This window comes from Enterovirga sp. CN4-39 (genome assembly GCF_049446235.1).
Taxonomy (GTDB): domain Bacteria; phylum Pseudomonadota; class Alphaproteobacteria; order Rhizobiales; family Beijerinckiaceae; genus Enterovirga.
In genome coordinates this window covers 164,576-213,438 of record NZ_JBMSEF010000010.1, presented here as the reverse complement: position 1 = coordinate 213,438, position 48,863 = coordinate 164,576, and the positions used below count along the sequence as shown (strand labels likewise).

Below are 48,863 nucleotides of genomic sequence, written 5' to 3'. Positions count from 1 at the left end.
CGCCACGGGCGCCGGGTTCTGCGCGGGAGCCGGGGACGGCGCCGTCGCCGGTGCGGCGGAGGAGGGAGCGGGAGCCGCGGAGGGCGCCGGCGCGGTCGCGCCGTTTGCGCCCGGTTGAGCCCCGTTCGGAGCCTGGGCGGAGGCGGCCGCCGCTCCCAGGGCCAGGATCGTGCAGGCCGCGAGCACGCGGAAGGGTCGGACGAGGTTCATCGGGCCAGCTCGGAAAATCTGTTACTCTGTAACATGTGAGAGGATGCCAGGCTGCGGCGACGATGCCGGGCTGCGATGCGCGTCACGCAGGTTTTCGGCCGCGCGGGCCGATGAGCCTGCGCAGGAGGCCGGGCGTGTTCGAGGGAGGAGCCTCGTCCTGCTGCGGGATCCCGGCTGCCGACGCCCTATCGAGCGCGATGCGGCCGATCTCGGCGAGCGCCCGGTCATCCTGCCGGACGAGTTCGCGCCCGGCTTCCGCCAGGTAGTTCGGGGTCCCGGTCTCGAGGGAGCGCCTCAACCATCCGACCGCGCCGTCGAGGGTGCCCGCCTCGAGGAGGTGCATGGCGAGGTTGAATTGCGCCCAGCAATCGCCGGCCTCTGCGGCCCGCCCGTACCAGGACAGGGCCGCGGCCTGGTCCGGTCGCGTACCCCACCCTTCCTCGTGGCAACGGCCCACGAAGCCCATCGCCTTCGCGTTGCCGCGTCCGGCGCTGGCCAGGAACCAGCGCAGCGCCTCGGCCAGGTCGTGCTCGATCCCTTCGCCGTAGAGGAGCATGCAGCCGAGATTGTAGGCGCCCCAATCGGAGCCCTTTTCCGCCGCCTGCCGGAACCAGCGCGCGGCTACCCGATGATCGACCGGCACGCCCCAGCCGAGCTCGTGGCATCGGCCGACCATGTTGATGCCGTCGAGGCTGCCCAGCGAAGCCGCGCGGCTGAACCAGCGGAAGGCCGCAGCCGGATCGCGCGGCACGAGCTTTCCGTCGAGCAGGATCTGAGCCCAGGTCACCTGCGCGGCCCTGAAACCGTGCTCGGCGGCCGACCGCACGTAGCGCACGACGACGCGCGGCTCGGACCGGAGCACCTGCGCCCAGTCCGTGTCGCTCATCCGGCGCAGCGTTATGGCCGAAATCGTCTCCTCCGAGGTCAGACTCGCTACCGACATCTCTGATGGTGCATCCGTGCCGTGCCCTTTGGCCGGGCCTTGCCCGCCCAGTCCTGGCGCGAAGGTCGTGGTCTGCCCGGGACCATTAGAGCATGTCGGCAGGAGGTCAAGATCAACGCCCCTGAATAGCTAGCTTAGAAAGACTTCAAACTGCATCTAAGCTGTCAATCTTCTTTCTTTATAACAGGTCTAAACGACGCGGATTCCCAGTTTAGCTTGGTTCTAGAATATAATCCTTGCCTGCAAGCTTCGTTTGCTCATACAACGCGACAAGAGTTGGGGCAGAGCTGATGAACGAGTCGTTTTCGTTGCGGGATCATGGCGGGCATGCGGCGCTGGGCGCGAGCCTTGCGGCCGGCCTCGGGGCGTTTCTTCCGGCGGATGCCTGGGCCCAGGAGGCCCCGGCCACCGACCTGCCCCAGATCAGCGTGGAGGCAGCCGGCGGCTCGCCGGCGAACACGAACCTGACGCCGATCGGAACCTCGCGCTTGACCGGCAACGTCCAGGACACGCCGCAGACCATCAATGTCGTTCCGCAGCAGATCCTGGAGCAGCAGAACGTCACCACGCTGGAGCAGGCTCTGCGCAACGTGCCAGGCGTCACCGTCTCGGCCGGCGAGGGCAATGGCGGCCTGAACGGCGACCAGTTCCGGATCCGCGGCTTCCAGGCGAAGAACGACCTCTTCGTCGACGGGCTGCGCGATTTCGGCGTCTACCAGCGCGACAGCTTCAACACCGAGAGCGTCGTGGTCATCAAGGGGCCCTCCTCGGAGACCTTCGGCGTCGGCACGGTCGGCGGCGCCATCAACCAGGTCTCCAAGCGCTCCTTCCTGGGCAGCCAGATCAATGTCGACGGTTCCTTCGGGTCCGGCTTCCTCGGCCGGGGCACCTTCGACGTGAACCAGCAGATCGACGCCACCACGGCCATCCGCATCAACGGCATGGTCAACCAGCAGGACATCACCGACCGGGACAACGTGAAGTCGGACCGCTGGGGCATCGCGGCCTCGCTCGGCCTCGGGCTCGGCACCGACAAGCAGTGGCACATCAACTACTTCCACCAGTACACGGACCGCACGCCGGACATGGGCGTGCCGACGATCCTGGCGCCGGGCGCGCGCTATGCACTTCCGGCGACCGAGTTCGGCCTGCCCCGGCAGACGTCCTTCGTCCGCTCCACCGATCGGGACAAGGCCGACACGGACCTCCTGACCTCGCTCATGAAGTGGCAGGTCAATGACTGGTTCACGGTCACGAGCGACACGCGGCTCGCGTTCTATTCGCGCGATTTCTCGCAGACCAACCCGGCCGGCTGCACGCTCGCCTGCGCGACGAGCTTCCTGGCCGGTGGCAATCCGCTGGTCACCTATGGCGCCGGCGGCGGGATGAGCTTCAAGCAGACCGACTGGGGCGTCGAGAACGTCACGGCCGGTACGGCCAAGTTCACGACCGGTCCCTTCCGCCACGAGGCGGTGTTCGGGGTCAACTACTTCTACCAGGACAGCGAGCGCCAATCGCTGACGGCCGTGGGCGGGCGCCTGCCGCAGAATATCCGCACCCCGGTCTTCGCGAATGCGAGCACCTTCGTGCCGAACCTCGCCGGGCGCCGTCTGTCCGACAACGAGGATATCGGCCTCTTCGCGCAGAACCGCGTCTGGCTCATCGACCAGCTCTCGATCCTCGGCGGCATCCGCTGGGACAACTTCTCGAGCACGCTGCGCACGAGCAATGCGGCCGGGCTGCTCGGGGCGACCACCAGCAACAACAACGATTTCGTCAGTCCCAAGGTCAGCCTGATCCTCGAGCCCACGAAGGACCAGACCTTCTACATGACCTACGCGCAGTCGACCTCGCCGACGGGGCAATATGCTGCGAGCGCGACCGGCATCGAGGTTCCCTCGACCTTCCTGCCGCCGGAGCGCAGCGAGCTCTACGAGGTCGGCGCCAAGATCAACGTCTTCGACGGCAAGCTCGGCCTCACGGGTTCGATCTTCCGGGTCAACAAGGAAGGCTCGTTCGACGTCGATCCGGTCACGGGGATCGCGGTGGCGGGGCCGCTCGACGCGGGCGAGAGCCGGCGCGTCAACGGCTTCGAGATCGGCGCATCGGGCAACATCACCGAGCAGTGGAACCTGCAGCTCGCCTATGCCTATCTCGACGGCAAGGTGACGCGCACGAATACGGGGGCGAATGTCGGCAACGTCGCGCCTTACGTGCCGGAGAACAACTTCTCCGTCTTCACGACCTACAACATCGCCCCGCATCTCTCGGTCCCGGGCAAGCTTCTGGTCGGGGGCGGCGTCTTCTATTCGTCCGACTACTTCGTGGCGAGCGACAACCTCGTCCGGATCCCGGCGACGCTCTCCGTCGACAGCCTGATCTCCTACGAGATCGACAACATCCGCATCGCCCTGAACGGCTACAACCTGACGGACGAGCTGAACTACAGCGCGGCCTTCAACGGGCGCGCGACCCCGACCTCCGGCCGCACCTTCGTGGGCAGCCTGGGCGTCCGCTTCTGACCAATCAGGCAGTCCGCCCACCCGGGCGGACTGCCGCATTTCTGGATCAAGTCTCTTGCTCGTACATGTTCGTGGCGTACTGACAGCCGAGGAGGTCGCGCATTGCCGCGCGATCCTCGAGAGCTCGTCCTGGATCGACGGAAAGGCGACCGCCGGCGAGGTCGCGGCCAGGGCCAAGCGCAACCTCCAGGTGCCGGAGAACTCGCCCGAGGCGCGTGAGCTCGGCGACATCATCCTGAAGGCGCTCGGCCGCAACCCGATCTTCAACTCGGCCGCGCTGCCGCTCCGCGTGCTGCCGCCGATGTTCAACCGCTACGACGAGGGAATGTCCTTCGGGGCGCATGTCGACGGCGCCATCCGGGCGGTCCCGGGCGCGGGGATGCGCATGCGGGCCGACGTCTCCACGACGCTCTTCCTGACCGACCCGGCCGATTACGACGGCGGCGAGCTGATCGTCGAGGATTCCTACGGCAGCCATTCCGTGAAGCTGCCGGCAGGCGACATGGTCGTTTATCCCACGACCTCGCTGCACCGCGTGGAGCCGATCACGCGGGGCTCGCGCTGGTCGTCCTTCTTCTGGACGCAGTCGATGGTGAAGGATGACGGCAAGCGCACCCTCCTCTACGACCTCGACCTCGCCATCATCGAGACGCGCAAGAGCCTGCCGGATGACAGCCGTGCCGTCGTGGCGCTCACCAATTCCTACCACAACCTGCTGCGCCGCTGGGCCGAGCTGTGAGCCGGCGTGACGACCGCAAGCAAGAAGAAGCGCCGGTCGTACTGGCTGAAGCAGCTCCACCTCTGGCACTGGGTCTCGTCGGCGATCTGCCTCGTCGGGCTCCTGCTCTTCACGGTGACGGGCATCACGCTGAACCACGCCGCGGAGATCGAGGGGAAGCCGAAGGTCTTCACGCGCGAGGCGCAGCTGGCTCCGGCGCTGGCGGGCGCGCTCGCGCCTGCGCCGCAGAAGGGCAGGGCGCCGCTCCCGGCCGAGGTCGCGGCCTGGCTCGGAGCCGAGCTCGGGCTCGACCTCCGGAGCCGCGAGGCGGAATGGTCGGCGGGCGAGGCCTATGTGTCGCTGCCCCGGGCGGGCGGGGATGCCTGGCTGACGGTGGCGCGCGACACGGGCGAGGTCGTCTACGAGCGGACGGACCGCGGCTGGATCTCCTACCTGAACGACCTGCACAAGGGCCGGAATACCGGCACCGTCTGGAAGTGGTTCATCGATTTCTTCGCGGTGGCCTGCCTCGTCTTCACGCTCACCGGGCTCGTCCTGCTGCAGCTCCATTCGCACAACCGGCCGAGCACCTGGCCCCTCGTGGGCTTCGGGCTGCTGGGGCCGGTCCTGCTTCTGCTCTTCTTCATTCACTGAGACGCTGACCGATGCGCCTTCTCGTCTATGCCGCCGCGGGCGGCCTTGCCGCCACGCCGCTCGCCGCGGCGGAGCTCCTGGTCTCGGTCGAGATCCCGCGCCTGAACGTATCCGAGTACCACCGGCCCTATGTGGCCGTCTGGCTCGAGGGCGCGGGCCAGAAGGTGACCAATCTCGCCGTCTGGTACGACGTCGACATGAAGAACGGCGAGGGCACGAAGTGGCTCAAGGACATGCGCACCTGGTGGCGCAAGTCCGGCCGCGAGCTCGAGATGCCGGTCGACGGCCTGAGCGGCGCGACGCGCCCGCCGGGCAAGCACCAGCTCGCCTTTGCGGGCGACAAGGCCCCGCTCGCCGGCCTGCAGGCTGGCGAATACACGCTCGTGATCGAGGCTGCCCGCGAGGTCGGCGGGCGCGAGATCCTGCGTGTCCCCTTCCAGTGGCCGCCCTCCGGCCCGGCCAAGGCCGACGGCAAGGGCGAGACCGAACTCGCGGCCGTCGCGGTCGAACTGAAGCCCTGATCGAGGAGATCCCCATGCGCAACCGCATCAAGCTCGCCATCCTGGGCCTCGCGGCCGCGACCGCCCTCGCCACGCCGGCGCTCGCCCATCGGCAATGGCTGCTTCCCTCGGCGACGATCCTGTCCGGCGACGACCAGTGGGTCACGGTCGACGCGGCGGTCTCCAACGACCTCTTCTATTTCGAGCACGTGCCCCTGCGGCTCGACAACCTGGCGGTCTTCGCCCCTGACGGCTCCCCCGCCAAGGCCGAGAACCAGTCGACGGGCAAGTACCGCTCGACCTTCGACGTCCAGCTCTCGAAGCCCGGCACGTACAAGATGGCCGTCACCAACGAGGGCGTCTTCGGCAGCTACAAGCTGAACGGCGAGCAGAAGCGCTTCCGCGCCATGGGCGGCAAGGTGCCGGAGATCCCGGAGGGGGCGACGGATGTCCGCCTGTCCCAGAACATGGGGCGGCTCGAGATCTTCGTGACCGCCGGCAAGCCGACCGAGACCGTGCTGAAGACGACCGGCAAGGGGCTCGAACTCGTCGCCGAGACGCATCCCAACAACCTCGCGGCCGGCGAGGAGGCGAAGTTCGCCCTCGTGCTGGACGGGCAGCCGGCCGCGGATGTGGAGATCGAGGTGGTGCCGGGCGGCAACCGCTACCGCTCCAAGCTCGGCGACTTCAAGGTAAAAACCGACAAGGACGGCAAGTTCACGGTCAAGTGGCCGGACGCCGGCATGTACTGGATCTCGGCCTCCGTCCAGGACGACAAGGCGACCATCAAGAACGCCCGCCGGCGCGCCAGCTACACGGCCACGCTGGAAGTCATGCCGCAATAATGGCCACGGAACCGGCGCGCCGTCCTTCGCGGCGCGTCCTCGTTCCCGCCGTCTCCGGTCCCTTCCTGCGCCCGGCCGGTCCCGTCCGGACCTTCGCGGGCGACACGATGGGGACCGGCTGGTCGGTGAAGCTCGCCGGCCGCCCCGACGTGACCGACGCGGCCATCGAGGCGGCGATCCGGCAGGCGCTGGACGGGGTCATCGCGGAGATGAGCGGCTGGAACCCGGCCTCCGACCTCGTCCGCTACAACCGAGCTCCTCCCGGGACCTGGCACGCGCTGCCGGACGGGTTCCTGGCGGTCCTCCGGTGCGCCCTCCGCATCGCCGAGCTGAGCGAGGGCGCCTTCGACCCGACGCTCGGCGCCCTGGTCGAGAGCTGGGGTTTCGGACCGTCAGGGCCGATCGCCGGATTTCCCGAGCCGGCCGCCCTCGACGGTCATCGCCGCGCCTGCTTCTGGCGCGGGCTGCGCCTCGAGAGCCGGAGCCTTTTCCAGCCGGGCGGGCTGAGCCTCGACCTCTCGGGAATCGCGAAAGGCTTTGCCGTGGACCAGGTCGCGGCCGCGCTCCGCGGCCTCGGTCTCTCGAGCGTCCTGGTCGAGATCGGCGGGGAGCTGCGCGGGGAGGGCGTGAAGCCCGACCTGTCCCCCTGGTGGGTCGCCCTGGAGCAGCCGCCCGGGACCGTCGGGCTGCCGGAAACGCTCGTCGCCCTCCACGGTCTCTCCGTCGCCACCTCGGGCGATTACCGCCGCGTCCGGGAGGTCGGCGGCAGGCTCATGTCCCACACGATCGACCCTGCGACCGGTGCGCCGACGAACTCGGCCCTCGCGTCGGTGAGCGTGCTCCACGAAAGCTGCATGGAGGCGGATGCCTGGGCGACCGCCCTGACGGTCCTCGGGCCGGACAAAGCCATGCAAGTCGCCGCGAGACACGGCATCGCGGCTCACTTCCTTCTCCGTGAAGGCGGTGGTTTTCGCGAGATGTGCAGCCCCGCGCTGGAAGCCCTTTCCTAGCGAAAACGCGGCTCTGATTGACGCACGCCCGTCGCCCCGGTCTAATCCTTGCAATGCGGATGTCGTGGCCGTGACCGGGGGGATGATCAGACGTGAAGCGTAGTATTCTCGGTGTCGTTTCCGTTGCGGCCCTCCTGGCCTTCTCGGGGTCGTCAGGCGCTCAGCAGCCCACATCATCGGGCACGCCCAAGAAGGGCGGCGCATTGCAGGTCGTCGTCACGCCCGAACCCCCCATGCTGATGCAGGGCCTCAACCAGAATGGCCCGACCAACATGATCGCGGGAAACATCTACGAGTCGCTGCTGCGCTACGACGAGAAGCTCAATCCCATGCCTTCGCTCGCGAAGAGCTGGGAGATCTCGCCCGACCAGACCGCCTACACGTTCAAGCTGCAGGAGGGCGTCAAGTGGCATGACGGCAAGCCCTTCACGGCCGACGACGTCGTCTTCACGCTCGACAAGTTCCTGCGCGAGGTTCACCCGCGCTGGCGCCCGATCGTCAACGTGCAGGTGAAGGCGATCGAGAAGGTCGACGACCTCACGGTCCGCGTCTCGCTCAAGCAGCCCTTCGGGCCCTTCATGCTGTCGCAGGAGGTCGCCTCCGCGCCCATGATCCCGAAGCACATCTACGAGGGGACGGATTATCGGGCGAACCCCGCCAACAACACGCCGATCGGCACGGGGCCGATGAAGTTCGGCGAGTGGCGCAAGGGCTCTTTCGTCAAGCTCGTCCGCAACGAGGAATACTGGGACAAGGGCAAGCCCTATCTCGACGAGATGTACTTCCAGTTCATCCCGGACGCGGCGGCGCGGGCCGTCGCGTACGAGACCGGCAAGGTGGACGTGCTCACCGGCGGCGCGGTCGAGATCTTCGACGTCGCCCGGCTCGCGAAGCTCCCGAACTCGTGCGTGACCACGAAGGGATGGGAGATGTTCGCCCCCCATGCCTGGATCACCCCGAACACGACCCGCGGCATTCTCGGCAACAAGACCTTCCGCCAGGCCATGATGCACGCGATCGACCGCGACTTCGGCCGGGAGGTGATCTGGTCGGGCTACGGCAAGATCCCGACCGGGCCGATCTCGTCCAAGACGAAGTTCTACTCGGCCGATGGCGTGAAGACCTACAAGTACGATCCCGAGACGGCCAAGAAGCTCGTCAAGGAATCGGGCTACAAGGGCGAGAAGCTGCAGTTCCTCGGCCTGCCTTATGGCGAGACGTGGCAACGCTGGGCGGAGGCGATCAAGCAGAACTTCGCCGATGTCGGCATCAACATGGACATCGTGTCGACCGACGTGCCCGGCTGGACGCAGCGCACGTCGAACTTCGACTTCGACATGACCTTCAACTTCCTCTACCAGCTCGGCGATCCGGCAACCGGCGTCGCGCGCTCCTACGTCTCGAGCAACATCGTCAAGGGCAATCCCTTCGGGAATGTCGGCAGCTACTCCAATCCGGAGGTCGACAAGCTCTTCGCCGAGGCCGCGATCGCCCCGTCCGAGCAGCGCCAGGCGATCTACACGAAGGTGCAGCAGATCCTGGCCGAGGAACTGCCCGTCCTGTGGCTGCTCGAGCTCGACTTCCCGACCGTCTATCGCTGCAACGTGAAGGACCTCGTCACGACGGCGGTCGGCATCGACGACGCGGCGAAGAACGTCTGGAAGGAATGACGCCAGGCGGTGCCCGTCATTCCGGGGCTCGCCGCTGTCCTGGCCGGGCTTGTCCCGGCCACCCCGACCCGTAAGGTTCGGCGCGTCCCTTGTACTGGCTCTACATCCTGGCAAGCCGGCCTGGCGGGGCCCTGTATGTTGGCGTGACGAACAATCTTCCGCGGCGCGTGTGGGAGCACAAGCAGGCTCGGGGCGGCCTGCACACCCGCCGGTATCGGATCGATCGGCTGGTCTACTACGAAGCCTATGAGGACGTCCGCGCAGCCATTCAGCGCGAGCGGAACATCAAACACTGGCCCCGCGTATGGAAGTGCAACCTGATCCTCGAAATGAACCCTACCTGGCGCGATTTGTACGAAGAGCTGAACGGCGCGCCTGACGCGCTGCCAATCGGGGTGGCCGGGACAAGCCCGGCCAGGACACCGTAGTGTTCCGCTTCCTTGCCTCGCGGGTCGTGAAGGGCGTGGTCGTCCTCCTGGCGATCGCGGTCCTGAACTTCGCCCTGATCCGGGCGGCGCCCGGCGATCCCGCCACCGTGATGGCCGGGGAGGCCGGGGCGGCGGACGAGGTGTTCGTGCAGCAGCTGCGCGAGCGCTTTGGGCTCGACCGGCCCATGATCGAGCAGCTCGGGCTCTACCTGAAGGGCATCGTGACCTTCGATCTCGGCTTCAGCTACCGCCAGGGCCGCTCCGTCGCCTCGCTGATCGGCGAGCGCTTGCCGGCGACCCTGCTGCTGACCGGCTCCGCCTTCGTGATCTCGCTCCTCTTCGGGACGGCGCTCGGGGCTCTCGCCGCGCGACGGGCGGGGACTTGGTCGGACACGGCGATCACCACGACGGCGCTCCTCTTCTACGCGACGCCGCTCTTCTGGGTCGCCCTGATGAGCCAGATCGTGTTCTCCCTGAAGCTCGGGCTCGTGCCCAATGTCGGGTACGAAACGATCGGGGCCGGCTATACGGGCCTGGCGCGCGTGCTGGACATCCTGCACCACCTCATCCTGCCGGCGCTCACCCTGGGCCTCTTCTTCACGGCGCTCTATGCCCGCATGATGCGCGCCTCGATGCTCGAGACGGCCGGGGCGGACTATGTCCGCACCGCGCGGGCGAAGGGTGTCGCGCCCGGCTTGGTCACCCGGCGGCACATCGCCCGGAACGCGATCCTGCCGGTCGTCACCCTGGCGGGCCTGCAGGCCGGGCAGATCGTCGGAGGCGCCATCCTGACGGAAACGGTGTTCGCCTGGCCGGGCATCGGCCGGCTCATGTTCGAAGCCTTGGCCCAGCGCGACTACCAGGTGCTGCTCGGGGTCTTCTTCGTCTCCTCCGCGATGGTCGTCCTGTTCAATCTCATCACCGACATGGTCTACCGGGTCGTCGATCCCCGCATCCAGGTGGGTGGCTGATGACCTTCCTCGGCCGCTTTGCCCGCAACCGCGGCGCGCTGATTGGGCTGCTCGTCCTGGCCCTGATCATCGCGGCCGCGATCGCCGCCCCGACCCTGTATCCGACCTCGCCCTGGCGCATGGTGTCACGGCCCTTCATGGCGCCCTTTGCGCTCGACCGCTTTCCGCTCGGGACGGATGCGCTCGGGCGCGACGTCGCCTCGGGCCTGATGCACGGCGCGCGCGTGTCGCTGCTGATCGGCCTGGTCTCGACGCTGGTGGCCCTGCTGATCGGCGTGCCGCTCGGCGCGGTCGCGGGCTATTTCGGCGGCGTCGTCGACGACCTCGCCATGCGGTTCACGGAGCTGTTCCAGACCGTGCCGAGCTTCGCGCTCGCGATCATCATCGTGGCGATCCTGCAGCCGTCGATCTACTCGATCGTGCTCGCGATCGCGATCGTCTCCTGGCCTCCGGTGACGCGGCTCGTGCGCGGCGAGGTGCTGTCGCTGCGCTCGCGCGATTATGTCCACGCCGCGATCACGGTCGGACAGCGCACGCCCCGCATCATCTTCGGCCAGGTGCTGCCGAACACGATCGCGCCCATCATCGTGATGGCGTCGCTGATGATCGCCTCCGCGATCCTGCTCGAATCATCGCTCTCCTTCCTGGGACTCGGCGATCCGAACCTCATGACCTGGGGCTACATGGTCGGGGCGGGGCGCACGCGCCTCATCGACGCCTGGTGGATCTCCTTCTTCCCAGGGCTCGCGATCTTCCTGGCGGTGCTCGCCCTCAACCTCGTCGGCGAAGGGCTGTCCGATGCGCTCAATCCTCGACTCGCCCGCGAAGGTCGGTAGAATTCCGGTCCAGATGCCACCTTCCCGTGCCGGCGGAAGCCGGATCCCGTCATTCGCACCGTTTGTCCTGGCTTTTGCCGTCGTAAGCGGTGAATAGGCGCTCATGTCCGTACTCCAGATCGAGAACCTATCCCTCGCGCTGCCTGCGATGGCCGACAGGCCATACGCCATCCAGAACCTGTCGCTCTCCATCGCTCCCGGCGAGACGCTTTGCGTCGTGGGCGAGTCGGGGTCCGGCAAATCCCTGACCGCTCTCGCCACGATGGGCCTCCTGCCACGGGCCGTGAAGCCGGCGGGCGGCTCCATCCGGCTCGCCGGCCGCGACCTCCTGGGCCTCTCCGAGCGCCAGATGCAGGACATCCGCGGCCGTGAGATCGGCATGATCTTCCAGGAGCCGATGACCTCGCTGAACCCCGTCATGCGGGTCGCCGACCAGATCATGGAGACCTTCGAGGCGCATGGCGCGCTCGACCGCAAGCGGCGCTACGACCGCACGATCGAGCTCATCACGGAAGTCGGGCTGCCCGACCCGGTGGCCATCGCGAAGGCCTATCCGCACGAGCTCTCGGGCGGGCAGCGCCAGCGCGTCATGATCGCCATGGCGCTCGCCATGGAGCCGAAGCTCATCATCGCGGACGAGCCGACGACGGCGCTCGACGTGACCACCCAGGCGCAGATCCTGAAGCTCATCGACGCGCTGCGGAAGAAGCACGGCACCGCCGTGATGTTCATCACGCACGATTTCGGCGTGGTGGCCGAGATCGCGGACCGCGTCGCCGTGCTCCAGCATGGCATCATGGTCGAGGAGGGCCCGGCGGCGGCCGTGCTGCACATGCCGCAGCACGACTACACCAAGCGCCTGCTCGCGGCAGTCCCGTCCCTTGTCCCGCCCCCGCCCAAGGACCTTTCCGCCGCCCCGAAGGCCTTCCAGGTCAAGGACCTGACCAAGACCTACAAGGGTCGCGGCCTGTTCCGGCGCGGCCGCGAGGTGAAGGCCGCGGACCACGTCACGTTCGAAATCCAGCGCGGCGAGACGCTCGGCCTCGTCGGGGAATCCGGCTCGGGCAAGTCGACCGTCGGGCGCTGCGTGATGCGGCTCATCGAGCCGGACGAGGGCTCCATCCGGATCGGCGACCTCTCCATCCGCGAGCTCAGCCAGTCGCAGTTCCGCCCGATGCGCAAGCGCATCCAGATGGTGTTCCAGGACCCCTTCGCGTCGCTCAATCCGCGCCGCACGGTCGGGCGCATCATCGCCGAGGGACCGATCGCGCAGGGCGTGCCGAAGAAGGAAGCCCTGGAGAAGGCCCGCAAGCTGCTCGACCTCGTGGGCCTCAACGCGAATGCCGCCGACCGGTACCCGCACGAATTCTCCGGCGGCCAGCGCCAGCGCATCGGCATCGCGCGCGCGCTCGCGCTCGAGCCGGAGGTGCTGGTGGCGGACGAGCCGGTCTCGGCGCTCGACGTCTCGGTCCAGGCGCAGATCCTCGCCCTGATGCAGGACCTGCAGAAGCGGCTCGGCCTCGCTATCCTGTTCGTCACCCACGACCTGCGTGTCGCCGCGCAGATGTGCGACCGGATCGCCGTGATGCAGAAGGGCAAGATCGTCGAGTTGCAGCCGACGGCGAAGCTCTTCGAGAACCCCCAGCACGCCTATACCAAGGCGCTGCTCGCGGCCGTTCCGGGCGGCCGCGAGGTCGGGGCGACGCTCGGGGCGCAGCCCGCCTAACTCGGCACCGTCTCCGCCTGTTCGAGCGCGTCCGCGGCGCGCTCGACGGCGCGGACCGCGATCGTGCCCTCGCGGCCGTCGAGCTGCAGTTCCTGCAGGGGCGCGTCGGACCTGTAGCCGGCCGTCCTGTAGACGGCGTCCGAGATCGCGGCCTCGACCTCCAGCCGCTTGGTCGCGCTCTGGAGCCGCGCCGCGACGTTCACGGCATCCCCGATGGCCGTGAAGACGGGCCGGCCGCTCGCCCGCCCGCCGATCTCTCCCAGGATGACGGTGCCGCAATGGATGCCGATCCCGAAGCGGATCGGCTCGCCGACATCCTGGGCCATCAGGCCGTTGAGGGTCGCGATCTCCTGGCCGACCCCTGCGGCGGCCGCCAGCGCCTCCCGTGCGGCGCTCTGCGCGTCGCTCGCCAGCCCGAACAGGGCGAGGAGCCCGTCGCCCAGGAACTGGTTCGGCACGCCGCCCGCGACGAGGACGGCCCGGGACACGGCGTCGAGAAAGCGGTTGATCAGGAACACCGTGTCGTAAGGCAGGTGCGTCTCGGCGAAGCGCGTCGAGCCGCGCATGTCGACGAACATGGCGACGACGAAGCGCTCCTCCCCGAAGGCGCTCGCGATCCGGCGCGCCTCGAGCGGCCCGGCCCAGGGCGCGATGAGGGGCGCCACCTGGACGTCTCCCTTCGGCCGGAGCTGGCAGGCCAGCCTGACCTGCGGCCCCGCCTCGATCCGCTCGAGCACGGCCCGCTCGGCCGCGCTCGGCGAGGGCAGCTCGTTCGAGCCCGGGCCGAAGACCCGCACGCGGCAGGTCGAGCACCGGCCCCGACCGCCGCAGACGCTGGCGTGCGGGATCCGCCCGATGCGGCTCGCCTCCAGGACCGTCGTGCCCCGCGGCACCTCCAGGCTGCGGCCGTCCGCATAGGTGACCCGAACGAGCCCGCGCCGGCGCTGGGCGAGATGCCGGAGCCCCCGGGCCGCGACGGCGCCCGCGAGTGCCAGCAGGAAGCCATAGGTGACCGTATCCTGCCATCGCTCGAGCACCGCGATGCGGGCCGCGGCCTCGGCCGACAGCGGGCCCGTCGGGTACCCGTTTGCGACGCGCCAGCCCTCGTCGGCCGCGAGCGAGGCCACCTCGCGGCCGCCCTGGATGATGCCGAGCAGCGCCAGGAGCGGAACGAGGATCGCCACGCAGAGCAGGGCGGGCGCGATGGCCGGGAAGCGCGGCTTCAAGCGGAGCCAGAAGTAGAGCCCGATCGAGGCATGGATCCAGGCCAGCACCAGGCTCGTCATCTGGCGCAGGCCCGTCGCGGGCGAGAGCTCGAAGAAGAGGTGGAGGAGCTGCGAATAGGTGCGGCCTTCGCCGAAGAGCTCGTAGCCGAGCCGGGACGCGACGACGTGGCCGGCGAGCAGGAAGGGAAGCGAGAGGCCGATCCCGAGCTGCAGCACCTCCAGGGTCGTCCAGCTGTGGCGCGGGCGGGAATAGATGGACCAGAGCGCAAGCCCGGCATGGATCGTGAGCGCGCCGTAGAGCAGCGTCCCGATGCCCGGCAGGCCCCAGAACCATGCGACCCAGGCGAGCGCCGCTTCCATCGCGGCGAGCGAGACGTTCCCGAGCGCGTGGTTGAGGAAGTGGCTCGTCACATAGGCGAGGAGGACGAGCCCGCTCGCGAGCCGGACATTCCGCACGGTCAGCCGGCGCCGGGCGGAGCGCCACAGGGAGGGGGATTCCGCGGCGGCGCTCATGAGCGGAGGCTACATGGGAGCGGGTGGATGGTCATGGCGAGCCCGGCACCTTGGCACAGACTCGGTCCGGCCGCGATAATTCCCCCAAGCCATCATCGAGGACCGGAAAACCACCCATGCCCCAGCATATCGGCATCGTCGGCTGCTCCGCCGAAGGCGCGGCGCTCTGCTATCGCACCATCTGCACCGAAGGCGCGGCGCTTCTCGGGCCGCATGCGCATCCGGAAGTCTCCATGCATACGTTCTCGCTGGCCGAGTACATGGAGCCGATCTATCACGGCGAGTGGGAGACGGTCGGAGCCCTCATGCTCGCCTCGGCCGAGAAGCTGGCCCGGATCGGCGCGGATTTCCTGATCTGCCCCGACAACACCATCCACCAGGCGATGGGTTTCGTGGCGCCGCGATCCCCGCTGCCCTGGCTGCACATCGCCGAAGTGGTGGCCGACGAGGCGGTGCGGCGCGGATACGGCCGGGTTGCCCTCACGGGGACGAAATGGCTCGTCGAAAGCGAGCTCTACCCCGAGAAACTTGGCGAGCGCGGGCTCGCCTGCATCCGGCCCCAGCCGGATGAGCGCGAGGAGATCAACCGGATCATCATGGACGAGCTGGTCTATGGCGTCTTCCGGCCGGAGGCGGTCGCCGCCTTCCAGCGCATCATCGGCCGGATGAAGGGCGAGGGCTGCGAGGGCGTGATCCTGGGCTGCACCGAGATCCCCCTCATCATCAACGACGACAACGCGCCGCTGCCGGTGCTCGATTCCACCCGGCTCCTGGCGCGGGCTGCCTTGCGCAAGGCCGTCGCCTGATCTGTTGCGGCGGCGTTGCGGCAGGTTATCCTGAAGTAGAGAACCAGGGAGGAAGCCGATGTTGTCGCGTAGATTGTTTGTAAACTGCGCCCTGTGCGCGATCACGCCTGGGTTCGCGGCGACGGCCGTCCAGGCGCAGGGCCAGCCGGCGCAGACGTCCGGCGTCACGCGCAAGATCCTCGGCACGACCGAGCTGCCGGACGGAAAATACGTCACCGTGCAGGTGGTCGCCGAAATCGCCCCCGGTGCCACGGTCGCACGGCACACCCATCCCGGCATTGAATCGGCCTACGTGCTGGAAGGCGAGGCCGACCTCCTGGTCGACGGCAAGGGCACGGTTCCGCTCGCGCCCGGCACCGGCGTGCAGATCCCGGCTGGAACGCCGCACAGCGTCAAGAACGGGGCGAAAGCCACCAGGCTGGCCATCGTCTACACGGTCGAGAAGGACAAGCCGCTCGCCTCGCCGGCCTGAAGACAAACTACGCCGTTCATCGGAGCTTCATCACCCTCACCAAAAGGTCACGTTCCGCTCATCGCCGGGTAACGCCGGCGAAGTCGAAATGGGCGGGACCCGAAGGTCGCGTGGGCCGTTGTCGGGGGGTTCGAGGGAGAATCGAATGAGCTTGAAATTCAAGATGTTCGGTGCGGCCGTTCTGGTTGCCGGGGGAATGGGGTTGGCATCGGCGGCGAGTGCCGCGCCTGCAGCTCCGGTCTCGGGTCTCGCCGGTGCGGGGCTGATCGAGCACGCCGCCCAGGGCTGCGGCCCGGGCTTTGCGCGCGATCGCCGCGGCTTCTGCCGACCGATGCGCGCCTATGGTCCTCCCCGCGCCTACGGCCCCCCGCGGGGCTATGGCCCGCCCCGCGCCTGGGGTCCGCGCCGTTGCTGGGTCGAGCGGACGCCCTGGGGCCCGCGCCGCGTCTGCCGCTGAGCCTCCACGAGAGCCCCCGAAAGGGGGCTTTCTTTTTTTCCAGGCCGCGTTCGGGCCGACTTGAGCCATCCTGGGTTTCATCCGCTAAGAAGGCGGAATGGCCTCCTTGTCTGACGGGCGTCGTGCCCGGTTCGCCTTGCCGCTCGGGGCGGCGGCCGCCCTCATCTTCGCCGCGATACTGGTCGCCACCTCCGTGGCGATCATCGGGGTCAATCATCTGCAGCTGACGCGGGTCGCCGAGCGCGAGGCCCGCGAAGATTTCGATACGCTCGCCCTCGCAATTCGCGCCGAGGTGGCCGGCGCTTCGCGGGCTGCCGCCGCCTTGCTGGGTACCGCGAGCCTGACTGTCGGGCCTGCCGGCCTCGACGATGCGGAGCCGCTTCTGCTGCGACTGCTGCAGACGGCCGAAAAGCGTGTTCCCGCCATCTCGGGATTGTTCATCGCCTTCCCGGATGGCCGCACCATCGAGGTCCAACGGCTCTCGGGCGACCTTCCGCCGGAGGTGAAGAAGCTCGCATCGGCGCCGGCCGCCTATGCCACGATGGTGATCGAGCCACACTCGGAGAGTCCGAGCGAGTTCTGGCGCCTTCTCGGCCCGGACGGCGGTCTCCTCGCCTCGACCGAACCGAAGCCGACGGATTTCGACCCGCGCAAGCGGCCGTGGTTCACGCTCGCGCTCGCGCAGGAGGGCATGGCGGTCACCAAGCCCTACCGCTTCGCCAACGTTGCCGAGACCGGCATCACGCTCGCGCAGCGGTCCGACCGGATCCCCGGGGCGGTGCTGGGCCTCGACATCACGCTGTCGGATCTCGACGATCTCCTGGCGCGGCGCCGGGCGCCCCCGTCGCTCGAGCCCGTGATCTTCGCGGATGACGGCATGCTGGTCGCGCATCCCGAGGGCGGGCGCCTGCGCACCGCGCCGGATGCCTCGGGCCCGCGCAACGCGGCGCTTCTGGAGGCCATGCGTCGCGCGGCGCTCGCCGGAACCCCGAGGGACACCGAGCTCAGCGTGGACGGAACCCGCTATTTCACGCGGTTCGAGACCGGTGGAGACCTGCTGGACGGATACGTGATCGGCGCGGCGATCCCGTACGAGACGATGCTCCAGGATGCCTCGCGCATCCGGACCGGGCTGCTGGCGACGAGCGTCGTCGGCGTCCTCTGCGCCGTCCTCGTGATCCTGGTCGCCGCCCGCAACCTGACTCAGCCGCTTCGGCGCGCGACGGATGAGCTCGGGCGCGTGACGGCCCTGCACTTCGAGGACAGTCCAGCGGAGGAATCCCGCATCCGGGAGGTTCGGGAGCTGTGGTCGGCCCTCGGCACGCTCGAGCTCGCCCTGCGGAACTTCGTCCGCTACGTTCCCTTCGCGCTCGTGCGCGGGCTCGTCGACCGGACGTTCTCGCCCCGGCTCGGCGGGACGCGCCAGCCCGTCACGGTGCTCTTCTCGGATATCGAGGGGTTCACGGGTATCGCGGAGACCGTCGATCCCGAGGAACTGACGGCGCGGATGTCCGCCTATTTCAGCGCAGTCGGCGAAGAGCTGCTCCGCTCGGGAGCAACGATCGACAAGTATATCGGCGACTCGATCATGGCCTTCTGGAATGCGCCCGAGGCGCAGGAGGATCATGTCGCGATGGCTTGCTTCGGCGCCCTTCGGGCGGCTCAGCGGGTCGCGGCGCTGAATGCGGAGCTGCTGGCCGAGGGCGCGCCGCCGTTCCGGACGCGCTTCGGAATCCATACCGGAGAGGCGGTCGTCGGGAATATCGGCTCGGTCGACCGGATGAACTACACGGCGCTCGGCCACACCGTGAACCTCGCTTCGCGGATCGAGGGCATGAACAAGCGCTACGGGACCACCATACTGGTCAGCGGCGCCGTCAGGCATGCCGTCGGAGACCGGTTCCGCTTCCGCCTCCTGGACCGTGTGGCGCCGGCCGGCGCCACCGAGGAAGTGGAGCTCTACGAGCTGATCGGACCCGACATTTCGCGTGAAACAGGTCCGGAGTTCCGGCGCAACACGGAGGAAATCCTTCGGGCGTAGCTCGGCGCGAGCGGGGCTTCGGCTCCGGTCCCAGGAGATGCCCATGCCGACGCTGATCGAGACGCTGCTCACCAACCGGGCCGTCGCCGTGCTTGCCCGCGTCATCCTCACCTTTCCGTTCTGGGGAAGCGGGCTCGACAAGCTGATCAACTTCTCCGGCGGCGTCGCGGAGATGCGCCAGTTCGGGCTCGAGCCCGCCTTGTTCTTCAACATCGCCGTCTTCACCACCCAGCTCGTGGGGTCGGCTCTCATCATCTCGGGGCGCTATGTCTGGCTCGGCGCCGGGGCGCTCGGCATCTTCACGGCCCTGACCATCCCAGTCGTGCACCGGTTCTGGACCATGGAGGGCGCGGCGGCCCTGCACGCCTTCCACACTGCGGCCGAGCATATCGGGATGATCGGCGGCCTGATCACCGTATCCATCCTGGCCGCGCGGACCCGCTCCGCGCGCTCGGGCGAGATCACCATGCCTCGGATCGTCATGGCGCGCTGAACCGCGGCGTCTCTCCGGGGTTACGGCTGGAGGCGCTTCGGCTAGGCTGCCCGCCTGCGGCGGTCCCGGTCGGGGCGCCGGTTCACGAGACAGCCATGCCCGATTTCGCCGTCCAGGTCGTACCCGTCACGCCCTTCCAGCAGAATTGCTCTCTCGCCTGGTCGCAGGAGACACGCCGCGGGGTCGTGATCGACCCGGGCGGCGACATCGCCGTCATCCGCCAGGCGATCGAACGTGCGGGTATCACGGTGGAGGCGATCCTCCTCACCCACGGCCATATCGACCATGCCGGGGGCGCGGCCGACCTCAAGGATGAACTCGGCGTCGAGATCATCGGCCCGCACGAGGCCGATGCTCCCCTTCTCGCCCGGCTCGAGCAGCAGGGCCGGCAATATGGCCTGGACGATGTCCGCAACGTGACGCCGGATCGCTATCTGCAGGACGGCGACACGGTGACCATCGCGGGCGTCACCTTCGAGGTGCTCCACTGCCCGGGACATTCGCCGGGCAGCGTCGTCTTCTTCTCGCCGACGCTGCGCTTCGCCTTCATGGGCGACGTGCTGTTCCAGGGCTCGGTGGGACGGACCGACCTGCCGGGCGGCAGCCACGAGACCCTGCTGCGCTCGATACGGGAGAAGATCATCCCACTCGGCGATGACGTGACCTTCCTGCCCGGCCACGGACCAGGCTCCACGATCGGCGAGGAGCGGGTCGGCAACCCCTTCCTGAGGTAACACCGGGCTCGCGAGCGGTGCCCCTCGATCGGGAGCTGCGCAGATGAGCGGGACCTCTCTCCCGCCGGACTTCCGGGGCCCCGAGGACGATCTGTTCGAATCCGTCCTGCAGCTTCGTCACGCGTTCCTGCGGGCCGGGCTCGAGCCGCCCCACGTGATCGAGCTCGCCTCCTGGGAGGAGGGCATGAAGGTGCTGCAACTCGCCCGTACCCGATATGCCGACCGCTACCGGCGGACCCTCTATGCTCACCGCGGCATCGACGAGGCGATCACGCAGATCGACGTCTCGGGCATAACCCTCCGGTGGCCGGCGAGGCGCTGGACGCGCCCTGTCGGGCCGGTGGAAGACATTTGACAGCTGTTAACGCGGACCATTGCCCCGCCATGCGAGGGTGACCGGATGTCCGCCCGCATCGCCTTCGTCATCGCAGAGGATCGACAATTCACCGCGCGGGGGCTGCCCCTGCTCAGGGCGGCGCAGGAACTGCGCCTCGAGGCGGATGTCGTCACGGCCGTGACCGGCAGGGCCGAGATGATCGAGCGATCCGGCGCAGGCGTGCTGTCCGTCAAGGCGAACCTGGCCAGCATCAATCCGATGACGGCTGGCTACGCGGCGGGCCAGGTCGCGGCCAGGCTCAAGGCGGCGCGGCCGGATATCGTCCATTGCATCGGGCTCGGGCCGACCCTGATCGGCGGGGCCGCCTGCGTCATGGCCGGGATCGAGCGGCGGGCCTATTCCCTCGGGCCGCTCGGGCGGCTGGCGCTGCCGGACGATCACCTGGGGTGGCTCGGCCGTCGCGCCGTCGGCAGCCTGCTGAAAGGTCCGCTGGGAAGCGGCCGGACGCGGCTGGTTTTCGAAACGGCGGCGGATGCCGAGCTCTTCGGCCAGGGGCCGGCCTCGATCGTCCTGAACGGCTTCGGGGTCGACACCGATCGCGTCCGGCCGCTTCCGATGCCGGCAGCCCCTCCAGTGAAGATCGCGATCGTGGCTCCGATGAGCTGGGGCAAGGGCATCGACATCGCCGTGGAGGCCGTGCGCATCGCGCGACTTCAGCGGCCCGAGATCGAGCTGTCGCTGTTCGACGCGCCTGAAGGGCGGCGGTCGCAGCCTTTCGCTCCCGAGACCCTGCGCGGATGGGCCCAACGCGACGGGATCCACTGGCATGAGGCCGCGCCGCCCCCCGCCGCGGACATCTGGACGAACCATCATGTCGCGTGCCTGCCGTCCCGCGGCGGGGAGGGGACGCCCTATCACCTCGTCAAGGCGGCCGCCTGCGGGCGCCCCCTCGTGGCCACGGACGTGCCGGGCTGCCGCGAACTCGTGACCGACGGCTCGGAAGGCTTTCTCGTTCCTCCGGAGGATGCGCCTGCCCTGGCCGCGGCCTTCGTCAAGCTGGCTGCCGATCCCGTGCTGCTTCCCACCATGGGGGCGGCTGCCCGTGCCCGCATCCTGCATGGCTATCTGGAGCGGGACATCACGGAGGCCGCGAAGGCCCTCTATTCGGAGATGCTCGGGCCAGGTGGGCGGCCGTGAGCCGGATCGTCGACCGCGCCGCCTTCATCCGCAGCGAGACGCGCCTGCTGCCGGTTCCGCATGCGCCAGAGATCCGGCTCCACGTTGCGGAGGAAGCGACGGAGCTGTGGCAGAAGACCGAGGAGGAACTCGGCGAGATGGGCCTGCCGCCGCCCTTCTGGGCTTTCGCCTGGGCGGGCGGACAGGCTCTGGCCCGCTACATCCTCGACCACCCGGATTTCGTACGCGGCAGAAAGGTGCTGGACGTCGCGTCCGGGTCGGGCCTCGTCGCCATTGCAGCCGCCAAGGCCGGTGCCGCCACCGTCGAGGCCGCCGACATCGACGCCTTCGCGGCCGAGGCGATCGCCATCAATGCCGAGGCGAATGGCGTGCGGGTGACACCACGCCTCGCCGACCTCGTCGGCACGGACGAGGGCTGGGACGTGGTCCTCACGGGTGACATCTTCTACGAGCGCGACATCGCCGAGCGGATGTGGCCCTGGCTCGCTTCGCTCGAGCAGCGCGGCGCCGGCGTGCTCATCGGCGATCCCGGCCGCTCATACCTGCCCAAGGACAAGGTGGAGCAGGTCGCGCAATATCGCGTCCAGGTCACGCGCGAGCTGGAGGATGCCGAGATCAAGCTCTCGCGCGTCTGGCGCATCCGGGACGACTAGCGCGGGGCCGAGCGTCTTCTGCTAGACTGACGCCATGGACCGCCGAACGTCCTACGACGACGACATCTATGCCTGGTCGCAGGAGCAGGCGGCGGCCCTGCGCCGCCTCGCCGAGACCCGCCGCGACCTGCCGAACGAACTCGACCTGGAGCACGTGGCCGAGGAGATCGAGGACGTGGGAAAGGCCGAGCTGCGCACCGTCGAGAGCTTTCTCGAGCTGATGCTCCGGCATCTCCTCAAGATCGCATCGGCTCCAGACGCCCGGCCTGTGCGCCACTGGCGGGACGAGGTCGTGCTTCAGCGGCGCGCTCTGGATAAAGACTTGAAGAATTCCATGCGGCAGCTGCTGGACCTCGACGAGATGTGGGATACGGCCGTGAAGCGGGCCGACGCGGCGCTCGACGAGCACGGCGACGCATTGCTGCCCGAGCTGCCGCAGGCCTGCCCGTTCAGCCTGGAGGAGCTGACCGCCGGCAGCTTCGAGATCGACAGCGCCGTGGCCCGGCTGCAGGAGCTCTCGGCCAAACGCGCGGGCGGCGCCTTCTAGGCCAGCCAGCGCTTGCGGCGCTTGTAGCTCTTCACGTTGCGGAAGCTGCGCTGACCGCCTTCTGCGACGCCGAGGTAGAATTCCTTCACGTCCTCGTTCTCGCGCAGGCTCTCCGCCGAGCCGTCCATGACGACCCGGCCCGTCTCCAGGATGTAGCCGTAGGTCGCGTAGCGCAGGGCCATGTTGGTGTTCTGCTCGGCGAGCAGGAATGACACGCCCTGCTTGACGTTCAGGTTCCGGACGATCTCGAAGATCTCCTCCACGATCTGAGGCGCGAGCCCCATCGAGGGTTCGTCGAGAAGGATCATCTTCGGCTTCGACATCATGGCGCGGCCGATCGCGCACATCTGCTGCTCCCCGCCCGACGTGTAGCCGGCCATCGAGGAGCGGCGCTGCCGCAGCCGCGGGAAGGTCTCGTAGACGGATTCCAGGTCCCGCTTGATCGCGGCGTTGCCGTCGCGGCGCGTATAGGCGCCGGTCAGGAGGTTCTCCTCGATGGTCAGGTGACCGAAGCAGTGCCGGCCCTCGAGAACCTGGATGCAGCCCCGCCGGACGAGGTCGTCCGGCGAAAGCCGGTCCACCCGCTCGCCCGCAAAGCTGATCGTGCCCTTGGTGACGTCGCCGCGCTCGGCCCGCAGCAGATTCGAGATCGCCTTGAGGGTGGTCGTCTTGCCGGCCCCGTTGGCACCGAGCAGCGCCACGATCCCGCCCTGCGGCACCGTCAGCGACACGCCCTTCAGAACGAGGATGACGTGGTCGTAGACGACCTCGATGTTGTTGACCGAGAGGATGCTCTCGGCAGGCTGGGCGGCGAGGGCAGCGCTCATCGCGGGTCCACGCGGTCCTGCCAGCGGGCGAAGAGCAGAACGAGCACAACGCCGGAGGCGAGCACGATCAAGGGAAGGAACAACTGCAAGGTGCTCATTCGCGCAAGCCTCCGAGCACGACGCGGGCGATGAGGTGCATCGTGATCCCGAAGATAATCCACCCGATGCTGAAAACCGAGACGACCGGCACAGATTGTGCCGGTATGCCCGTGAACAATGGCGCGAGTTGCGCGAAGCCACCGACCGCAATTGATGCGGCCGATATCGCGTTCAACCAGTTGGCCGTGAGCTTGACCCGCTCGTTGTGGACCAGCGACATCGGCCGGGTGAGGTGGCCGCAACCCGGCAGGTTGCGGCCGATCCATTTACGCTACGAGCTCTTGTCGCAGGGTTCCGTCCGCTTTGGCCAGCCGGTGTTCTTCTCGACATAGTCCTTGGCGGCGGCCTCCTGGATCGGCTGCACCTTCGCGGCCATCGGCTCGATCGGCTGCGTGACCTTGGCCCACTTGGTGCCGTCCCATTCCTGGATGAAGGCGGCCTTGTGGCCATTGTGGTCCGAGCACGTCAGCTTGAGCGGATCGGCAAAGCCCTCGAAGCCGAGTTCCTTCAGCCGTGCGGCCGAGAGATCGAGGCTTTCCAGCCCGCGCCGCACGTCCTCGCCGTTCACGACCTTCTTGCCCGTGATCTTCTGTGCCTGGGCGATGCCTTCCGCGATCAGCATCGAGTTGTAGACGCCCCGATTGTAGAGCACCTCGCCGACCTGATCCTTGGGCGACTGGCTCTTACCCTTGTCGACCACGTGCTTCTGGATGTCCTGGATGGCCGGGAAGTTCGTGCCCACGGCGTGCCAGTTCAGCGTCTTGAACCCCTTCGCACCCGGGCCGGCGCCGCGGGCGTCATCCTCGGACGGCCACCAGATCGAGATGAACTTGTTCATCGGGTAGTTGACCTTCACGGCCTCCTTGATGGCCGTCGGGTTCATGGCGCCCCACCCGTACATCACCATGTAGTCAGGCCGGTCGCGGCGGACGCCGAGCCATTGCGACGACTGGTTCTGCATCTCCGTGCCGGCGACCGGATACATCTTCAGCTCGAAGCCGTAATCCTTGGCGAGTTGCTCGAAGAGCGGGATCGGCTCCTTGCCGAAGCCGGCATCCAGATAGATGTAGCCGATCTTCTTGCCTTTCAGCTTCTCGAGGCCGCCTTCCTGGTCGCCGATATACTTGATGATCATGGCGAGCCCGTCCCAGTAGGTGTTGGGCGGGTTGAAGATCCAGGGGAAGCGGTTGCCGTCGGCAGAGGCCGAGAGGCCGTACGCCATGGAAAGGACCGGGATCTTGTCAACGGCTGCCCTGGGGATCAGGGGCAGCGTGATGCCGGTGGACCACGGATTGACCATGACGGGCTTCTTGTCCTTCACGGCTTCGTAGCACTCGACGCCCTTCTTGGTGTCGTAGCCGGTCTCGCATTCCTCGATGATGAGCTTGACCCCGCCAATGCCGCCGTCGCGCTCGTTGAGCATCGTCAGGTAGTCGCGCTTTCCATTGGCGATGAAGATCCCGGAGCCGGAGAATGGGCCGGTGCGGTAGGTGAAGAGCGGAACATAGATCCCCTCCTGTGCCGAGGCCGGAAGGGGGGCGGCTGCCAATGTGGCGGCGGCCAGGCCGATTGCGATCGCGCGCTTGAGCATGAATTTCCTCCAGGATGGCCGCCCTTTGCGGACTGTTGCCGTTGGTCTGCCGTATTCTCCGTCGGACGTCATCGGTCCGATGCCCCGACTTTAGTCGGTGCCGGGGCGACCCGCCATGCGGGCCGCCCCAGCGGTTCGATCAGACGCCTTCCTGCGCCGGAATAGCCGCCCGGCCTCCGTCCCGGCGCGTCCGCCAGAGCGAGTAGCCGACGCCCGAGGCCAGGATCGCGAAGGTGATGCCGAGCGACCACTCCGCCGGGAACTTCGTCCACCCGAGGAGGTCGGCCACGAAGATCTTCGAGCCGATGAACACCAGCAGGATTGCGAGCGCCTGCTTCAGGTAGGCGAAGCGGTGCAGCACCGCGGCGAGGGCGAAGTAAAGGGCGCGCAGGCCCAGCACGGCGAAGATATTCGACGTGTAGACGATGTACGGGTCCGTCGTGATGGCGAAGATGGCCGGCACGGAATCGACCGCGAAGATCACGTCCGCCACCTCGATCAGCACGAGCGCCAGGAAGAGCGGGGTCGCGAAGGTCGCGACCGCTCCCCGGGGGCCATGCGGCAGGCGGACGAAGAAGTTGCTCCCGTGCAGCCGGTCCGTGACCCGCATGTGCCTGCAGACGAAGCGCAGGACGGGGTTCTTCGAGAGGTCCGGCTCCTCGCCGCTCATCCAGAGCATCTTGATCCCGGTCACGACCAGGAAGGCCGCGAAGACGTAGAGGACCCAGGAGAAGTTCTGCACCAGGATGGCGCCGCCGCCGATCATGATCGCGCGGAGCACGATGACGCCGAGAATGCCCCAGAACAGCACGCGGTGCTGCAGTTCGCGGGGGATCGCGAAGAAGCCGAAGATCATGGCGATGACGAACACGTTGTCCATCGCCAGGCTCTTCTCGATGACGAAGCCCGTCAGGTACTCGATGCCGGCCTGCTGCCCGAGCTGCATCCACAGGAAGGCGCCGAACGCCAGCCCGAGCGCGATGTAGAGACCGGAGAGCATGAGGCTCTCGCGGACATCGATCTCGCGGGTCTTGCGGTGAAGTACGCCGAGGTCGAAGGCGAGCAGGCCGACGACCAGGACAAGAAAGGCCGCCCACATCCATAGCGGTTGGCCGAGAAACATGACGCTTGTGAACAGATCCATCGCTCCCTCTCACGTTGAGAGGACGGCTCGATGGCAGGCGCGGTGAGACGCATTCAGACCCCGGCATCGAGCTCGCCCGATGCGGTCCGACATCACGACGCTGTCAGCACGTCGTCAGAGGGGCCCGTCCCGCGGGCAGGACATGGGGACGCTCTCCGAGCTCCGCAAGCCCGCCCCGATCAGTAGGGGAACGGCCAGACGCGCAGCTTCTGCTTGGCCGTCTGCCACAGCCGGGCGAGCCCGTGCGGCTCCGCGATGAGGAAGCCGATGATGAGCGATCCCACGATGAGGAATTGCAGGTGCTCGACCGTGGAGGGCTGCACGTCGATGCCGATGGCGGGGAGGAAGGCCCGGAGCCCGATCGGCAGCATGTAGATGAGGCCGGCCCCGAGGAACGACCCGACGAGCGAGCCGAGGCCGCCGATGATCACCATGAAGAGGACCAGGAACGACTGGTCGATGCCGAACACGTCGGGCTCGGCCGAGCCGTACCAGAGGAAGACGAGGAGCGCGCCCGCGACGCCGCAGAAATAGGACGAAACGGCAAAGGCCAGGAGCTTGGTGGGCAGCAGCCTGATGCCGATCAGCTCGGCCGCGATGTCCATGTCGCGCACGGCCATCCACATGCGGCCGATCCGGCCGTGAACGAGGTTCGACGCGATCCAGGTGAGGAACACGACGATCCCGAGGACGACGAGGTAGCGCGTTTCGGGGGTCGCGTTCGGCCCGGTGACGGGCACGCCGAAGAAGGTCCGGGTCGGCACCTCGATCGCGCCGGACACGTTGTAGTTCACCAGCCACGGGATGCGGATGAAGCACCAGGACAGGAAGAACTGGGCGGCGAGCGTCGCGACCGCGAGATAGAAGCCCTTGATGCGAAGCGAAGGCAGTCCGAACAGGACGCCGACGGCGCTCGAGAACAATCCCGAGGCCAGCACCCAGACCACGATGTTCACGCCCGGGAAGACGCTCGTCAGCTTGTAGCAGGCATAGGCGCCCACACCCATGAAACCTGCGGTGCCGAGCGACAGGAGGCCCGTATAGCCCACGAGGATGTTCAGCCCGATCGCCGCCAGCGCGAAGATCAGGAACGGGATCATCACGACGTTCAGCAGGAAGCCCGACCCGAAGACCGGGATCACGACCGCGGCCACGAACAGGATGAGCGCAAGGCCGATCCGGTCTTCCCGCAAGGGGAATACGGCCATGTCGGCCGCATAGCCTGTCTTGAACTGGCCGGCCTCGCGGTAGAACACGGCGCCCCTCCAGACCGCCTCTTGTTCGCGGGCGGTCACTCCTGGCCTAGCGCGTGCCCGGCGCCGCGCCAAGCTCGCCGATGGGCCAATGCGACGCCCTTTGCCGAGCACGGTCTTGCGGCGCTAGATTGTCTGACGAACAAGCAGGAGAGAACGCCCCATGATCCACGTCATCGCCGTCATCACGGCCAAGCCCGGCATGCGCGAGGCGGTGCTCAAGGAGATGCACGCCAACATACCGGCCGTGCTCGCCGAGGATGGCTGCATCGAATACGGCCCGGTGATCGACGCGGAGGATGTCGGGCCGTTCCAGACGAAGATCGGGCCGGACGCCTTCATGGTCGTCGAGAAGTGGGAAAGCCTCGATGCCCTCCGGGCGCACGCGGCCGCGCCCCACATGCAGGCCTACGGGGCGCGCACCAAGGAGATGCTGGCGAGCCGGGTGATCCACGTGCTCACGCCGCATAAAGCCTGAGCGCTGCTGCCGCTCATTTCGGCGACGGCCGGTTTGCGACCGGCCGCCTTCCCGCATAAGCCTTAGGGAACTCCGCAAGTCGGAGGCTGGAGACACGATGCTTCTTCCGGAAGACCCCGCCCGCGCCTTTGTTCCCTACCCGGCCGCTCCGGTTGCCAGCGCGCAGGACGGGCCGCTCGCCGGGCTGACATTCGGGGCGAAGGACCTGTTCGACGTGGCCGGCTATCCGACCGGCGGTGGCTCCCCGCACGTGCTGGCCATGTCGGGCATCAAGGGGACGACCGCCCCGACGGTGCAGCGTCTCCTGGATGCCGGCGCGCGCTTCGTGGGCAAGACCCACACGGACGAGCTTGCCTTTTCCATGAACGGCAAGAATGCGCATTTCGGCACGCCCGTGAACGGCGCGGCGCCGGACCGGATTCCGGGCGGCTCCTCCTCCGGTTCGGCTTCGGCCGTGTCGAACGGCCTGTGCGACTTCGCGATCGGGACCGATACGGGCGGGTCCGTCCGGGCCCCGGCGAGCCATTGCGGCCTTTTCGGCATCCGTCCGACCCACGGGCGCGTGAGCCTCGAGCGCGCGCTCGATCTCGCGCCGTCCCTCGATACCTGCGGACATTTCGCCCGCGACGGCCAGACGTTCCAGCGCGTCGGCGAGGTCCTGCTCGGCCCGGACGCGAACCCGCTGCCGGACAGGCCGCGCCTCGTCCTGGCGGCCGATTGCTTCGCCATGCTCGACATGGACGTGCGCGGCGCACTCGCGATCGTCATCCAGGCGTTCGAGCGCAGCCTTGGCCAGGCCGGGATGGTCGAGGTCGCCGCCAATGGATTCGAGCCGCTCTACTGGGCGTTCCGCCGGGTCCAGGGCCGCGAGGCCTGGCTCACCGACGGGCCGATGATCGAGCGCTACGCGCCCCCGCTCGGGCCGGGCGTTGCGGAGCGCTTCCTCTACAGCCGGGCCGTGACGGACGACGAGGTCGCGGACGCCACGCGCTGCCGGGCGGAATTCCGCGATCGGCTCGACGGCATTCTCGGGTCCGACGGCGTGCTCGTCCTGCCGACCATGCCGGACATCGCACCGCTGGTCGCCGAGAACGAGGCGGTGCTGGATATCTACCGCAACCAGGCCATCAACCTCCTCTGCCTCGCCGGCCTTGCGGGCACTCCCCAGGTCTCGATGCCGCTCGCTTCGCGCCAGGGCGCGCCGCTCGGGATCTCGATCATGGGACCGCGTGGCTCCGATCTCTCTCTGGTGAAGCTCGCGGCGCGCCTCGCTGGCGAGGCGGCGGAACCGCTCGGCTGACGGGCCGTTCCGTTGCCGATGCGCAGCGGAGCTTGCCTGTGACGAATCCCTCCGTCTTCCCGGGCAAGCACCGGATCGCCGTCGCCTGTGGCGCAGCGCTGGCAGAGGGTCCGGTCTGGGATCCGCGGAGCGGGACCCTCGTCTTCGTGGATATCAGGGGGCACGGCGTCTGGCGCTGGCAGCCGGGCAAGGATCCCGCCTGCATCGATGTCGGCGAGCCCGTCGGGTTCGCGGTCCTCACGCAGGAGCCGGACAAACTCCTCGTCGGGCTGAAATCCGGGCTCGCCCGCCTTGATCTCGGCACGGGCCGTACCGAGCCCCTCCTGCAGCCGGAACCCGGCAAGGCCGGCAACCGGCTGAACGATGCCGCGGTCGGGCCCGATGGATCGCTCTATTTCGGCTCGATGGACGATGCCGAGGTCGAGCCGAAAGGTGCCTTGTACCACCTGTCCGAGCGCGGGCTCTCGTCCTTCGGCGAGCCTGCAATCATCACCAATGGCCCCGCGATCGATCCGGAGCGGCGGCTCCTCTATTCCGCCGATACCACCGCCGGGCGGGTGTTCCGCCACGCGCTCGCACCGGACGGAACGCCCGGAGGGCGCGAGCTCTTCGTCCAGTTCGAGGAGGGCTGGGGACATCCCGACGGCATGACGGTGGATGCCGAGGGGCATGTCTGGATCGCCCATTTCGGCGATTCCCGCGTCACCCGGTTCTCCCCCGAAGGCGCGCCGGAGCTGATCGTCCCGGTGCCGACCGCGCAGGTGACCAAACCCGCCTTCGGCGGGCCGGATCTGAAGACCTTGTTCGTCACCACGGCCGCGAAGGGACGCGACCCGAACATCGACCCAATGGCCGGCCACGTCTTTGCGTTCGACCTGGAGATTTCCGGGATCCCGGCCGAGCCTTGCCGGGTCCTCGGCTGAAGCCTCTCCTCGTCCGTGGCTTGAACACCGCGGCCGAACCGATACGAGGGGCGCGACATCCTGCATCGGGAGGCAGCTTTGGCACCCAAGCTCAACGTCATCATCTGCTCGACGCGGCCAGGCCGCGTCGGCAAGGCCGTGGGCGACTGGTTCGACGGCGCCGCGCGGCAGCATGGCGGGTTCGATGTCGAACTCGTCGACCTGGCCGAGATGAACCTCCCCATCTACGACGAGCCGAAGCATCCGCGCCTGAAGCAGTACGAGCACGAGCATACGAAGCGCTGGTCGGCCAGCGTCGATTCGGCGGACGCGTTCGTGTTCGTTACGCCCGAATACAATCACGGGCCGCCGCCCTCGCTCGTGAACGCGCTGAACTATGTGTATGTCGAGTGGACCTATAAGCCCGCCGGCTTCGTGAGCTACGGCGGCGTGTCGGGGGGAATGCGGGCCGTGCAGAGCGAGAAGCTGGCGCTGACGTCGTTCAAGATGGTGCCCATCCTGGAGACGGTCCTCATTCCGATGGTGCCGCAGCATATCGACAAGGCAACCGGCGCCTTCCAGCCGAACGACATCCACCAGAGCTCCGCGACCATGATGCTGGACGAGCTGCTGCGCTGGGCGAAGGCCCTGAAGCCCCTCCGGCAGGAGGCCTGACCCGGTGGCGCTCGATCCCAAGCTGCGCGACGGCATCATCGCTTCCGTCGAGGAGGGCTTCGCCGAACAGGTCAGCTACACGCAGGAACTGATCCGCTTCCGCTCGATCCGAGGCGAGGAACAGGCGATCCAGGACTTCGTCTTCCGCGCCTTCCGGGATCGCGGCCTCGCCATGGACCGCTTCCCCATGGACCGGGCCGCCATCGAGGCGCATCCGGGCGGCTCGAAATTCACGGCGGAGCATTCCGAGGCGCCGATCGTCGTCGGCATCCACCGGCCGCGTGAGGAAACGGGGCGTTCCCTCATCCTCCAGGCCCATGTCGACGTCGTGCCGGCCGGCCCCGAGGACATGTGGACCCATGCCCCGTTCGACCCGGTGATCGAGGGCGACTGGCTCTATGGCCGGGGCGGGGCGGACATGAAGGCGGGCCATGCGGCCAACCTCGCCTGCCTCGACGCGCTGCGCCGCATCGGCCTCCAGCCCGCCGCGACCGTGACGGTGCAATCCGTGGTCGAGGAGGAATCGACCGGCAACGGCGCGCTGATGACCCATCTGCGCGGCTACAAGGCCGACGCCGTCCTGATTCCCGAGCCGGAGGACGAGAAGCTCGTCCGCGCCAATACGGGCGTGCTCTGGTTCGAGGTGGAGGTGCGCGGCATGCCCGTCCATGTCCGCGAGATGGGCACGGGCCAGAACGCGATCGACGCCGCCTATCGCGTCGTCGGGGCGCTGCGCGAGATCGAGGCGCGGTGGAACGCCGACAAGGCCGGCCGCCCGCATTTCGAGGGCGAGGAGCACCCGATCAACCTGAACATCGGTAAGATCGAGGGGGGCGACTGGGCGTCCTCGGTCCCGGCCTGGTGCCGGCTCTCCTGCCGCATCTCGATCTATCCGGGCACCTCGGCGGCCGCGGCTTCGCGCGAGATCGAGGACGCCGTCCGGGCCTTCTCCCGGAACGATCCCTTCCTGGCCAACAACCCGCCGCGGGTCACCTTCAACGGCTTCTTCGCGGAGGGCTACGTGCTGGAGGAGGGCTCGGAGGCGGAGAAGGTCCTCGGCGCTGCACATCGGGATGCCACCGGAAAGGCGCTCGAGAGCTTCATGACGGCCGGGTATCTCGATACGCGCGTCCACGCGCTCTACGACCGCATTCCGGCGCTTTGCTACGGCCCGACGAGCCGCAACATCCACGGCTTCGACGAGGCGGTAAGCCTGTCCTCCCTGAAGCGGATCACGACGACGATGGCCCTGTTCGTGGCCGAATGGTGTGGGGTCGAGCCTGTTGCCTGAGATCGACCTTCCGGCGCTTCGCGCCGACACACGCGTCGCCTGGGTGGAAGATGTTCTCCGGTTCGGCGACACCGACATGAACGGCCACGTGAACAACGCCGTCTTCGCTGCCCTGGCGGAGAGCGGCCGCGTGAACCTGTTCCGGACGCGGCTCGGCGACGACGAGCGCGGCGAGACCTTCTGGGTGATCGCCAAGCTCACGATCGAGTTCAAATCCGAGCTGCACTATCCGGGCCGGGTCCGAACGGGGACCTGGATCCGCCATCTCGGCCGCACCTCGCTCGGGCTCGCCCAGGTGATGGAGCGCGACGATGGCGGCCTCGCCGCGATCAGCGAGGCCGTCTGCGTGCAGATGAGCCACAGGACACGGCGGCCCGAGCCGTTCTCGGAGGCGCGGCGGGAGATCGCGGCCGGGATGCTGAGGCCGGAGGACTAGAAAGGCCTGCCGGCAGGTCGGCGCAGACATTCGCCCCGGGATGTTTGCCCTTCCCGGCCCTGCGGGCCATATGTGCCCGCATGGCAACCGCCGCCACTGCCCGCCGCATGCTGAGCCTGTCAGACGGCATCGAACGCACCTCCGTCGAGCGTGCGATCGCCGAGTTGCGCATGGGCCGGCCGGTGCTGCTGGAGAGCGAGGGCGAGGCTGCACTCGTCCAGAGCGTCGAGGACCTTGGGCGCGACGAGGCCGAGCGGCTCGATGCGATGTCCGTCCGCCAGGCGCGGCTCGTCCTGCCCGCGGCGCGGCTGAAGCGCCTCGGTATGGAGCGTCCGCATAACGGCTGGATCGGCCTGCCGACGCTGGATGCCCGGCGGGTCGCGACCCTGGCCTTCTCGATGGAGGCGCAGCTCGACGGTTCGGTCAGGCCAACGGGGCGCCTCGACGAGGCGGCGCTCGAACTCGCCCGGCTCGCGCTGGCGCTGCCGGCCGTGGTGGTCGTGCCGTTGCCGGACGGGGCGGATGCCGACAGCTCCGTTCTCCGCGTCACGAGCGCCGCGATCGAGGGCTACCGGGCCGCAAGTGCGCGCGACCTGAAGATCGTCGGGCGCGCGCCGGTGCCGCTGGAGGATGCGGCCGAGACCGAATTCGTCGTCTTCCGGGGCGGGGAGGGCCTGCGCGACCAGGTCGCCGTGATCGTCGGCGCGCCGGATCTCGCCGAACCCGTGACGGTGCGCCTGCACTCGGCCTGCCTGACGGGCGACCTCTTCGGCAGCCTCAAATGCGATTGCGGCGACCAGCTCCGGTTTTCGGTGCGCTGGATGGCCGAGCATGGCGGCGGCATCCTGCTCTATCTCGACCAGGAGGGCCGCGGGAACGGCATCGCCAACAAGATCCGCGCCTACAAGCTGCAGGCGGAAGGCTACGATACCTATGACGCCGACGAGATGCTCGGCTTCGGGCCCGACCAGCGCCGCTTCGATTTCGCGGCCGAGATGCTGCGACAGCTCGGCGTGACGCGGGTCAACCTGATCACGAACAACCCGGACAAGATCGCCGCGCTCCAGAACAGCGGCCTGGAACTCGTCTCGCACCAGCGCGCGCCGGGCCGCATGACGGCGGAGAATTCCCGCTATCTCGCGTCCAAGCGCGACCGCGCCGGCCACCTTCTCGGGTGAAGCACGGCGGGACGGTTATTCCGCCGTCACGCCCGCCGCACGAACGATCTGGCCGAGCCGCTCGACATCGTTGGCGATCAGCCGTCCGAGGGGTTCGCCGCCCTGGGCTTCCGGCCCAGGCGCCTCGGCTGCGAGATCCCCGAAGCGCTGCTTCACCTCCGGATCGTTGAGCGCCTTGGCGAGCGCCGAGCCCAGCCGGTCGAGGACAGCCGGCGGCGTGTCCCGCGGCGCCGCGATCGCGTTCCAGACGCTGAGATCGAATTCCGGCACCCCGCCCTCGATGAAGGTCGGCACGTCCGGCGCCTGCGGCAGCCGGGCCTTCGAGGAAACCGCGATGGCCGTGACGTTTCCGCCAGTATGCATGGGGAACATGGTGACGGTCTGGTCGATGACGGCATCGACCACGCCGGCCACGAGGTCGTTGATGGCAGGCCCCGCGCCCCGGTAGTTCACCATCGTGGCCTTGGTCTTCGTCACACCCAGAAAGGCGATCGCGGCAAGGTGCCCGGTCGAGCCGGGCCCCGAACTGCCGAAATTGACCGCGTCGTCGCGCGAGCGGAGCTTCGCCAGGAAGCCGGCGAGATCCTTCACGCCGCTCTTCTTCGAGACGGAGAGCGCCATCGGCACGGTGGCGACCAGGCCGACCGGCACGAGGTCGCGCCGCGGGTCGAAGCTGAGCTTCGGATAGAGCGACACGTTCGCGGCGAGCGAGCCCATATTTCCGAAGGTGAGGGTGTAGCCGTCCGGCTGCGCGCGGACGACGCGCTGGGTGCCGGTCGTGCCGCCGGCGCCGCCGGCATTCTCGATGATCACCGTCTGCCCGAGTTGCGCGCCCATGGCCTTGCCGATGATCCGCGCGAGGACGTCCGTCGTGCCGCCCGGGGCATAGGGCACCACGAAGGTCACGGGCCGGTTCGGAAAATCCTGGGCGAAGGCGGCGCTGGCCGCGAGGCAAAGCGCGAGTGCACCCGAGAGGGCCTTGAGCATGATCCGTCTCCTCCGGCCCGCTCCTCTGGCGGGAGCGTCTGGCCATCAGATTGTCTGACTAGCGGAGGTGTGGCCGGCGCTCAAGCCGGGAACAGGCCCGATCTAGAGATGGCGGAGCAGGAAGGCCGAGACTCGAGAGGCAGCATCGAACTGCGCTGCGCCGTTCAGCACGTGGCCCTGGCCGGGATAGACCTGCACCTCGTGCGGCGTGCCGTCCTGCTCGAGCAACTGCCCGAGCCGGCGTGCATGGCTCGCCGGGACGATGCGGTCGGCCTCGCCGTGCAGGACGAGCGTCGGCGGCAGCCCCGCTCCCGAGGCTGGCAGGTCGTCCGGCACCGGGCCGGAATATTCGACGACCGCTTTCACGCGCCGATCGACGGCCGCGGTCGACAGGGCCAGAGCCCCGCCGAGCGAGACGCCGATCAGGCCGAGACGGTCGGGCGCCACCCCGGGCTGTTCCGCGAGCCAGGTGACGGCATCGCGTATGGTGCCGGTCCACAGCGGGTAATCATCGCGCAGCGTCCCGTAATTCGCGCCCCTGTCGCCCGTGCGGTCGAGATAGTGGATCAGGGCCACGTGAAAGCCTGACGCGGCCACCAGTCCGGCCGCGAGGCGATACCGGTCGCCGTTCCACGCAAGCCCATCCGCGCCGTGCAGAAGGAGGAGGGCGGGACGCGCCTCCTCGCGGGTGGCGGCGCCTCCGGCCGGAAACCATTCGGCCCTGACCGCTCGCCCGCCGCTGATGAATTCCTGCATGCTCGCCGATCCGCCTTCCTGAGCCACGGCCCCGGAGAGCGGCAGCAGCGGGAGCGCTGCGCCGAGCATCAATTGCCGACGGTCCATGCCCATCTCTGTCGAGGATTGTTCTCCCGAGATGGGGGCCGCAGGACGGGAGGCAACCGCCTGCGGCGGAGGGGCCCGGGCTCAGATACCCGCGGCGGCCCCGTCCGAGCGGGGGTCGTGCGTCGCCTCCACGCGGCCGTCCTTCGGGTGTTTTACCAGCAGGCCGGCATGGCCGAGACCGTCGGAATAGGCTTCCCCGATCTCCTCGACCTCGTGGCCGAGCCGGACCAGACCCTCCATGATGGCCGGGTCGAAGCGGCTCTCCATCTTGAGGCTCGTCGAGCTCTGGCCCCAGGTGCGGCCCAGCAGCCAGCGCGGGCGGTCCACGGCCTCCGCCACGCCCTCGCCGAGATCGACGTAGCGCGTGAAGATCTGGGCCTGGAATTGCGGCTGGCCGTCGCCGCCCATCGCCCCATAGGACATGACGCGCCCATCGGAGAGCACCGCGAGCGCCGGATTGAGCGTGTGGAAGGGACGGCGGCCCGGCTCGAGCGGATTGACCGCATTCGGATCGAGCGAGAACGAGGCGCCGCGGTTCTGCCAGTGGATGCCGGTGCGCGGCAGGACGCAGCCGGAGCCCCAGTCCCAGTAGATCGACTGGATGTAGGAGACCGCGAGGCCGGAGGCGTCGATCGCGCCCATCCAGACAGTGTCGCCGTCTCCGACCGGTGCGGGCCAGGGCGCGGCGCGGTTCATGTCGATCGCGGCAGCCTCGCGCTCGAACACCCCGGGCGTCAGGAAGCTCGCCGGGTCATGCTTCAGGCGGTCGAAATCCGTGACGATGCGGTCGCGGATGCGGAAGGCGCGCTTCGTCGCCTCGACCAGCCCGTGGTGATGGCGGACCGATTCCGGTCCCGTGATCCCGAGGCGCTCGTAGATGCCGAGGATCAGGAGCGCCGCGATGCCCTGGGTCGGCGGGGCCTTGTTGTAGACCGTCCCGTGCCTCAGCTTCGCCTGGAGCGGCTCGCGGAAGATGGCCCGGAAGCTCTCGAGGTCGGCCCGCGTCACCGGGGCGCCGATCGCATCGAGGTCGGCCGCGATCTCACGCGCGATATCGCCGCGGTAGAAGTCGTCGAGGCCGGCATGGGCGAGCTGCTCCAGGGCCGCGCCGAGAGCGGGAACCCGGCGCACGTCGCCCTTCTTCGGCGGCTTGCCGTCGAACCCGAAGGTCGCGAGGAAGTTCGGCGCGGCGTCCAGCGCCTCGGGCTCGTTCGGCCGCGTGCGCAGTTCGGAGGCCGAGACTTCGTAGCCGTCCTTCGCGAACCGGATGGCGTCCGCGAGAAGATCGGGAAGGGCCAGCCGCCCGCCGAGGCTGCGGGAATAGTCGAGCGCCGCATGCCAGCCGCCGACCGCGCCCGCCACCGTGACCGCGGCGTCGGGGCCGCGGAACGGCAGGGCGTCGTAGCCCTTCTCGCGGTAGCGCCGGATCGTCGCAAGGCTCCCGGCCGGGCCGCAGGCCTCGATCGCCCGCATCCGGCCGCCCGGCTCATGGACGACCCAGAAGGCGTCTCCACCGATCGCATTCATGTGCGGGTAGACGACCGCGATCGTGGCCGCCATCGCGACCATGGCCTCGATCGCGTTCCCGCCCTCCGCCAGGACGGCGCGGCCGCTTTCGGACGCAAGGTGGTGGGGCGCTGCGACGGCCGCGGCGGAGAAGGTCTGTGTATCGGTCATGCTGGATAAGCGGATAGGAGGACCCATATTGTTGCACGCGTGCGCCGCTTTGCGTTAGTGGGCGCGCGCCTATTTGAAATTGGAGAGCGCCCGCTTGGCTGCCCCCTCACGTCCCTCACGGGGCCGCTCGATGTTCACGCTCGCCAGCCTGATGGTGCTGGTCGGGATCGAGGTATTCGCCGTCGCGCTATCCGGCGGCTGGGCCATCGCGGGCCTGTTCGAGCTCGGCCAGACGATCGGCTACGTGCTGATGGGGCTCTTCTCGCTTCTGGCACTCTACATGATGGTGCAGTTCTGGCGCCGCGCCACCTCGGTCGAGGTCGGCTGAGCCGGCGAAGAGAGGTGGCCGGCGGGGCCGGCCACCCGGGCGGACGCTAGCCCTTCACGCCCTTCTCGGCGAAGTATTTGAGCGCGCCGGGGTGGAACGGCACCGGTGAGCGCGACTGGACTTGGTTCTCGAGCGAGAACGATTCGGCGTCCTTGTGCACGGCAACGAGGTCGGGCTTCCGCTCCACCAGGGTCTTCACGATCTGGTAGGCCTCGTCCTCGGTCATCTTGTTGCCCGTGACGAGGATGTTCCACACGTCCACGTTCTGGTTGGGCTTGTCGTAGCCGGGGTAGGATCCGGGCGGGATCGTGCCGCCTGCGTAGAGCTTCCCGTATTTGGCGTTCATCTTGTCCACGAGATCGGCGTGGTCGATGAGCTTCATCTTGAGGCCGGGCGTCGCCGCGAGGTCGGTGACCGCCGCCGTCGGCACCCCGCCGACCCAAAAGAACGCGTCGATCTTCCGGTCCTTCAGGGCGTTCACGGATTCGGCCACGGACAGGCGCTCGCGCTTCATGTCCTTGTCCTTGTCGAGGCCGGCCGCCTCGATCACCCGGAATGCCATGACCTCCGTGGCGGAGCCCGGGGAACCCGTCGAGACGCGCTTCCCCTTGAGGTCGGACATCTTCTCGATGCCGCTGCCCTCGACCGTCGCGACATGCATGCGGTTCGGATAGAGCACGAGCAGCGTCTGGAGCGGCACCTTTCCGCTCTTGAACTTGTCCTCGCCCTTGAAGGCGTCGAGGGCCGCATCCGCCATCGAGAAGCCGATCTCGCTCTGGCCGGAGCCGATGAGCTTCAGGTTGTCGACGGACCCGCCGGTCACCTCCGCCGTCGCCTGCATGCCCGGAATGTTCTTGGTCAGCACGCTCGCGATCGCGCCCCCCAGGGGGTAGTAGACGCCGCCGGTCCCGCCCGTGCCGATCGAGATCGTCTTGTTCTGGGCCAGGGCGGCGCCGCCGCCGAGCCACAGGCTCGCCGCCCCGGCTCCGAGGCCGAGATTGAAGGTCCTCCGCGTGATCCGGCTCTGCATATGGTCCTCTCCCTCTAGATCGTTGCCGCCGCCTGCTGCGGACGGAAGTTTTGCCAGGCCAGCACCGCGCCGGCGATGAGGAGCCCGATCAGCCAGCTATAGGCGAGGTCGCGCCCGGTGATCAGCTCGCCGAGCGCCTCGATCAGGCTCGGGAAGACGAGGAGCAGCCCCGCAAGGGCGAGGAGCCCGCGCTCGAGGGCCGTGGTCCGCCGCAGCGCCCAGCCCTGCGCGGCCATCGCGAGCGCCATCAGGCCCGCCGCCGTTTTCAGCGTGATGAGGACGATCTCGACCCAGGAGCCGTCCTTGGGGATCGAGAGCAGGAGGCCGATTCCCTGCGGGTCCAGCACGAAAACGAACGGCACCAGGAAGGCCGGCAGCGTGTATTTCCAGCTCTGGAGCGTCGTCATGTAGGGGTCGCCGCCCGTGATGGCGGCCGCCGCGAAGGGCGACAAGGCGGTCGGCGGCGAGACTTCCGACAGGACCGCGTAGTAGAAGATGAACATATGCGCGGCGAAGTCGGGCACGCCGAGCTTCGTGAGTGCGGGCGCCGCGATGACGGCGCAGATGATGTACGAGGCCGTGACGGGAACCGCGAGCCCGATGATCCAGACGATCAGGGCCGTGTATATCGCCGTGAGGAGCAGGCTCCCGCCCGCATAGGCGATCACGATGGACGAGAACTTGAGCCCGAGGCCCGTGAGCGTCACGACGCCCACGATGATGCCGGCCGACGCGCAGGTCGTGGCCGCGTTGATGGCCCCGATCGAGCCGTCGGCCAGCGCCCGCACCAGCTTCTTCGGGTAGAGAGCCGTGTCCCGTCGGAGGAAGGACAGCGCGAAGGTCACGGCGGTCGCGTAGAACACCGACAGCATCGGCGAGTAGCCGACGAGCATGAAGGCGACGACGGCGATCAGGGAGATGAAGTGGAAGCCGTAGCGCCGGGTCATCTGCCCCAGCGTCATCTCCTGTTTGAAGCTCACGTCCCGTGCGCCGAACTTCTTGGCGTCGAGCTCGACCATGATGAGCAGCGACAGGTAGTAGAGGCATGTCGGGATCGTCGCCATCCAGATCACGTCGAGATACGAGATCTTCAGGAATTCGGCGATCAGGAAGGCCGCCGCCCCGAGCACGGGGGGCGAGAGAATGGCTCCGAGGCCGCCGGCGGCCAGCAGCCCGCCGGCGTCGTTCTTCCGGAACCCGGCCTTCTCCATCATCGGATAGGCGACGGTGCCGATCATCACGGTCGTCGCCACGCCCGAGCCGGACGGGCCGCCGAGCAGGAAGGACGACAGCACCACCGTCCGGCCGGCGGCGTTTGGCTTGCCGCCCATCAGGGCCAGCGAGAAGTCGATGAAGAACTTGCCCGCCCCGGACTGGGCGAGGAAGGCGCCGTAGATCGTGAAGAGGATGATCAGCGTCGCCGACACGTCCACGGCGACGCCGAAGATCCCCTCCAGCGTCATGAAGAGGTGACCGACGAGGCGCGACAGGTCGTAGCCGCGATGCGTCCAGGGAGCCGGAAGGTGCGGCCCGAGCATCGCGTAGGCGATGAAGAACAGCGCCACCACCGGCATGATCAGGCCGGTGGTGCGCCGCGTCGCCTCGAGCAGGACGATGATGAAGACGACCCCGACCCACACGTCCATGCGGTCCGGGACGGTCGCTCGGTCCGTGAAATCCTCGCCGCCCCAGAGCGCGTAGGCAATCAGCCCGACGGAGATCGCCGCCGGAGCGACATCCCACCAGCGGATCCGGTCGCGGTACTTCGCGGCGACCGGGAAGAGCAGGAACGAGAGCAGCAGGACAAAGGCGACGTGCGTGTAGCGCAGCTCCTGCGTGGGGACGATTGCGTAGGCGGCGTAGAGGTGGAACAGGCTCATGACGACCGCGATGGCGGTCACGACCATGCCGGGCAGGCCGGAGATGCGATTGGTCGCGCCTTCCTCCGCCTCGATGTAGGACTCGGCTTTCCTGAGCGCCTCGGTGGAGACCTCGGCCGGCTCTTTCCCGGCGTGCAACTCCTCAGCCGCCATGCGACGCCCGATCCTCCCTGATGCCGCCGCTCGGTCGCGGTCTTGCCGTCCCGGTATACTGGCTGCGCGCCTGCGATGAAACGCGCCTTTCGCAGCACGCGCCGGCCAAGCTGTTCACGCTCCGGTCACGCAGCTGCCCCTAGCGAGTTGACCAGGCGCGCCTGCGTTCCTACCTCCGCCCCGCCTTTCCACTCGGATCCTGCATGATCGACCGCCGCTCTCTCCTCCGCGCCGCAGCCGCCGGTACGGCCAGCCTCGCCGCCGCGCAGTTCGGTGGACCGGCGATGGCGGCGTCGGGGCTCAATCTGGGCGCGTCGGCGCCATTCTCGTTCGACACCCTGAAGGCCCGGGTGAGGGACATGGCCCGGCAGCCCTATTCGGCCGAGAAGCCGTCCAAGCCCGACGTGCTCTGGAGCATCGACTACGACGCCCACGGCAAGATCCGGTACAAGACGGATCTTGCGCTGTTCGCAGAGGGCCCGGGCAGGTTTCCGGTCACCTTCTTCCACCTCGGCCGCTACTTCCAGAAGCCGGTCAGGATGCATGTCGTCCAGGGCGGGGACGCGCGCGAGATCCTCTACGACGACAGCTATTTCGACATGCCGGCCGATTCTCCGGCCCATGGCTTGCCGAAGAACTCGGGCTTCGCCGGCTTTCGCTTCCAGGAGCCGCGCGACGGCAAGCTCGACTGGCGCAAGAACGACTGGGTGGCGTTCCTGGGGGCGTCCTATTTCCGGGCGATCGGCGAACTCGCCCAATACGGCCTCTCGGCCCGCGGGATTACGATCAACACGGTCGTCTACAACGTTCCGGAGGAGTTCCCGGATTTCACCCATATCTGGTTCGAGACCCCGGCCGCAGGCTCGGACACGGTCACGATCTATGCGCTCATGGACGGCCCGAGCGTCGTTGGGGCCTACCGCTTCGTGATGCGCCGCGCGACGGCCGTCATCATGGACATCGATGTCTCGCTCGTGCTGCGCCAGGATGTCGTGCGGCTCGGCCTCGCTCCGATGACGTCGATGTTCTGGTACTCGGAGACCGCGAAGGCCACGATGGTCGACTGGCGGCCGGAGGTGCACGACTCGGACGGCCTCGCGATGTGGAGCGGCACCGGGGAGCATATCTGGCGCCCGCTGAACAACCCGCGCACCATTCAGGTCTCCGCTTTCGCCGACCAGGCGCCCCGCGGCTTCGGCCTGCTCCAGCGCGACAGGAACTTCGACCACTACCTGGACGGGGTCTATTACGATCGCCGGCCCTCCCTCTGGGTGGAGCCGAAAGGGGATTGGGGGCGCGGCACCGTCCAGCTCGTCGAGAACCCGACGGACGACGAGATCCACGACAACATCAACGCCATGTGGGTTCCGGCCGAGCCTGCGACGGCCGGGAAGACCTTCGACCTCTCCTACCGGCTGCATTGGTCGGCGGATGAGCCTTACCCGTCTCCGCTCGCGCGCTGCGTCGCCACGCGATTGGGCAATGGCGGCCAGCCCGGGTTGGACCGGCCTCGCGGCGTGCGCAAGTTCCTGCTCGAATTCATCGGCGGGCCGCTCAAGGACCTCCCGGCCGGAACGCTGCCCGAACCGGTGCTCACCGCCTCCCGGGGGACGTTCTCCTATGTCCGGACCGAGGCCGTGCCGAACGACGTGCCGGGCCATTGGCGTGCGCAGTTCGACCTGACGACGACGGGCAACGAGCCGATCGAGCTGCGCTGCTATCTCCGGAATGGCGACCAGGTGCTCAGCGAGACCTGGCTCTACCAGTACCACCCCGTCTACTGAGCCCGTGCGTCACGCGCGGCCGTAGATCCGGTCGAGGACGCGCGCCACCGTGACGAGTTCCTCGGCGCTTCCATCGAACCGCTCGCCCGCCGCGAGCCGACGTGCCCAATCCGCTGCCGCGCGCCCGCCCCATTCGTCGGGGGGAAGCGCGAGGGATTCGCGCGCCGTGCCGCGGAAGCGCTCGGCCGTGAAATCGTAGAAGGAGCCGTTCACGTTGCCGAGCGCCGCGCCGCCGCCGGTGCCATAGAAGGCGGCAGAGATCGCCGCGTCGCAGCCGGCCTGAAGACGCCACGAGCATGCGAGGCGGATCGCGGTCCCGTCCGCGAGTTCGAGGGTCGCGATCGCGTAATCCTCCACCTGGGAGGGGTTCGGCGCGAGCCTTTCTCCCGACGCGAAGAGGGCCGAGGAGACCTGCGCGACCTCCGGGAAGTCGAGGCACCAGAGCGCGAGGTCGACGAGGTGGACGCCGAGATCCATCACGCAGCCGCCGCCCGAGAGCGCCGGGTCGTAGAACCAGGGCCTGTCCGGCCCGTAGGCGTTGTGAAAGACGAGATCGACCGCGTGGAGGCGCCCGAGTTCGCCCGAGCGGATCACCTCGCGGATGCGCTGCATGCCTTCCGTGAAGCGGTAGGACAGGTCGACCGCAAGCAGGCGGTCCGCCGCGCGGGCCGCATCGACTACTGCCTGGACCTCCGCGGCGTTGCGGCCGAGCGGCTTCTGGCAGAACACCGCCGCCCCCGACGCGAGGGCAAGCACCGATTGCTCGGCATGGAGCGCGGAAGGTGTCGCGATGACGATGCCGTCGAGCCCCAGCGACAGGAGTTCATCGAGGCCGCCGACGCGCTCCGCGCCGGGCGCGAGCTTCATGGCCTCGGCGGCCGTCTCCGCCGAAGGCTCGGCGATGGCCGCGACCTCGGCGATGTCGGCCTCGATGATCGCACTCATCCGGTGCCGGCCGATCCAGCCGACACCGAGAAACCCGAGGCGCGGCCGCGCGGCCTTTGCTGCTCCCGCCATCACGCCGTCACCAGCGCCTTGAGGAAGCCGTCCGGCCGGTCGCGCGTGGCGTTCAGGGCCTCGTCGAGCCGCTCCAGGGGGAAGCGGTGCGTGTAGAGCCCGCTCGGATCGAGCCGGCCTGAGGCGACCGCCTCCACGGCCTCGCGGATGCCCTGGACGTACACCTTCGGGTCGCGCTCATGCGCGTTGATCACGTCGAGCCCGCGCCAGTTCCACAGCCACATGTTCACCTGCCGCGGGCCGTCCTGGTGGTACCCGGCGATGATGAGCCGCCCGCGCTCGCGCGTGATCTCGCCCGCGAGATCGAGCGGCCATTGTTTTCCCACCGCCTCGATGGTCCGGTCGCAGAACTGGCCGCCCGTCAGTTCCTTCACGCGCTCGATGATGGCCGTGTGGTCCTCCATCGGGATCGTCTCGGCCGCGCCCATGCGGCGGGCGAGGTCGAGCGAGAAGGGGCGGCGCGAGATCGCGATGACGCGGGCGCCGGCATCGCTGGCCAGCCTGGTCAGGATCGCGCCGAGGAAGCCGATGCCGGCGATCGCCACCGTCTGGCCGGCCTGGATGTCCGAGCGCCTGAAGATGTTCATGGCACAGCCGAGCGGCTCGCCCGGGAAGGGCTGGCCCGCCAGCGCCTCCGGCAACTTCACGACGGAATCCGCATCGGCCAGGTCGTACTCGGCATAGGCCTTGTAGGAGAGGGCTGCGACCCGGTCCCCGACCGCGAGCCCGGCCACTCCGTCCCCGAGCGCATCCACCACGCCCCAGCCCTCGTGCCCGAGGCTGCCCGGCTCGGTCGGAAAGGTCATCCAGTCCGGTCCCTCCCAGGGGGTGAGGTTCGAGGCGCAGACACCCGAGCCTTCCAGCCTCACCCGCACCTGCCCGGGCCCGGGCTCCGGCTTGGCGACCTCCTCCACGGCGATCCGGCCTGGCGCGGTCACGCGCGCCGCTCTCATCATGGTCTGGTCAGGCATGCGGGGGTCTTAGGAAGCTTCGGAGAGGGAGGAAAGGCGGCTGCTCGGCCGGGGACTCAAGCGCGAAGCTTGGCCGTGAGTTCCGGGCCGGCTTGTCATTGCCGGGCGGCTAACCCGGAATGACAGCCGAGTCGCTCGCCGTGCTACCCTCCCGTCATGCCGACCCCCGACGAAACCTTCGCGCCCGAGGACGACATCCCGATCGGCTACATGGCCCGGACGCGGGCCTATTACGCGGCGCTCGGCTTCGAGACGCCGTATCGCTGGGCCCATCACCTCGACGCGCCCTTCACGCCGCTCGGCAAGCCGCTCGCCGAATGCACGCTCGCGCTCGTCACGACGGCCGCGCCGTACCAGCCGGACAAGGGCGAGCAGGGCCCGGGGGCGCCCTATAACGGCTCGGCCAAGTTCCTCTCCGTCTATTCCGGGCCGAGCGACGAGATGCCGGACCTGCGCATCTCCCACATCGCCTATGACCGCGATCACACGAGCGCGGCCGATATCGGCACCTACTTACCGCTGCGGCAACTCCAGCTTGCCGCCGAGCGCGGCCGCATCGGGCGCGTCGCACCTCGCTTCCATGGGCTGCCGACGAACCGAAGCCACCGCGCCACCACCGAGGCGGACGCGCCGGAGCTCCTCGCCCGCATCCGCCAGGACGGCGCGGACGCTGCGATCCTCGTGCCGAACTGTCCCGTCTGCCACCAATGCGTGGCGCTCGCCGCCCGCCATCTCGAGGCTGCCGGCATTCCGACCGTGGTGATGGGCTGCGCGAAGGACATCGTCGAGCATGCGGGCGCGCCGCGCTTCCTCTTCAGCGACTTCCCGCTCGGGAACAGCGCGGGCAAGCCCGGCGACCTCGACTCGCAGGCGTGCACGCTGGAGCTCGCGCTGCGCCTGCTGGAAGCCGCACCTGGGCCGCGCACGACGCTGGGCTCGCCCCTGCGCTGGAGTGTCGATCCTTCCTGGAAGCGCGACTACTCCTCGATCGAGAAGCTCGCGCCCGACGAGATCGCCCGTCGGCGTGCTGAATTCGACCGGCAGAAGCGCGCCGCGAAGGCTCTTGCCTGACCGTCTCCGTTCCATGATCCGCCGGCTGTGGTCCGGCGGCCGACCGGCATCACGGCGTCGCTGGCTTCGTCCGTTCTTTACGCAAGTGTTTCGGGGCTCTTCCGGCGCTGCGGTGCAGATGCTGGGCGGAAGAGATTTTGTATGACGTGGTATTGGCGTCGAAAATCTGGCTGGAACTGTGCCATTCCCAAGTTGTTTAACGCGGGCTGAGCGTAAACGGCGCCTGGCGTCGCCCCGGTGAGATGAGCCTCGCGGGGAGGATGCCCCGAGAGGTCGTCATGAACTTCGGGATCAGCGTACTCTTTCGCGCCATACCCTTGATGATGGGCGCGATCTGCCTCGCATTCGGCCTTTACATTCTGTCCGGTGCGCCGGATGCCAATCACTTCGTTGCGGGCCACGTCAATGTCGGGTTGACGGCGATCTGCTATGCGCTGTTCACCACGGCGGCGACGATCATCCGCCAGCTCATTCGTCGCTATGGCGATTTCTGGCGCGTGGCTCTGCCCGCCTCGGGGTATGTTGTTGCTCTTGCGGCTGTGGCCTGGGGGATCGCCCTGATCTTTTCGGGCGATACGGCGGAGCATGTCGTTGCCGGGCATGTCGTCGTCGGGGTCGGTCTGATCGCCATCTGCGTGAGCACCGTCGCAACGTCGTCCACGGCGTTCACGCTCATCAACGTCAGCGCTGCCCGGAAGCCGCAAGAGGGACCGCCTTCCGGAGCGCAGACGAAGCCGGTCAGCCTGTTGCTGACCTGCATTCCGCTGGTCTGCGCGATCGTCGGGTTCACGCTGACCTATAGGCTCCTGATGCGGGGCGACCAGCCGGGCTATGTCGGCGGCCACGTGGTGTTCGGGCTGTCCGCGATCTGCCTCAGCCTGACGGCGCTCGTCGCGACCGTCGTCCGCCAGATCCGCAACGAGTTCACGAACCGTGAGCGCCCGGTTTGGAGCTGGCTCGTCATCGTGATGGGCTCGATCAACATCCTGCTCGGAATTTACGTGCTGGTCAGCAATGACCAGGATTATCGCCTCGCGCCGGGCATCGTACTGATCGGCCTCGGGCTGATCTGCTTCAGCATCCTGTCGAAGGTGCTCCTCCTGGCGCTCGTCTGGCGGCGGCGCTTCCCGCTGGCCAACCGCATTCCTCTTCTGCCGGTCCTGACCGCGCTGACCTGCCTGTTCACCGCAGCCTTCCTGTTCGAGGCCGCGGGCACGAATCCCGCCTACTTCGTCCCCGCGCATGTCATGGTCGGGCTCGGGGCGGTCTGCTTCACGCTCTTCTCCATCGTCTCGATCCTGGAAGCGGGCACCTCGGGCTCGAGCTAGCGTTCTGTCCTTGAATCTTGCGGCTCCCGAACGGCCATGTGGATCAGCAAGACGCGGACAGCTCTCAATTTTTGCGAGCCTGCGGGGCAGCCTTGCTGCGTCGAGCCACGCTCCCGGCGAATTGAGCTGAATCCAGGAAAGGCTCAGGCGTTCAACAGTTTCGGAATCAAGTCGCTTCTGTCGCGAATAAATTCTCTTTGCCTGCTGCGAGCATCAACTTTCGATTTGCAAACCGCATATGTGACCGATCTGCGGGGTGCAAAATTCTCCCGTCTGTCCTATATGTATCGGATGGACGACAATGCGATTTATCCCTACGAGCTCGAAGTTCAGCCCTCCGTGCGCACGCCTGGCGCCTTTGATTGGGCAATACGCCGTCACGGCAAGCTGATTCAGCGATCTGACCGTCTGCAACGGTCGGAGGAGGCCGCTCGCAAGGACGGCATGAAGGCCGTCGAGCGTCAGTTCCTGAGCGGTCACAGCACCCGCTGAGCCAGGAGGGCACGATGCGAGGCGACGATACCGCGGTCCTTGATAGGGCCGCGAAGACGCAACGAGCGCTGGACCGTGCCGCGGACGGCGCCAAGGCAATGGCCGAGTACGAGGCGGAGCGGAAGGCCGTGGAGGCGAACACCGTTCGCCTGCGTGCGCTCCGGCTCGAGAGGGAGCGCGCGGAGCAAGAGGCAGCGAGTGCCGCTGCCGCCGCCAAGCCGAAGGCCGCGAGCCGCAAGGCCCGCGCGGGCGGTTCGGCATGATGACCGGCGAAGAGATCCGCGCTGCCAGAACACGGCTGGGCTGGGATTCCCGCACGCTCGCACAGCGGGCCAAGGTGCGCCTGGCCTCGCTGATCCGGGCCGAGGGCTCGTCGGGCGAGCCTGCGATCAGCGCCGCCGAAGCCAGCGCCATCGAGCGCACGCTCGGCCAAGCCGGCTGCGACGTGTCGCAAGGGCGCGAGAAGGCCTGAGCCGCCCTCCATCCGGTGGGCTGGCCGCGGCCGGATACCGTCCGGCCGTCGCCGCTTGGATGGTGCCGTTCAGGCGTTCGCGCCCCCGTCGACCAGGATGCCGGTGCCCGTGATGTGGCGCGCCGCAGAAGAAGCCAGGAAGGCGACTGACGCAGCAATGTCTTCGGGCGTGCCATAGCGCCCGAAGGCCGTGGTCGCGCGCATCGTGTCGGCTAGCGGCCCCGAGGCCGGATTCATGTCCGTATCCGTCGGACCCGGGTGGACGAGATTCACGGTGATGTTCTGCGGGGCGAGCTCGCGCGCGAGGCCCTGCGTGAAGGACAGAAGCGCCGATTTCGACATGGAATAGACCGTGAGCCCGCCGAAGGGCACGCGGGTGGCGACGTTCGACCCGATCGTGATGATGCGGCCGCCTTCCGACAGGTGCCGGATGGCCGCCTGACTCGCCAGGACGACGCCGCGCACGTTGACGTCCAGGATGGCGTCGATGTCCTCCAGGCTCATATCCGCCACGGCGCCGAGCCGCGCCACGCCCGCATTGTTCACCAGGATGTCGAGCCCCCCGAATTTGGCCGCGGCCTCGTCGACGGCTGCCCGGATGGCCTTCGGGTCCGCGCTGTCGGCCTGGATGGCGAGGCCTTTCCGGCCCGCAGCCTCGATCGCCCGAACGACACCCGCAGCCGCATCGGCCGATTTCTCGTAGGTGATCGCGACATCGGCGCCCCGCTCCGCCAGGGCCTTCGCGATCGCCGCCCCGATGCCGCGTGCGGCTCCCGTCACCAGGGCGCGCTTGCCCGCCAGATCAGCCATGACACTCTCCATTTGTGTGTCGATCGACACACAAATGGACCTAGGTTCGTTGCGCCCGGGCCGCAAGCGAAATATTGTGCCGATCGATGCAGAATGTGCGGAGGCGCACGGGCGCCGAGAGACCCGACAAGCTGGACGTTGCGCAAAGACGCTCGCGCGGGCGGCCGCGTGCCTTCGACCGGGACAAGGCCCTGGACGCCGCCATGCGCCTCTTCTGGCAGAAGGGCTTCGCGGCGACGTCGATCTCCGACCTCACCGACGCGATGGGTATCGGCTCTCCGAGCCTCTATGCCGCCTTCGGCTCCAAGGAGGCGCTCTACGCCGAAGCCCTCCGGCG

The 48,863-nt window shown here is 68.2% G+C and carries 52 protein-coding genes (1 of these 52 cut by a window edge); 36 read left to right on the top strand and 16 right to left on the bottom strand.

Going from position 1 to position 48,863, the window contains the following annotated elements; translation table 11 throughout:
* A partial coding sequence (locus ACO2SS_RS17645; RefSeq protein WP_423279068.1) for a hypothetical protein occupies positions 1-210 on the bottom strand: 210 nt, incomplete at its 3' end.
* 82 nt (positions 211-292) lie between these two features.
* Entirely contained in the window at positions 293-1,153 is an 861-nt protein-coding gene (locus ACO2SS_RS17640; RefSeq protein ID WP_423279067.1) for a tetratricopeptide repeat protein, read from the bottom strand.
* A 290-nt stretch (positions 1,154-1,443) separates the two neighbouring features.
* Between ACO2SS_RS17640 and ACO2SS_RS17635 the strand changes: the two genes are divergently transcribed.
* From ACO2SS_RS17635 to ACO2SS_RS17585, 11 genes are all read left to right on the top strand, one after another.
* Positions 1,444-3,675 carry a TonB-dependent receptor gene (locus ACO2SS_RS17635; RefSeq protein WP_423279066.1) on the top strand — a complete coding sequence of 744 codons (2,232 nt, stop codon included), beginning with the start codon at positions 1,444-1,446 and terminating at the stop codon, positions 3,673-3,675.
* A 55-nt stretch (positions 3,676-3,730) separates the two neighbouring features.
* The gene (locus ACO2SS_RS17630) at positions 3,731-4,414 is read left to right on the top strand and encodes a Fe2+-dependent dioxygenase (RefSeq protein WP_423279065.1); all 684 of its coding nucleotides are present in this window, start codon (positions 3,731-3,733) and stop codon (positions 4,412-4,414) included.
* A gap of 6 nt (positions 4,415-4,420) precedes the next feature.
* Entirely contained in the window at positions 4,421-5,047 is a 627-nt protein-coding gene (locus tag ACO2SS_RS17625) for a PepSY-associated TM helix domain-containing protein (protein WP_423279064.1), read from the top strand.
* Positions 5,048-5,058: 11 nt separating this feature from the next.
* Positions 5,059-5,568, top strand: coding sequence for a DUF2271 domain-containing protein (locus tag ACO2SS_RS17620; RefSeq protein WP_423279063.1), 510 nt, complete (start codon positions 5,059-5,061; stop codon positions 5,566-5,568).
* Between the two features lie 14 nt (positions 5,569-5,582).
* Entirely contained in the window at positions 5,583-6,392 is an 810-nt protein-coding gene (locus tag ACO2SS_RS17615) for a DUF4198 domain-containing protein (RefSeq protein ID WP_423279062.1), read from the top strand.
* On the top strand, positions 6,392-7,402 hold the full coding sequence (locus ACO2SS_RS17610) for an FAD:protein FMN transferase (protein WP_423279061.1): 1,011 nt from the start codon (positions 6,392-6,394) through the stop codon (positions 7,400-7,402). Before ACO2SS_RS17615 ends, ACO2SS_RS17610 begins: the two co-directional genes overlap by 1 nt.
* A 92-nt stretch (positions 7,403-7,494) precedes the next feature.
* Positions 7,495-9,072 (top strand): ABC transporter substrate-binding protein, encoded by a 1,578-nt coding sequence (locus ACO2SS_RS17605; protein ID WP_423279060.1) that lies wholly within the window; start codon positions 7,495-7,497, stop codon positions 9,070-9,072.
* 89 nt (positions 9,073-9,161) lie between these two features.
* Entirely contained in the window at positions 9,162-9,500 is a 339-nt protein-coding gene (locus ACO2SS_RS17600) for a GIY-YIG nuclease family protein (RefSeq protein WP_423279059.1), read from the top strand.
* Complete coding sequence (locus tag ACO2SS_RS17595) at positions 9,500-10,471, top strand: ABC transporter permease (protein ID WP_423279058.1); 972 nt, start codon at positions 9,500-9,502, stop codon at positions 10,469-10,471. The genes ACO2SS_RS17600 and ACO2SS_RS17595 overlap by 1 nt, the downstream gene beginning before the upstream one ends.
* The gene (locus ACO2SS_RS17590; protein ID WP_423279057.1) at positions 10,471-11,307 is read left to right on the top strand and encodes an ABC transporter permease; all 837 of its coding nucleotides are present in this window, start codon (positions 10,471-10,473) and stop codon (positions 11,305-11,307) included. Before ACO2SS_RS17595 ends, ACO2SS_RS17590 begins: the two co-directional genes overlap by 1 nt.
* Positions 11,308-11,410: 103 nt before the next feature.
* Entirely contained in the window at positions 11,411-13,033 is a 1,623-nt protein-coding gene (locus tag ACO2SS_RS17585; protein ID WP_423279056.1) for an ABC transporter ATP-binding protein, read from the top strand.
* On the opposite strand, the gene ACO2SS_RS17580 is transcribed toward ACO2SS_RS17585, so the two are convergent.
* Complete coding sequence (locus ACO2SS_RS17580; RefSeq protein ID WP_423279055.1) at positions 13,030-14,772, bottom strand: adenylate/guanylate cyclase domain-containing protein; 1,743 nt, start codon at positions 14,770-14,772, stop codon at positions 13,030-13,032. The genes ACO2SS_RS17585 and ACO2SS_RS17580 overlap by 4 nt on opposite strands.
* Before the next feature lie 116 nt (positions 14,773-14,888).
* Between ACO2SS_RS17580 and ACO2SS_RS17575 the strand changes: the two genes are divergently transcribed.
* From ACO2SS_RS17575 to ACO2SS_RS17530, 10 genes are all read left to right on the top strand, one after another.
* Complete coding sequence (locus ACO2SS_RS17575) at positions 14,889-15,578, top strand: aspartate/glutamate racemase family protein (protein ID WP_423279054.1); 690 nt, start codon at positions 14,889-14,891, stop codon at positions 15,576-15,578.
* Positions 15,579-15,636: 58 nt separating this feature from the next.
* A complete protein-coding gene (locus tag ACO2SS_RS17570; RefSeq protein WP_423279053.1) occupies positions 15,637-16,050 on the top strand; it encodes a cupin domain-containing protein in 414 nt (137 codons plus the stop codon).
* Between the two features lie 145 nt (positions 16,051-16,195).
* Positions 16,196-16,507, top strand: coding sequence for a GCG_CRPN prefix-to-repeats domain-containing protein (locus tag ACO2SS_RS17565; protein WP_423279052.1), 312 nt, complete (start codon positions 16,196-16,198; stop codon positions 16,505-16,507).
* A gap of 97 nt (positions 16,508-16,604) precedes the next feature.
* Positions 16,605-18,548 (top strand): adenylate/guanylate cyclase domain-containing protein, encoded by a 1,944-nt coding sequence (locus tag ACO2SS_RS17560; RefSeq protein WP_423279051.1) that lies wholly within the window; start codon positions 16,605-16,607, stop codon positions 18,546-18,548.
* A gap of 43 nt (positions 18,549-18,591) precedes the next feature.
* Positions 18,592-19,041 (top strand): DoxX family protein, encoded by a 450-nt coding sequence (locus ACO2SS_RS17555; RefSeq protein WP_423279050.1) that lies wholly within the window; start codon positions 18,592-18,594, stop codon positions 19,039-19,041.
* 95 nt (positions 19,042-19,136) lie between these two features.
* Positions 19,137-19,775 (top strand): MBL fold metallo-hydrolase, encoded by a 639-nt coding sequence (locus ACO2SS_RS17550; RefSeq protein ID WP_423279049.1) that lies wholly within the window; start codon positions 19,137-19,139, stop codon positions 19,773-19,775.
* 43 nt (positions 19,776-19,818) lie between these two features.
* The gene (locus tag ACO2SS_RS17545) at positions 19,819-20,130 is read left to right on the top strand and encodes a hypothetical protein (RefSeq protein ID WP_423279048.1); all 312 of its coding nucleotides are present in this window, start codon (positions 19,819-19,821) and stop codon (positions 20,128-20,130) included.
* Between the two features lie 45 nt (positions 20,131-20,175).
* A complete protein-coding gene (locus ACO2SS_RS17540) occupies positions 20,176-21,309 on the top strand; it encodes a glycosyltransferase (RefSeq protein ID WP_423279047.1) in 1,134 nt (377 codons plus the stop codon).
* Positions 21,310-21,314: 5 nt separating this feature from the next.
* A complete protein-coding gene (locus ACO2SS_RS17535; protein WP_423279076.1) occupies positions 21,315-21,962 on the top strand; it encodes a class I SAM-dependent methyltransferase in 648 nt (215 codons plus the stop codon).
* A 34-nt stretch (positions 21,963-21,996) separates the two neighbouring features.
* Entirely contained in the window at positions 21,997-22,509 is a 513-nt protein-coding gene (locus ACO2SS_RS17530; protein ID WP_423279046.1) for a DUF29 domain-containing protein, read from the top strand.
* Here the strand turns inward: ACO2SS_RS17530 and ACO2SS_RS17525 are convergent.
* The 5 genes from ACO2SS_RS17525 to ACO2SS_RS17505 form a co-directional block, all read right to left on the bottom strand.
* Positions 22,506-23,336: an ABC transporter ATP-binding protein gene (locus ACO2SS_RS17525; RefSeq protein ID WP_423279045.1), complete on the bottom strand. Its 831-nt coding sequence runs from the start codon at positions 23,334-23,336 to the stop codon at positions 22,506-22,508. The genes ACO2SS_RS17530 and ACO2SS_RS17525 overlap by 4 nt on opposite strands.
* A gap of 94 nt (positions 23,337-23,430) precedes the next feature.
* Positions 23,431-23,655: a hypothetical protein gene (locus ACO2SS_RS17520; RefSeq protein WP_423279044.1), complete on the bottom strand. Its 225-nt coding sequence runs from the start codon at positions 23,653-23,655 to the stop codon at positions 23,431-23,433.
* 51 nt (positions 23,656-23,706) lie between these two features.
* Complete coding sequence (locus ACO2SS_RS17515) at positions 23,707-25,026, bottom strand: ABC transporter substrate-binding protein (RefSeq protein WP_423279043.1); 1,320 nt, start codon at positions 25,024-25,026, stop codon at positions 23,707-23,709.
* Between the two features lie 139 nt (positions 25,027-25,165).
* Positions 25,166-26,170: a TerC family protein gene (locus tag ACO2SS_RS17510; protein ID WP_423279042.1), complete on the bottom strand. Its 1,005-nt coding sequence runs from the start codon at positions 26,168-26,170 to the stop codon at positions 25,166-25,168.
* Positions 26,171-26,349: 179 nt separating this feature from the next.
* The gene (locus tag ACO2SS_RS17505; protein ID WP_423279041.1) at positions 26,350-27,426 is read right to left on the bottom strand and encodes a branched-chain amino acid ABC transporter permease; all 1,077 of its coding nucleotides are present in this window, start codon (positions 27,424-27,426) and stop codon (positions 26,350-26,352) included.
* A 160-nt stretch (positions 27,427-27,586) separates the two neighbouring features.
* Between ACO2SS_RS17505 and ACO2SS_RS17500 the strand changes: the two genes are divergently transcribed.
* The 7 genes from ACO2SS_RS17500 (at position 27,587) to ribA (ending at position 33,683) form a co-directional block, all read left to right on the top strand.
* Positions 27,587-27,901, top strand: coding sequence for a putative quinol monooxygenase (locus tag ACO2SS_RS17500; protein WP_423279040.1), 315 nt, complete (start codon positions 27,587-27,589; stop codon positions 27,899-27,901).
* 97 nt (positions 27,902-27,998) lie between these two features.
* Positions 27,999-29,201 carry an amidase gene (locus tag ACO2SS_RS17495; protein WP_423279039.1) on the top strand — a complete coding sequence of 401 codons (1,203 nt, stop codon included), beginning with the start codon at positions 27,999-28,001 and terminating at the stop codon, positions 29,199-29,201.
* Between the two features lie 38 nt (positions 29,202-29,239).
* On the top strand, positions 29,240-30,124 hold the full coding sequence (locus ACO2SS_RS17490) for an SMP-30/gluconolactonase/LRE family protein (protein WP_423279038.1): 885 nt from the start codon (positions 29,240-29,242) through the stop codon (positions 30,122-30,124).
* 78 nt (positions 30,125-30,202) lie between these two features.
* Positions 30,203-30,778 carry an NADPH-dependent FMN reductase gene (locus tag ACO2SS_RS17485; RefSeq protein WP_423279037.1) on the top strand — a complete coding sequence of 192 codons (576 nt, stop codon included), beginning with the start codon at positions 30,203-30,205 and terminating at the stop codon, positions 30,776-30,778.
* A 4-nt stretch (positions 30,779-30,782) separates the two neighbouring features.
* Positions 30,783-32,069, top strand: coding sequence for an ArgE/DapE family deacylase (locus ACO2SS_RS17480; RefSeq protein WP_423279036.1), 1,287 nt, complete (start codon positions 30,783-30,785; stop codon positions 32,067-32,069).
* A complete protein-coding gene (locus tag ACO2SS_RS17475) occupies positions 32,062-32,505 on the top strand; it encodes an acyl-CoA thioesterase (protein ID WP_423279035.1) in 444 nt (147 codons plus the stop codon). Before ACO2SS_RS17480 ends, ACO2SS_RS17475 begins: the two co-directional genes overlap by 8 nt.
* A gap of 80 nt (positions 32,506-32,585) precedes the next feature.
* The gene (gene ribA, locus ACO2SS_RS17470) at positions 32,586-33,683 is read left to right on the top strand and encodes a GTP cyclohydrolase II RibA (RefSeq protein WP_423279034.1); all 1,098 of its coding nucleotides are present in this window, start codon (positions 32,586-32,588) and stop codon (positions 33,681-33,683) included.
* Between the two features lie 15 nt (positions 33,684-33,698).
* On the opposite strand, the gene ACO2SS_RS17465 is transcribed toward ribA, so the two are convergent.
* From ACO2SS_RS17465 to ACO2SS_RS17455, 3 genes are all read right to left on the bottom strand, one after another.
* A complete protein-coding gene (locus tag ACO2SS_RS17465; RefSeq protein ID WP_423279033.1) occupies positions 33,699-34,670 on the bottom strand; it encodes a Bug family tripartite tricarboxylate transporter substrate binding protein in 972 nt (323 codons plus the stop codon).
* 102 nt (positions 34,671-34,772) lie between these two features.
* Positions 34,773-35,513, bottom strand: coding sequence for a dienelactone hydrolase family protein (locus tag ACO2SS_RS17460; protein ID WP_423279032.1), 741 nt, complete (start codon positions 35,511-35,513; stop codon positions 34,773-34,775).
* A gap of 81 nt (positions 35,514-35,594) precedes the next feature.
* Positions 35,595-37,190: a gamma-glutamyltransferase family protein gene (locus tag ACO2SS_RS17455; RefSeq protein WP_423279031.1), complete on the bottom strand. Its 1,596-nt coding sequence runs from the start codon at positions 37,188-37,190 to the stop codon at positions 35,595-35,597.
* Positions 37,191-37,320: 130 nt separating this feature from the next.
* On the opposite strand from ACO2SS_RS17455, the gene ACO2SS_RS17450 reads away from it, so the two are divergent.
* Entirely contained in the window at positions 37,321-37,518 is a 198-nt protein-coding gene (locus tag ACO2SS_RS17450) for a hypothetical protein (RefSeq protein WP_423279030.1), read from the top strand.
* A gap of 46 nt (positions 37,519-37,564) precedes the next feature.
* On the opposite strand, the gene ACO2SS_RS17445 is transcribed toward ACO2SS_RS17450, so the two are convergent.
* Together ACO2SS_RS17445 and ACO2SS_RS17440 are read right to left on the bottom strand one after the other, a co-directional pair.
* Positions 37,565-38,548 (bottom strand): TAXI family TRAP transporter solute-binding subunit, encoded by a 984-nt coding sequence (locus ACO2SS_RS17445; protein ID WP_423279029.1) that lies wholly within the window; start codon positions 38,546-38,548, stop codon positions 37,565-37,567.
* 14 nt (positions 38,549-38,562) lie between these two features.
* On the bottom strand, positions 38,563-40,581 hold the full coding sequence (locus ACO2SS_RS17440; RefSeq protein WP_423279028.1) for a TRAP transporter permease: 2,019 nt from the start codon (positions 40,579-40,581) through the stop codon (positions 38,563-38,565).
* 203 nt (positions 40,582-40,784) lie between these two features.
* Here ACO2SS_RS17440 and ACO2SS_RS17435 point away from each other — a divergent pair, with 203 nt between their 5' ends.
* Complete coding sequence (locus tag ACO2SS_RS17435; RefSeq protein WP_423279027.1) at positions 40,785-42,365, top strand: glucan biosynthesis protein; 1,581 nt, start codon at positions 40,785-40,787, stop codon at positions 42,363-42,365.
* Positions 42,366-42,374: 9 nt separating this feature from the next.
* Here the strand turns inward: ACO2SS_RS17435 and ACO2SS_RS17430 are convergent, their stop codons facing one another.
* The gene (locus ACO2SS_RS17430; RefSeq protein WP_423279026.1) at positions 42,375-43,382 is read right to left on the bottom strand and encodes a Gfo/Idh/MocA family protein; all 1,008 of its coding nucleotides are present in this window, start codon (positions 43,380-43,382) and stop codon (positions 42,375-42,377) included.
* Positions 43,382-44,353, bottom strand: a complete 972-nt coding sequence (locus ACO2SS_RS17425; RefSeq protein WP_423279025.1) for an MDR/zinc-dependent alcohol dehydrogenase-like family protein — start codon at positions 44,351-44,353, stop codon at positions 43,382-43,384. Before ACO2SS_RS17425 ends, ACO2SS_RS17430 begins: the two co-directional genes overlap by 1 nt.
* Positions 44,354-44,509: 156 nt before the next feature.
* Here ACO2SS_RS17425 and ACO2SS_RS17420 point away from each other — a divergent pair, with 156 nt between their 5' ends.
* The 5 genes from ACO2SS_RS17420 to ACO2SS_RS17400 all read left to right on the top strand — a co-directional run bounded on the left by ACO2SS_RS17420 (position 44,510) and on the right by ACO2SS_RS17400 (position 47,716).
* Complete coding sequence (locus tag ACO2SS_RS17420; protein ID WP_423279024.1) at positions 44,510-45,424, top strand: glycine reductase; 915 nt, start codon at positions 44,510-44,512, stop codon at positions 45,422-45,424.
* Positions 45,425-45,702: 278 nt separating this feature from the next.
* Complete coding sequence (locus ACO2SS_RS17415) at positions 45,703-46,752, top strand: DUF2776 family protein (protein WP_423279023.1); 1,050 nt, start codon at positions 45,703-45,705, stop codon at positions 46,750-46,752.
* Between the two features lie 36 nt (positions 46,753-46,788).
* A complete protein-coding gene (locus tag ACO2SS_RS17410; RefSeq protein ID WP_423279022.1) occupies positions 46,789-47,244 on the top strand; it encodes a hypothetical protein in 456 nt (151 codons plus the stop codon).
* A 14-nt stretch (positions 47,245-47,258) separates the two neighbouring features.
* On the top strand, positions 47,259-47,507 hold the full coding sequence (locus tag ACO2SS_RS17405; RefSeq protein WP_423279021.1) for a hypothetical protein: 249 nt from the start codon (positions 47,259-47,261) through the stop codon (positions 47,505-47,507).
* On the top strand, positions 47,504-47,716 hold the full coding sequence (locus ACO2SS_RS17400) for a hypothetical protein (protein ID WP_423279020.1): 213 nt from the start codon (positions 47,504-47,506) through the stop codon (positions 47,714-47,716). Before ACO2SS_RS17405 ends, ACO2SS_RS17400 begins: the two co-directional genes overlap by 4 nt.
* 69 nt (positions 47,717-47,785) lie before the next feature.
* On the opposite strand, the gene ACO2SS_RS17395 is transcribed toward ACO2SS_RS17400, so the two are convergent.
* Positions 47,786-48,526 (bottom strand): SDR family oxidoreductase, encoded by a 741-nt coding sequence (locus tag ACO2SS_RS17395; protein ID WP_423279019.1) that lies wholly within the window; start codon positions 48,524-48,526, stop codon positions 47,786-47,788.
* Between the two features lie 86 nt (positions 48,527-48,612).
* On the opposite strand from ACO2SS_RS17395, the gene ACO2SS_RS17390 reads away from it, so the two are divergent.
* Positions 48,613-48,863 carry the start of a TetR/AcrR family transcriptional regulator gene (locus ACO2SS_RS17390; RefSeq protein ID WP_423279018.1) on the top strand. 406 nt of this gene lie beyond the right edge of the window, so only the first 251 of its 657 coding nucleotides appear in the window; it begins with the start codon at positions 48,613-48,615; its stop codon lies off the right edge, out of view.

Excerpts from the sequence above, each read along its gene's own strand:
- ACO2SS_RS17515 (WP_423279043.1), bottom strand. The coding sequence starts at position 25,026 with ATGCTCAAGCGCGCGATCGCAATCGGCCTGGCCGCCGCCACATTGGCA.
- ACO2SS_RS17620 (WP_423279063.1), top strand. The coding sequence starts at position 5,059 with ATGCGCCTTCTCGTCTATGCCGCCGCGGGCGGCCTTGCCGCCACGCCG.
- ACO2SS_RS17525 (WP_423279045.1), bottom strand. The coding sequence starts at position 23,336 with ATGAGCGCTGCCCTCGCCGCCCAGCCTGCCGAGAGCATCCTCTCGGTC.
- ACO2SS_RS17455 (WP_423279031.1), bottom strand. The coding sequence starts at position 37,190 with ATGACCGATACACAGACCTTCTCCGCCGCGGCCGTCGCAGCGCCCCAC.
- ACO2SS_RS17575 (WP_423279054.1), top strand. The coding sequence starts at position 14,889 with ATGCCCCAGCATATCGGCATCGTCGGCTGCTCCGCCGAAGGCGCGGCG.
- ACO2SS_RS17420 (WP_423279024.1), top strand. The coding sequence starts at position 44,510 with ATGCCGACCCCCGACGAAACCTTCGCGCCCGAGGACGACATCCCGATC.
- ACO2SS_RS17570 (WP_423279053.1), top strand. The coding sequence starts at position 15,637 with ATGTTGTCGCGTAGATTGTTTGTAAACTGCGCCCTGTGCGCGATCACG.
- ACO2SS_RS17550 (WP_423279049.1), top strand. The coding sequence starts at position 19,137 with ATGCCCGATTTCGCCGTCCAGGTCGTACCCGTCACGCCCTTCCAGCAG.
- ACO2SS_RS17435 (WP_423279027.1), top strand. The coding sequence starts at position 40,785 with ATGATCGACCGCCGCTCTCTCCTCCGCGCCGCAGCCGCCGGTACGGCC.
- ACO2SS_RS17410 (WP_423279022.1), top strand. The coding sequence starts at position 46,789 with ATGTGGATCAGCAAGACGCGGACAGCTCTCAATTTTTGCGAGCCTGCG.
- ACO2SS_RS17500 (WP_423279040.1), top strand. The coding sequence starts at position 27,587 with ATGATCCACGTCATCGCCGTCATCACGGCCAAGCCCGGCATGCGCGAG.
- ACO2SS_RS17530 (WP_423279046.1), top strand. The coding sequence starts at position 21,997 with ATGGACCGCCGAACGTCCTACGACGACGACATCTATGCCTGGTCGCAG.
- ACO2SS_RS17465 (WP_423279033.1), bottom strand. The coding sequence starts at position 34,670 with ATGCTCAAGGCCCTCTCGGGTGCACTCGCGCTTTGCCTCGCGGCCAGC.
- ACO2SS_RS17415 (WP_423279023.1), top strand. The coding sequence starts at position 45,703 with ATGAACTTCGGGATCAGCGTACTCTTTCGCGCCATACCCTTGATGATG.
- ACO2SS_RS17640 (WP_423279067.1), bottom strand. The coding sequence starts at position 1,153 with ATGTCGGTAGCGAGTCTGACCTCGGAGGAGACGATTTCGGCCATAACG.
- ACO2SS_RS17615 (WP_423279062.1), top strand. The coding sequence starts at position 5,583 with ATGCGCAACCGCATCAAGCTCGCCATCCTGGGCCTCGCGGCCGCGACC.
- ACO2SS_RS17555 (WP_423279050.1), top strand. The coding sequence starts at position 18,592 with ATGCCGACGCTGATCGAGACGCTGCTCACCAACCGGGCCGTCGCCGTG.
- ACO2SS_RS17400 (WP_423279020.1), top strand. The coding sequence starts at position 47,504 with ATGATGACCGGCGAAGAGATCCGCGCTGCCAGAACACGGCTGGGCTGG.
- ACO2SS_RS17610 (WP_423279061.1), top strand. The coding sequence starts at position 6,392 with ATGGCCACGGAACCGGCGCGCCGTCCTTCGCGGCGCGTCCTCGTTCCC.
- ACO2SS_RS17560 (WP_423279051.1), top strand. The coding sequence starts at position 16,605 with ATGGCCTCCTTGTCTGACGGGCGTCGTGCCCGGTTCGCCTTGCCGCTC.
- ACO2SS_RS17495 (WP_423279039.1), top strand. The coding sequence starts at position 27,999 with ATGCTTCTTCCGGAAGACCCCGCCCGCGCCTTTGTTCCCTACCCGGCC.
- ACO2SS_RS17430 (WP_423279026.1), bottom strand. The coding sequence starts at position 43,382 with ATGGCGGGAGCAGCAAAGGCCGCGCGGCCGCGCCTCGGGTTTCTCGGT.
- ACO2SS_RS17425 (WP_423279025.1), bottom strand. The coding sequence starts at position 44,353 with ATGCCTGACCAGACCATGATGAGAGCGGCGCGCGTGACCGCGCCAGGC.
- ACO2SS_RS17460 (WP_423279032.1), bottom strand. The coding sequence starts at position 35,513 with ATGGACCGTCGGCAATTGATGCTCGGCGCAGCGCTCCCGCTGCTGCCG.
- ACO2SS_RS17590 (WP_423279057.1), top strand. The coding sequence starts at position 10,471 with ATGACCTTCCTCGGCCGCTTTGCCCGCAACCGCGGCGCGCTGATTGGG.
- ribA (WP_423279034.1), top strand. The coding sequence starts at position 32,586 with ATGGCAACCGCCGCCACTGCCCGCCGCATGCTGAGCCTGTCAGACGGC.
- ACO2SS_RS17450 (WP_423279030.1), top strand. The coding sequence starts at position 37,321 with ATGTTCACGCTCGCCAGCCTGATGGTGCTGGTCGGGATCGAGGTATTC.
- ACO2SS_RS17440 (WP_423279028.1), bottom strand. The coding sequence starts at position 40,581 with ATGGCGGCTGAGGAGTTGCACGCCGGGAAAGAGCCGGCCGAGGTCTCC.
- ACO2SS_RS17540 (WP_423279047.1), top strand. The coding sequence starts at position 20,176 with ATGTCCGCCCGCATCGCCTTCGTCATCGCAGAGGATCGACAATTCACC.
- ACO2SS_RS17545 (WP_423279048.1), top strand. The coding sequence starts at position 19,819 with ATGAGCGGGACCTCTCTCCCGCCGGACTTCCGGGGCCCCGAGGACGAT.
- ACO2SS_RS17580 (WP_423279055.1), bottom strand. The coding sequence starts at position 14,772 with ATGAGCGCCGCCGCGGAATCCCCCTCCCTGTGGCGCTCCGCCCGGCGC.
- ACO2SS_RS17510 (WP_423279042.1), bottom strand. The coding sequence starts at position 26,170 with ATGGATCTGTTCACAAGCGTCATGTTTCTCGGCCAACCGCTATGGATG.
- ACO2SS_RS17565 (WP_423279052.1), top strand. The coding sequence starts at position 16,196 with ATGAGCTTGAAATTCAAGATGTTCGGTGCGGCCGTTCTGGTTGCCGGG.
- ACO2SS_RS17395 (WP_423279019.1), bottom strand. The coding sequence starts at position 48,526 with ATGGCTGATCTGGCGGGCAAGCGCGCCCTGGTGACGGGAGCCGCACGC.
- ACO2SS_RS17405 (WP_423279021.1), top strand. The coding sequence starts at position 47,259 with ATGCGAGGCGACGATACCGCGGTCCTTGATAGGGCCGCGAAGACGCAA.
- ACO2SS_RS17635 (WP_423279066.1), top strand. The coding sequence starts at position 1,444 with ATGAACGAGTCGTTTTCGTTGCGGGATCATGGCGGGCATGCGGCGCTG.
- ACO2SS_RS17585 (WP_423279056.1), top strand. The coding sequence starts at position 11,411 with ATGTCCGTACTCCAGATCGAGAACCTATCCCTCGCGCTGCCTGCGATG.
- ACO2SS_RS17520 (WP_423279044.1), bottom strand. The coding sequence starts at position 23,655 with ATGTCGCTGGTCCACAACGAGCGGGTCAAGCTCACGGCCAACTGGTTG.
- ACO2SS_RS17445 (WP_423279029.1), bottom strand. The coding sequence starts at position 38,548 with ATGCAGAGCCGGATCACGCGGAGGACCTTCAATCTCGGCCTCGGAGCC.